General features: G+C 60.7%; 69 protein-coding genes, 2 tRNA genes and 3 pseudogenes (2 of these 74 cut by a window edge). 38 read left to right on the forward strand and 36 right to left on the reverse strand.

What is annotated here, in order from left to right; translation table 11 throughout:
• Positions 1–1,170, reverse strand: the 5' portion of a protein-coding gene (locus AC07X6_RS21590; RefSeq protein WP_494792325.1) for an O-acetylhomoserine aminocarboxypropyltransferase. It extends 141 nt beyond the left edge of the window; 1,170 of the gene's 1,311 nt are visible here — the first part of the coding sequence; the start codon lies at positions 1,168–1,170; its stop codon lies off the left edge, out of view.
• A gap of 296 nt (positions 1,171–1,466) precedes the next feature.
• Here AC07X6_RS21590 and AC07X6_RS21595 point away from each other — a divergent pair, with 296 nt between their 5' ends.
• Both AC07X6_RS21595 and AC07X6_RS21600 read left to right on the forward strand, forming a co-directional pair.
• Positions 1,467–2,090, forward strand: a complete 624-nt coding sequence (locus AC07X6_RS21595; RefSeq protein ID WP_494792326.1) for a 2OG-Fe(II) oxygenase — start codon at positions 1,467–1,469, stop codon at positions 2,088–2,090.
• A gap of 129 nt (positions 2,091–2,219) precedes the next feature.
• On the forward strand, positions 2,220–2,666 hold the full coding sequence (locus AC07X6_RS21600; protein WP_010398828.1) for a CBS domain-containing protein: 447 nt from the start codon (positions 2,220–2,222) through the stop codon (positions 2,664–2,666).
• A gap of 71 nt (positions 2,667–2,737) precedes the next feature.
• Here the strand turns inward: AC07X6_RS21600 and AC07X6_RS21605 are convergent, their stop codons facing one another.
• Positions 2,738–4,999 (reverse strand): putative bifunctional diguanylate cyclase/phosphodiesterase, encoded by a 2,262-nt coding sequence (locus AC07X6_RS21605; RefSeq protein WP_494792327.1) that lies wholly within the window; start codon positions 4,997–4,999, stop codon positions 2,738–2,740.
• Between the two features lie 422 nt (positions 5,000–5,421).
• Between AC07X6_RS21605 and aroC the strand changes: the two genes are divergently transcribed.
• A complete protein-coding gene (gene aroC, locus AC07X6_RS21610; protein WP_494792328.1) occupies positions 5,422–6,516 on the forward strand; it encodes a chorismate synthase in 1,095 nt (364 codons plus the stop codon).
• Between the two features lie 54 nt (positions 6,517–6,570).
• On the opposite strand, the gene AC07X6_RS21615 is transcribed toward aroC, so the two are convergent.
• Both AC07X6_RS21615 and AC07X6_RS21620 read right to left on the reverse strand, forming a co-directional pair.
• Complete coding sequence (locus AC07X6_RS21615) at positions 6,571–8,067, reverse strand: HDOD domain-containing protein (protein ID WP_494792329.1); 1,497 nt, start codon at positions 8,065–8,067, stop codon at positions 6,571–6,573.
• Positions 8,064–9,803 carry a putative bifunctional diguanylate cyclase/phosphodiesterase gene (locus AC07X6_RS21620; protein WP_494792330.1) on the reverse strand — a complete coding sequence of 580 codons (1,740 nt, stop codon included), beginning with the start codon at positions 9,801–9,803 and terminating at the stop codon, positions 8,064–8,066. Before AC07X6_RS21620 ends, AC07X6_RS21615 begins: the two co-directional genes overlap by 4 nt.
• A 397-nt stretch (positions 9,804–10,200) precedes the next feature.
• On the opposite strand from AC07X6_RS21620, the gene AC07X6_RS21625 reads away from it, so the two are divergent.
• The 4 genes from AC07X6_RS21625 (at position 10,201) to AC07X6_RS21640 (ending at position 13,564) form a co-directional block, all read left to right on the forward strand.
• Positions 10,201–11,883: an isovaleryl-CoA dehydrogenase gene (locus AC07X6_RS21625; RefSeq protein WP_494792331.1), complete on the forward strand. Its 1,683-nt coding sequence runs from the start codon at positions 10,201–10,203 to the stop codon at positions 11,881–11,883.
• A gap of 144 nt (positions 11,884–12,027) precedes the next feature.
• Complete coding sequence (gene upp, locus AC07X6_RS21630; RefSeq protein ID WP_010398816.1) at positions 12,028–12,678, forward strand: uracil phosphoribosyltransferase; 651 nt, start codon at positions 12,028–12,030, stop codon at positions 12,676–12,678.
• A 21-nt stretch (positions 12,679–12,699) separates the two neighbouring features.
• Complete coding sequence (locus AC07X6_RS21635) at positions 12,700–13,062, forward strand: Hpt domain-containing protein (RefSeq protein WP_494792332.1); 363 nt, start codon at positions 12,700–12,702, stop codon at positions 13,060–13,062.
• 298 nt (positions 13,063–13,360) lie between these two features.
• Complete coding sequence (locus tag AC07X6_RS21640; RefSeq protein ID WP_010398811.1) at positions 13,361–13,564, forward strand: cold-shock protein; 204 nt, start codon at positions 13,361–13,363, stop codon at positions 13,562–13,564.
• A 261-nt stretch (positions 13,565–13,825) separates the two neighbouring features.
• On the opposite strand, the gene AC07X6_RS21645 is transcribed toward AC07X6_RS21640, so the two are convergent.
• Entirely contained in the window at positions 13,826–14,737 is a 912-nt protein-coding gene (locus AC07X6_RS21645; protein WP_494792333.1) for a LysR family transcriptional regulator, read from the reverse strand.
• 216 nt (positions 14,738–14,953) lie between these two features.
• Between AC07X6_RS21645 and aceB the strand changes: the two genes are divergently transcribed.
• Positions 14,954–16,552: a malate synthase A gene (gene aceB / locus AC07X6_RS21650; RefSeq protein WP_494792334.1), complete on the forward strand. Its 1,599-nt coding sequence runs from the start codon at positions 14,954–14,956 to the stop codon at positions 16,550–16,552.
• A 79-nt stretch (positions 16,553–16,631) separates the two neighbouring features.
• On the opposite strand, the gene gloB is transcribed toward aceB, so the two are convergent.
• Entirely contained in the window at positions 16,632–17,441 is an 810-nt protein-coding gene (gloB, locus tag AC07X6_RS21655; RefSeq protein WP_494792335.1) for a hydroxyacylglutathione hydrolase, read from the reverse strand.
• Between the two features lie 19 nt (positions 17,442–17,460).
• Between gloB and AC07X6_RS21660 the strand changes: the two genes are divergently transcribed.
• The 4 genes from AC07X6_RS21660 to AC07X6_RS21675 all read left to right on the forward strand — a co-directional run bounded on the left by AC07X6_RS21660 (position 17,461) and on the right by AC07X6_RS21675 (position 19,627).
• Positions 17,461–18,237 (forward strand): class I SAM-dependent methyltransferase, encoded by a 777-nt coding sequence (locus AC07X6_RS21660; RefSeq protein ID WP_474291632.1) that lies wholly within the window; start codon positions 17,461–17,463, stop codon positions 18,235–18,237.
• Positions 18,230–18,667: a ribonuclease HI gene (rnhA, locus tag AC07X6_RS21665; RefSeq protein ID WP_077405445.1), complete on the forward strand. Its 438-nt coding sequence runs from the start codon at positions 18,230–18,232 to the stop codon at positions 18,665–18,667. Before AC07X6_RS21660 ends, rnhA begins: the two co-directional genes overlap by 8 nt.
• Before the next feature lie 87 nt (positions 18,668–18,754).
• Entirely contained in the window at positions 18,755–19,471 is a 717-nt protein-coding gene (gene dnaQ / locus AC07X6_RS21670; protein ID WP_494792336.1) for a DNA polymerase III subunit epsilon, read from the forward strand.
• An 81-nt stretch (positions 19,472–19,552) separates the two neighbouring features.
• Positions 19,553–19,627, forward strand: a tRNA-Val gene (locus AC07X6_RS21675).
• Positions 19,628–19,715: 88 nt separating this feature from the next.
• On the opposite strand, the gene AC07X6_RS21680 is transcribed toward AC07X6_RS21675, so the two are convergent.
• The 8 genes from AC07X6_RS21680 to AC07X6_RS21715 are packed head-to-tail and all read right to left on the reverse strand — an operon-like array spanning position 19,716 to position 24,275.
• A complete protein-coding gene (locus AC07X6_RS21680; protein WP_494792337.1) occupies positions 19,716–20,720 on the reverse strand; it encodes a tyrosine-type recombinase/integrase in 1,005 nt (334 codons plus the stop codon).
• The gene (locus AC07X6_RS21685; protein ID WP_494792338.1) at positions 20,609–20,968 is read right to left on the reverse strand and encodes a helix-turn-helix transcriptional regulator; all 360 of its coding nucleotides are present in this window, start codon (positions 20,966–20,968) and stop codon (positions 20,609–20,611) included. The genes AC07X6_RS21680 and AC07X6_RS21685 overlap by 112 nt, the downstream gene beginning before the upstream one ends.
• Entirely contained in the window at positions 20,965–22,281 is a 1,317-nt protein-coding gene (locus tag AC07X6_RS21690; RefSeq protein WP_494792339.1) for a hypothetical protein, read from the reverse strand. Before AC07X6_RS21690 ends, AC07X6_RS21685 begins: the two co-directional genes overlap by 4 nt.
• A complete protein-coding gene (locus AC07X6_RS21695; protein WP_494792340.1) occupies positions 22,278–22,520 on the reverse strand; it encodes a hypothetical protein in 243 nt (80 codons plus the stop codon). The genes AC07X6_RS21690 and AC07X6_RS21695 overlap by 4 nt, the downstream gene beginning before the upstream one ends.
• Complete coding sequence (locus AC07X6_RS21700) at positions 22,517–22,843, reverse strand: hypothetical protein (protein WP_494792341.1); 327 nt, start codon at positions 22,841–22,843, stop codon at positions 22,517–22,519. The genes AC07X6_RS21695 and AC07X6_RS21700 overlap by 4 nt, the downstream gene beginning before the upstream one ends.
• A 9-nt stretch (positions 22,844–22,852) precedes the next feature.
• The gene (locus AC07X6_RS21705; protein ID WP_494792342.1) at positions 22,853–22,975 is read right to left on the reverse strand and encodes a hypothetical protein; all 123 of its coding nucleotides are present in this window, start codon (positions 22,973–22,975) and stop codon (positions 22,853–22,855) included.
• On the reverse strand, positions 22,972–23,583 hold the full coding sequence (locus tag AC07X6_RS21710) for a hypothetical protein (protein WP_494792343.1): 612 nt from the start codon (positions 23,581–23,583) through the stop codon (positions 22,972–22,974). The genes AC07X6_RS21705 and AC07X6_RS21710 overlap by 4 nt, the downstream gene beginning before the upstream one ends.
• Positions 23,580–24,275, reverse strand: a complete 696-nt coding sequence (locus AC07X6_RS21715; protein ID WP_494792344.1) for an ASCH domain-containing protein — start codon at positions 24,273–24,275, stop codon at positions 23,580–23,582. Before AC07X6_RS21715 ends, AC07X6_RS21710 begins: the two co-directional genes overlap by 4 nt.
• 32 nt (positions 24,276–24,307) lie before the next feature.
• Between AC07X6_RS21715 and AC07X6_RS21720 the strand changes: the two genes are divergently transcribed.
• Positions 24,308–24,634, forward strand: a complete 327-nt coding sequence (locus AC07X6_RS21720) for a hypothetical protein (protein WP_494792345.1) — start codon at positions 24,308–24,310, stop codon at positions 24,632–24,634.
• Between the two features lie 2 nt (positions 24,635–24,636).
• Here the strand turns inward: AC07X6_RS21720 and AC07X6_RS21725 are convergent, their stop codons facing one another.
• The 6 genes and pseudogenes from AC07X6_RS21725 to AC07X6_RS21750 all read right to left on the reverse strand — a co-directional run bounded on the left by AC07X6_RS21725 (position 24,637) and on the right by AC07X6_RS21750 (position 26,999).
• On the reverse strand, positions 24,637–24,897 hold the full coding sequence (locus AC07X6_RS21725) for a hypothetical protein (protein WP_494792346.1): 261 nt from the start codon (positions 24,895–24,897) through the stop codon (positions 24,637–24,639).
• On the reverse strand, positions 24,894–25,079 hold the full coding sequence (locus AC07X6_RS21730; RefSeq protein ID WP_494792347.1) for a hypothetical protein: 186 nt from the start codon (positions 25,077–25,079) through the stop codon (positions 24,894–24,896). The genes AC07X6_RS21725 and AC07X6_RS21730 overlap by 4 nt, the downstream gene beginning before the upstream one ends.
• A 57-nt stretch (positions 25,080–25,136) precedes the next feature.
• A complete protein-coding gene (locus tag AC07X6_RS21735) occupies positions 25,137–25,319 on the reverse strand; it encodes a hypothetical protein (RefSeq protein WP_494792348.1) in 183 nt (60 codons plus the stop codon).
• Positions 25,316–25,642 carry a DNA translocase FtsK gene (locus AC07X6_RS21740; protein WP_494792391.1) on the reverse strand — a complete coding sequence of 109 codons (327 nt, stop codon included), beginning with the start codon at positions 25,640–25,642 and terminating at the stop codon, positions 25,316–25,318. Before AC07X6_RS21740 ends, AC07X6_RS21735 begins: the two co-directional genes overlap by 4 nt.
• A pseudogene (locus AC07X6_RS21745) lies at positions 25,634–26,524 on the reverse strand (recombination-associated protein RdgC); the annotation flags it as partial. The gene AC07X6_RS21740 and the pseudogene AC07X6_RS21745, both read right to left, overlap by 9 nt.
• Positions 26,525–26,534: 10 nt before the next feature.
• Positions 26,535–26,999 carry a DUF1367 family protein gene (locus AC07X6_RS21750; protein WP_494792349.1) on the reverse strand — a complete coding sequence of 155 codons (465 nt, stop codon included), beginning with the start codon at positions 26,997–26,999 and terminating at the stop codon, positions 26,535–26,537.
• A gap of 100 nt (positions 27,000–27,099) precedes the next feature.
• Between AC07X6_RS21750 and AC07X6_RS21755 the strand changes: the two genes are divergently transcribed.
• Positions 27,100–27,519, forward strand: coding sequence for a hypothetical protein (locus AC07X6_RS21755; protein WP_494792350.1), 420 nt, complete (start codon positions 27,100–27,102; stop codon positions 27,517–27,519).
• On the opposite strand, the gene AC07X6_RS21760 is transcribed toward AC07X6_RS21755, so the two are convergent.
• From AC07X6_RS21760 to AC07X6_RS21820, 13 genes are all read right to left on the reverse strand, one after another.
• Positions 27,512–28,219 (reverse strand): KTSC domain-containing protein, encoded by a 708-nt coding sequence (locus AC07X6_RS21760; protein WP_494792351.1) that lies wholly within the window; start codon positions 28,217–28,219, stop codon positions 27,512–27,514. The two genes, AC07X6_RS21755 and AC07X6_RS21760, sit on opposite strands and share 8 nt — an antisense overlap.
• A gap of 31 nt (positions 28,220–28,250) precedes the next feature.
• Entirely contained in the window at positions 28,251–30,032 is a 1,782-nt protein-coding gene (locus AC07X6_RS21765; protein WP_494792352.1) for a YqaJ viral recombinase family protein, read from the reverse strand.
• Positions 30,033–30,067: 35 nt separating this feature from the next.
• Positions 30,068–31,006 (reverse strand): RecT family recombinase, encoded by a 939-nt coding sequence (locus AC07X6_RS21770; protein ID WP_494792353.1) that lies wholly within the window; start codon positions 31,004–31,006, stop codon positions 30,068–30,070.
• On the reverse strand, positions 31,003–31,143 hold the full coding sequence (locus AC07X6_RS21775; protein WP_494792354.1) for a hypothetical protein: 141 nt from the start codon (positions 31,141–31,143) through the stop codon (positions 31,003–31,005). Before AC07X6_RS21775 ends, AC07X6_RS21770 begins: the two co-directional genes overlap by 4 nt.
• Positions 31,131–31,364: a hypothetical protein gene (locus AC07X6_RS21780; protein ID WP_494792355.1), complete on the reverse strand. Its 234-nt coding sequence runs from the start codon at positions 31,362–31,364 to the stop codon at positions 31,131–31,133. The genes AC07X6_RS21775 and AC07X6_RS21780 overlap by 13 nt, the downstream gene beginning before the upstream one ends.
• Positions 31,361–31,492, reverse strand: coding sequence for a hypothetical protein (locus AC07X6_RS21785; RefSeq protein WP_494792356.1), 132 nt, complete (start codon positions 31,490–31,492; stop codon positions 31,361–31,363). The genes AC07X6_RS21780 and AC07X6_RS21785 overlap by 4 nt, the downstream gene beginning before the upstream one ends.
• Positions 31,493–31,883: 391 nt before the next feature.
• Positions 31,884–32,063, reverse strand: a complete 180-nt coding sequence (locus AC07X6_RS21790; protein WP_494792357.1) for a hypothetical protein — start codon at positions 32,061–32,063, stop codon at positions 31,884–31,886.
• Between the two features lie 518 nt (positions 32,064–32,581).
• A complete protein-coding gene (locus AC07X6_RS21795) occupies positions 32,582–32,815 on the reverse strand; it encodes a hypothetical protein (RefSeq protein WP_494792358.1) in 234 nt (77 codons plus the stop codon).
• A complete protein-coding gene (locus AC07X6_RS21800) occupies positions 32,812–33,036 on the reverse strand; it encodes a hypothetical protein (protein ID WP_494792359.1) in 225 nt (74 codons plus the stop codon). The genes AC07X6_RS21795 and AC07X6_RS21800 overlap by 4 nt, the downstream gene beginning before the upstream one ends.
• A gap of 253 nt (positions 33,037–33,289) precedes the next feature.
• Entirely contained in the window at positions 33,290–33,568 is a 279-nt protein-coding gene (locus tag AC07X6_RS21805) for a hypothetical protein (protein ID WP_494792360.1), read from the reverse strand.
• 98 nt (positions 33,569–33,666) lie between these two features.
• Positions 33,667–34,590 (reverse strand): BstA C-terminal domain-containing protein, encoded by a 924-nt coding sequence (locus AC07X6_RS21810; RefSeq protein WP_494792361.1) that lies wholly within the window; start codon positions 34,588–34,590, stop codon positions 33,667–33,669.
• Between the two features lie 112 nt (positions 34,591–34,702).
• Positions 34,703–35,188 carry a hypothetical protein gene (locus AC07X6_RS21815; RefSeq protein ID WP_494792392.1) on the reverse strand — a complete coding sequence of 162 codons (486 nt, stop codon included), beginning with the start codon at positions 35,186–35,188 and terminating at the stop codon, positions 34,703–34,705.
• The gene (locus tag AC07X6_RS21820) at positions 35,133–35,894 is read right to left on the reverse strand and encodes a S24 family peptidase (RefSeq protein WP_494792362.1); all 762 of its coding nucleotides are present in this window, start codon (positions 35,892–35,894) and stop codon (positions 35,133–35,135) included. Before AC07X6_RS21820 ends, AC07X6_RS21815 begins: the two co-directional genes overlap by 56 nt.
• A 45-nt stretch (positions 35,895–35,939) precedes the next feature.
• Between AC07X6_RS21820 and AC07X6_RS21825 the strand changes: the two genes are divergently transcribed.
• The 7 genes and pseudogenes from AC07X6_RS21825 (at position 35,940) to AC07X6_RS21855 (ending at position 38,716) form a co-directional block, all read left to right on the forward strand.
• Positions 35,940–36,275: a hypothetical protein gene (locus tag AC07X6_RS21825; protein ID WP_494792363.1), complete on the forward strand. Its 336-nt coding sequence runs from the start codon at positions 35,940–35,942 to the stop codon at positions 36,273–36,275.
• A gap of 205 nt (positions 36,276–36,480) precedes the next feature.
• Positions 36,481–36,771, forward strand: coding sequence for a hypothetical protein (locus AC07X6_RS21830; protein ID WP_494792364.1), 291 nt, complete (start codon positions 36,481–36,483; stop codon positions 36,769–36,771).
• Between the two features lie 17 nt (positions 36,772–36,788).
• Complete coding sequence (locus AC07X6_RS21835; protein WP_494792365.1) at positions 36,789–37,004, forward strand: hypothetical protein; 216 nt, start codon at positions 36,789–36,791, stop codon at positions 37,002–37,004.
• Positions 37,005–37,080: 76 nt separating this feature from the next.
• A pseudogene (locus tag AC07X6_RS21840) lies at positions 37,081–37,320 on the forward strand (helix-turn-helix domain-containing protein); the annotation flags it as partial.
• A 20-nt stretch (positions 37,321–37,340) separates the two neighbouring features.
• A complete protein-coding gene (locus AC07X6_RS21845; RefSeq protein ID WP_494792366.1) occupies positions 37,341–37,508 on the forward strand; it encodes a hypothetical protein in 168 nt (55 codons plus the stop codon).
• Between the two features lie 57 nt (positions 37,509–37,565).
• Positions 37,566–38,315, forward strand: a complete 750-nt coding sequence (locus AC07X6_RS21850; protein ID WP_494792367.1) for a KilA-N domain-containing protein — start codon at positions 37,566–37,568, stop codon at positions 38,313–38,315.
• A complete protein-coding gene (locus AC07X6_RS21855) occupies positions 38,312–38,716 on the forward strand; it encodes a hypothetical protein (protein ID WP_494792368.1) in 405 nt (134 codons plus the stop codon). Before AC07X6_RS21850 ends, AC07X6_RS21855 begins: the two co-directional genes overlap by 4 nt.
• Positions 38,717–38,811: 95 nt before the next feature.
• On the opposite strand, the gene AC07X6_RS21860 is transcribed toward AC07X6_RS21855, so the two are convergent.
• Complete coding sequence (locus AC07X6_RS21860) at positions 38,812–39,417, reverse strand: hypothetical protein (RefSeq protein ID WP_494792369.1); 606 nt, start codon at positions 39,415–39,417, stop codon at positions 38,812–38,814.
• Between the two features lie 35 nt (positions 39,418–39,452).
• On the opposite strand from AC07X6_RS21860, the gene AC07X6_RS21865 reads away from it, so the two are divergent.
• The 10 genes and pseudogenes from AC07X6_RS21865 (at position 39,453) to AC07X6_RS21910 (ending at position 47,782) form a co-directional block, all read left to right on the forward strand.
• Positions 39,453–41,045, forward strand: coding sequence for a DNA cytosine methyltransferase (locus AC07X6_RS21865; protein WP_494792370.1), 1,593 nt, complete (start codon positions 39,453–39,455; stop codon positions 41,043–41,045).
• A pseudogene (locus AC07X6_RS21870) lies at positions 41,005–41,604 on the forward strand (phosphoadenosine phosphosulfate reductase domain-containing protein); the annotation flags it as partial. The gene AC07X6_RS21865 and the pseudogene AC07X6_RS21870, both read left to right, overlap by 41 nt.
• Before the next feature lie 492 nt (positions 41,605–42,096).
• On the forward strand, positions 42,097–42,582 hold the full coding sequence (locus AC07X6_RS21875) for a nuclease domain-containing protein (protein WP_494792371.1): 486 nt from the start codon (positions 42,097–42,099) through the stop codon (positions 42,580–42,582).
• Positions 42,579–44,126 (forward strand): DNA-methyltransferase, encoded by a 1,548-nt coding sequence (locus AC07X6_RS21880; RefSeq protein ID WP_494792372.1) that lies wholly within the window; start codon positions 42,579–42,581, stop codon positions 44,124–44,126. The genes AC07X6_RS21875 and AC07X6_RS21880 overlap by 4 nt, the downstream gene beginning before the upstream one ends.
• Before the next feature lie 106 nt (positions 44,127–44,232).
• Positions 44,233–45,189, forward strand: coding sequence for a YdaU family protein (locus AC07X6_RS21885; RefSeq protein WP_494792373.1), 957 nt, complete (start codon positions 44,233–44,235; stop codon positions 45,187–45,189).
• Complete coding sequence (locus AC07X6_RS21890; RefSeq protein ID WP_494792374.1) at positions 45,176–46,024, forward strand: ATP-binding protein; 849 nt, start codon at positions 45,176–45,178, stop codon at positions 46,022–46,024. The genes AC07X6_RS21885 and AC07X6_RS21890 overlap by 14 nt, the downstream gene beginning before the upstream one ends.
• A 36-nt stretch (positions 46,025–46,060) precedes the next feature.
• Entirely contained in the window at positions 46,061–46,393 is a 333-nt protein-coding gene (locus AC07X6_RS21895; protein ID WP_494792375.1) for a hypothetical protein, read from the forward strand.
• Positions 46,390–46,737 (forward strand): DUF1064 domain-containing protein, encoded by a 348-nt coding sequence (locus tag AC07X6_RS21900; RefSeq protein WP_240453379.1) that lies wholly within the window; start codon positions 46,390–46,392, stop codon positions 46,735–46,737. Before AC07X6_RS21895 ends, AC07X6_RS21900 begins: the two co-directional genes overlap by 4 nt.
• A complete protein-coding gene (locus AC07X6_RS21905) occupies positions 46,737–47,162 on the forward strand; it encodes a hypothetical protein (protein ID WP_494792376.1) in 426 nt (141 codons plus the stop codon). Before AC07X6_RS21900 ends, AC07X6_RS21905 begins: the two co-directional genes overlap by 1 nt.
• A gap of 77 nt (positions 47,163–47,239) precedes the next feature.
• Complete coding sequence (locus tag AC07X6_RS21910) at positions 47,240–47,782, forward strand: hypothetical protein (protein WP_494792377.1); 543 nt, start codon at positions 47,240–47,242, stop codon at positions 47,780–47,782.
• A gap of 361 nt (positions 47,783–48,143) precedes the next feature.
• Here AC07X6_RS21910 and AC07X6_RS21915 read toward each other — a convergent pair whose 3' ends face one another.
• A complete protein-coding gene (locus tag AC07X6_RS21915; protein WP_494792378.1) occupies positions 48,144–48,419 on the reverse strand; it encodes a hypothetical protein in 276 nt (91 codons plus the stop codon).
• A gap of 255 nt (positions 48,420–48,674) precedes the next feature.
• On the opposite strand from AC07X6_RS21915, the gene AC07X6_RS21920 reads away from it, so the two are divergent.
• The 3 genes from AC07X6_RS21920 (at position 48,675) to AC07X6_RS21930 (ending at position 49,286) form a co-directional block, all read left to right on the forward strand.
• A tRNA-Gly gene (locus tag AC07X6_RS21920) sits at positions 48,675–48,748 on the forward strand.
• A 77-nt stretch (positions 48,749–48,825) separates the two neighbouring features.
• Positions 48,826–48,972, forward strand: a complete 147-nt coding sequence (locus AC07X6_RS21925; RefSeq protein ID WP_494792379.1) for a hypothetical protein — start codon at positions 48,826–48,828, stop codon at positions 48,970–48,972.
• An 8-nt stretch (positions 48,973–48,980) separates the two neighbouring features.
• Positions 48,981–49,286 (forward strand): hypothetical protein, encoded by a 306-nt coding sequence (locus AC07X6_RS21930; RefSeq protein ID WP_494792380.1) that lies wholly within the window; start codon positions 48,981–48,983, stop codon positions 49,284–49,286.
• On the opposite strand, the gene AC07X6_RS21935 is transcribed toward AC07X6_RS21930, so the two are convergent.
• Positions 49,279–49,563: a hypothetical protein gene (locus AC07X6_RS21935; protein WP_494792381.1), complete on the reverse strand. Its 285-nt coding sequence runs from the start codon at positions 49,561–49,563 to the stop codon at positions 49,279–49,281. The genes AC07X6_RS21930 and AC07X6_RS21935 overlap by 8 nt on opposite strands.
• Positions 49,564–49,788: 225 nt before the next feature.
• Here AC07X6_RS21935 and AC07X6_RS21940 point away from each other — a divergent pair, with 225 nt between their 5' ends.
• The 4 genes from AC07X6_RS21940 to AC07X6_RS21955 form a co-directional block, all read left to right on the forward strand.
• Entirely contained in the window at positions 49,789–50,034 is a 246-nt protein-coding gene (locus AC07X6_RS21940) for a hypothetical protein (RefSeq protein ID WP_494792382.1), read from the forward strand.
• Between the two features lie 95 nt (positions 50,035–50,129).
• Complete coding sequence (locus AC07X6_RS21945; protein ID WP_494792383.1) at positions 50,130–50,771, forward strand: putative metallopeptidase; 642 nt, start codon at positions 50,130–50,132, stop codon at positions 50,769–50,771.
• Positions 50,772–50,802: 31 nt separating this feature from the next.
• Positions 50,803–51,279 (forward strand): DUF2280 domain-containing protein, encoded by a 477-nt coding sequence (locus tag AC07X6_RS21950; RefSeq protein ID WP_494792384.1) that lies wholly within the window; start codon positions 50,803–50,805, stop codon positions 51,277–51,279.
• Positions 51,248–51,759 carry the beginning of a phage terminase large subunit family protein gene (locus tag AC07X6_RS21955; RefSeq protein ID WP_494792385.1) on the forward strand. Its footprint extends 814 nt past the window's final position, so the window shows 512 of its 1,326 coding nt (coding positions 1–512); the start codon lies at positions 51,248–51,250; the stop codon falls past the right edge of the window. The genes AC07X6_RS21950 and AC07X6_RS21955 overlap by 32 nt, the downstream gene beginning before the upstream one ends.

A 51,759-nucleotide genomic window follows, 5' to 3' on the forward strand; every position in this document is an offset into this window, starting at 1 on the left:
CGTGGTGGAGGCGGGGTGGATGACGAGCGACTTGGCGTCGCCCACGTTGGCCAGGTGCGAAAAGATCTTCAGGCTGTCGACGAATCGCTGGCCCGCCGCGCGGTCGCCGCGCAGGCGGAAGGTGAACACGCCGCCCGCGCCCTTCGGCAGCAGCGTTTTCGCCAGTTCATAGTCGGGGTGCGACGGCAGTTCGGGGTAGGACACGGATTCCACGGCCGGATTGGCCAGCAAAAAGTCGATGATTTTGCGCGTGTTGGCCACATGGCGGTCCATGCGCAAGCCCAGGGTTTCGATGCCTTGCAGGATGGCGAAGGCGTTGTGCGGGCTCATGACGGCGCCGAAATCGCGCAAGCCTTCGCGACGCGCGCGCAGGGCGAACGGCGCCACCGTCGATTCCTCGGCGAAGACCATGCCGTGAAAGCCGTCGTACGGCTCGCACAGTTCGGCAAAGCGGCCCGTTTTGTCGTAGGCCGCCTGCCAATCAAAAGTGCCGCCATCGACGAGCAAGCCGCCGATGGCCGTGCCGTGCCCGCACAAAAACTTGGTGGCCGAGTGGAACACCAGGCCGGCGCCATGCTCGAAGGGGCGCAGCAGATACGGCGTGGTAAAGGTCGAGTCTAGCATCAGCGGCAAGTGGTGCTCGTGCGCGAGGGCGGCAATCTGCGGGATGTTCAGCACGTCGAGGCCGGGATTGCCCAGGGTTTCCGCGAACAGCACTTTCGTATTCGGGCGGATGGCGGCGCGCCAGGCGTCCACGTCGCGCGGGTCGACGAAGGTCGTCTCGATGCCGAAGCGTTTTAATGTGTAGGCCAGCAGGTTGTGCGAGCCGCCGTACAGGGCGCGCGAAGCGACGATGTGCGAGCCGGCGCCGGCGATGGTCGACAGGCCCAGGTGCATGGCGGCCTGGCCGCTGGCCGTGGCGATGCCGGCCACGCCCCCTTCGAGGGCGGCGATGCGCTCTTCCAGCACGGCGTTGGTGGGGTTCGAGATGCGCGAGTAGACGTGGCCGGCCCGCTCCATGTTGAACAGCGAAGCCGCGTGCTCCGAGCTCTTGAAGGCAAACGAGGACGTGAAATGGATGGGCGTGGCCCGCGCGCCCGTGGCCGGGTCGGGCGCCGCGCCCGCATGCAGGGATAAAGTGTCGAAACCGGGGTATTTCGGGCCGCTCATGGTGTCTCCGCCAAGTTTTATAGTGGCAAGATCGTAACCTGATTTGCATCTGAGCAAAAGGGCTGCTGTGCAGGGCGCATGGCGCCGTGCTGGCGGACGGTCAGGCTCAGCTGGCGTGTAACCTGAAGTGTAAAAAAAGTGACCGGCGCGGTGCGGCGGTGGTACGATATCGTATCAGCGATATTCGGGCTGTTTTACTTGTGCGCGTGCGCCGCGCCGCAGGGAAGGCTGCTGCGTGCCAGCGAAATCCTGGGCTTCAGGCGAACTCTCATCGCATGTCCACCAGGAAAGATTTTATGCCCGCAATATCGTTCGACGGCGCCCTTGCCGTACCCGGACCTTCCATCGTCGACGGCCTGTGCCACGCAGGCTGGCTCATGCAAGAGCATTTCATCTCCCCTGAACTGAGCCGCCAGCTGGCCGCCGAATGCGTGCAATCCATGCTCAGCGGCAAGATGAAGGGCGCCGGCGTGGGCAGCGGCCATGCGCCGCTGCTGCAGCCCGACATCCGCGGCGACCATATCGAATGGCTGGAAACGGGCAGGTCAAGCGCGTGCGACCGCTACCTGGCACACATGGAAGCGCTGCGCCTCGTGCTGAACCGCGAGCTGTTCCTGGGGCTGGAAGAGTACGAAAGCCATTTCGCCCTGTATGCGCCGGGCGCGTTTTACCGGGCCCATCTGGATAGATTCCGCGACGATGACAAGCGCACCGTGTCCGTCGTGCTGTACCTGAACGACGACTGGCTGCCCGGGCACGGCGGCGCGCTGCGTTTGCACCCGCAGGACGCGCCCGTGGTGGACATCTTGCCGCAAGCGGGACGCATGGCCATGTTCCTGTCGGGCGAGATGCTGCACGAGGTGCTGCCGACGGCGCGCGAGCGCCTCTCGATCGCAGGATGGTTCCGCCGCCGGGGCTGATGAAAAGTTGCGCGCAATCCCCCCTCGATTTGATTGCGCGCAAGGCTGGATTTTTCCGCAGGCATAGGCTACAGTCGCAGTAAGGGCTAGAATAACTAAAATACCAATCACGCGGACAGGACGGCCAATATGAAAGTATCTGAAATTCTCCAAGTCAAGGGCAATATCCTCTACACGGTCACGCCTGACCAGCCCCTGCTTGACGCGGCCAATACCATGGCTGAAAAAGACATCGGTTCGCTGGTGGTCATGGAATTTGGCGACCTGGTCGGCATGCTGACCTTCCGCGAGGTGCTCAACGCCTTGCATGAAAACGCGGGCCAGATCGGCGGCGGCACCGTGCGCAAGCACATGGATGACCATCCGATCACCGTCACCCCGGATACGGAAGTCAATGAAGTGCGCCGTATCATGCTGGAAAAGCATGCGCGCTACCTGCCCGTCATGAACGCCAAGACCCTGCTGGGCGTGATTTCCTTCTACGACGTGGCGCGCGCCGTGCTCGAAGCGCAAAGCTTTGAAAACCAGATGCTCAAGGCGTACATCCGCGACTGGCCGGCCGAAACAACCGACTGAGCCTCACCCAAGCAGTAAAAACAACGCCGGCAACTGCCGGCGTTTTGTATTGCAAAGGAGAAAGGCGTCGCCTACGCCGCCCCCTGCAGCGCCTCGTTGTTCAGCCAGCTGCCCAGCGCCGCTGCCGTCATGGGGCGGGCGAACAGAAAGCCTTGCGCCATGGGGCAGCCCAGCGATTGCAAGATCTGCGCTTGCCGCTCGTCTTCCACGCCTTCGGCGATCACGGCCAGGCCCAGGTTGCGGCCCAGCTGGATGACCATTTCGGCGATGCTGCTGCCGCGCGCGGAGCCCGTGATTTCGGTGACGAAGGCGCGGTCGATTTTCAGGCGGTCCACTTGCAGGCGCTGCAGGTAGGACAGCGACGAGAAGCCCGTGCCGAAGTCATCGATGGCGATGCTCACGCCCGTTTGCTTGATCTGCCACAACATCTTGATCAATAAATCGGGCTCTTCCATGGCCATCGATTCCGTGATTTCCAGTTCGATGAATTCGGGCGGCGCCTGCGTCTCTTCCAGCGCGGCGCGCAGCATTTCCAGGAACAGCGGGTGGCGGAACTGCACTTGCGACACGTTGACGGACATGACGAAATTGCGGTGGCCCTGTTCGCGCAGCAGCACCAGTTCGCGGCACGCCGTGCGCAGCACCCATTCACCGAGGTCGATGATGATGCCTGAATACTCGGCAATCGGGATGAAGCGGTCGGGCGAGATGAACTTGCCGTCCGGCGTCTGCCAGCGCAGCAGCGCTTCGGCGCCCACGGGGCGGCGCGTGGTCAGGTCGATCTGCGGTTGATACACGACAAACAGCTGGTCCTGGCTGAAGGCCGTGCGCAGTGCGTGCATCATGCGGACTCTTTCGCGGATTTCGATGCCCATGCTGCGCGAAAAATAGAAGTGCCCGGCCCGCTGCTGGCTTTTCGCCCGCTTCAGGGCGATATCGGCATCCTTCAGCGCATCGGCGCCCGTGCCCGCATGCTCGCCCAGGCGCACCAGGCCCAGGGTGGCCGACAGCTGCACATCCTGGCCGTCGATGCAGAACGGGGCCTGGAACAGGGCCAGGATATTGGCTGGATTGACTTGCGAGGAGTCGCCCAGCACGCAGAAGATGTCGCCGCCCAGGCGCGCCACCGTCAGATGCGGTCCCAGCTGGGTTTGCAGGCGGCCCGCCACGGCGACGAGCAGCATGTCGCCGAACTGGTGCCCCAGCGCGTCGTTGGTTTCGGCAAAGTGGTCGAGGTCGACCAGCGACAGCGTGGCATCGTCGCGCGCCGGGCCGGCCAGGGTGGCGTCGAGGATTTCCACCAGGCGCGTGCGGTTCGGCAGCTTCGACAGCTGGTCGTAGAAGGCGGCATTGTGCAGGTGCGATACCAGCTCGACGTTGTCCAGGCCCACGGCGACGTTGCTGCAAAACACTTCCAGCAAGCTTTCATCGATGGCCGAGAGGGGGCGCGGCAGCACCAGGTAGGCGGCCGCGTCGCGGCTGGCCTTGCCCGCGAAGTACAGGGTGGCGTAGTCGTGCGCGTACACGTTGCGCCGCTGCGCCAGCGTGTGCTCGATGGCCGCCATCACGCGGGGGTTTTGCAGGCCGCACAGGGCGCTGTGCGGCAGGCTGGAAAAGCTGCCCGTGCAGGCCGAGACGAGCAGCTCCTTGCTGCCATTGTCCTGCAAATCCTGCACGCACAGCACGCCGTCGGCGCGGATGCCCAGCAGGTCGGCGATCTGCGCCAGCACGCCGGCCGAGAAGTTCTGCACACCGTGCAGCGCCATCAGCTGCGTGCTGGCGTGGACGATGCGGTCCAGGCCGCGCCGGCTGCTGCTGATCGAACGGATCTGTTCGTATGAGCGGATGGCCGCCGTCACCGTGGTGAACAGCTTGATGCGCGTCAACTCGGATTTGGTCTTGTAGTCGTTGATGTCGAAATCGCGGATGGCGTCGATTTCCGGCGCATAGCCGGGCTGCCCCGTGCGCAGGATGATGCGCACATCCGTCATTTTCAGGGTTTCGCGGATGTAGCGCACCAGGTGCAGGCCCGCGTCATCCTGTTCCATGACCACGTCGAGCAGGATGACGGCGATGTCGTCTTCATGCTTGAGCAGTTCGCGCGCCTGGCCGGCCGAATACGCATGCACGAATTCCAGCGGGCGTTGCTGCATTTCCAGGTTGCCCAGGGCGAAAGTGGTGGTGGAGTGGACGTCTTCATCGTCGTCGATGATCATCACCCGCCAGACGCTGCGCGGTGCGACGGCCAGCGGCGCCGCTGGTTGCTCATCGAGGAATACCAGGTCGTCGTGATCGTCCTTGTTGGCGTCAAGGGGGATGATCGGTGCGGGCATGTATAGCTTCTCCAGGATGACTCGATATTTTTTACGAGCGCGTCAAAAAAGCCCATGGCGTTGTTGCGTTGCCTCGCCGTACTTGCGTACTGTCTTCGGCAACGACGCCTAGCCCTGGGCATTTTGTGACGTGCTCTCGGCGCAGCCAGTATCCGGCTTGGCATCGGATTTTGTGGGCGCGCTTTCATCCAAGTATATAGCTATTTAATAAGCAAAATGTTTTTTTAAATCTATTCCGTCGAGCAATATTTCTTGGAGTGCATGATTGCAACTCATATCTGGTGTTTTTTATATGAAAAAATACATGGGATCTCAAAATGGCGAGGCGGGTGGGGCAATATCGGGCCTTGCCGCGGCATTAGCGGCATGGCCTGCCCCGCAGGCTGGTAGAATTGAGTTTTCCAGTCCTCACACTTCCTACTATGTCCGGCAATTCTTTTGGCAAGCTGTTTACTGTTACCACTTTCGGCGAATCGCACGGTCCGGCCATCGGCTGCGTGATCGATGGCTGTCCGCCGGGATTGATCCTGTCGGAAGCCGATATCCAGCCCGAGCTGGATCGCCGCAAGCCGGGCACGTCGCGCCACGTGACGCAGCGCCAGGAATCGGATACGGTGGAAATCCTCTCCGGCGTGTACCAGGGCGTGACGACGGGCACGCCCATCGCGCTGCTGATCCGCAATGAAGACCAGCGCAGCAAGGATTACGGCAACATCGCGGAAAGCTTCCGCCCCGGCCACGCCGACTATACCTACTGGCACAAATACGGCGTGCGCGACCCGCGCGGCGGCGGGCGCTCGTCGGCGCGTTTGACGGCGCCCGTCGTGGGCGCGGCGGCGATCGCCAAGAAATGGCTGCTGCAGCAGTACGGCACCACCTTCAAGGGCTGCATGAGCCAGCTGGGCGACATTCCCGTGCCGTTCCAGTCGTGGGAGCACGTGCATGCGAACCCCTTCTTTGCCGCCAGCGGCGACGCGGACCTGATCGCGCGCATGGAAGAAGCGATGGACCAGTTGCGCCGCGATGGCGATTCCATCGGCGCGCGCATCGACGTGATTGCGCAAAACGTGCCCGTCGGCCTGGGCCAGCCCATCTACGACAAGCTCGACGCCGACATCGCCTACGCCATGATGGGCATCAATGCCGTCAAGGGCGTGGAAATCGGCGCCGGCTTCGATTCGGTGGCGCAAAAGGGTTCCGAACACGGCGACGAACTGACGCCGGAAGGTTTTATCGGCAATAACGCCGGCGGCGTACTGGGCGGCATCTCGACGGGACAGGATATCAGCGTGTCGATCGCCATCAAGCCGACGTCGTCGATCCGCACGCCGCGCCGCTCGATCGATAAAGAGGGCAATCCCGTGATGGTGGAAACGTTCGGCCGCCACGACCCGTGCGTGGGCATCCGCGCCACGCCGATCGCCGAAGCCATGCTGGCGCTGGTGCTGATCGACCACGCTCTGATGCACCGCGCGCAGTGCGGCGATGTGTCGGTGTCGACGCCGCAGTTGAAGTAACGGACTCGTACCGGATTGGCGTGGCCGCGCCCCGTCAATCCGGTGGCAAGCGCCTCAAGCCACTTTATTTGCCACCAATTCCAATTGGTGCCGCATCTCCACCGACTGCACCAGCAATGCCCGGATATCGTTGATCAGGTTGAATTCCGTCTGGTTCAATTGAATCGGCGGGAAGCTGTCGTCCCAGTCGCCGTATAAAAATCCCGTGGGGTGGCCGTTGGCTGACAGGGGCAGCACGACGAAGCTGCGCGCTTCCGACAATGTCGCTTTCCACCATTGCGGCAGCTTGGCGGCGAATTTCGGGTCGCGCGCATTGTCGATGAAGATCACGCGGTCGCTGTTGAGGGCCGCGTGGAACACGTTCGGCTCATACGCGTCGCCGAACACCATCAGGTCCTGCAGGTCGGCCATGCCTTCGCCCATGCTGATGCGCGCCGAATACAAATGGTCCCTGTGGTTGCGCACGAACGCCACCGAGCGCGAAAAATCGAAGCCCTGGTGCAGCGTTTCGAGCGCCATCGAGACCATCTGGCCCGGGCTGGCGCTGCCGATGGCGCCGCGCAGGTCGGCCAGGCCGCCGATCAGCACGCGGTTGCCTTCGGCGCGCATGCGCGTCGACGCCAGCTGGCGCGCGCGCCGTTCGGCCGGTTTCGACAGCGGCGCGATCGACAGGTCGGCCGCCGCCATTGCCTTGGCCTTGTCCACCGCCACCACCAGGTCGGTGGCCGCGATGCCCAGGGTGCCCGCATAATCGTCGATCAGCGCGTGCACCTGCGCCGCGCCGGCCGCATCGTCATGCCACAGCGAGTCGGCGCAGCGCGCCGCCATGGTCGACAATCCGGCCATCCAGTCGGCGCCGCTGACGGGAGAGTTGTCCGGCGACGGGTCCATCGGACGCATGCCGTTGATCAGGTGTTGCGGCAAGCCCCAGTGGGCGGCCGTGGCATAGCCCACTTCCGGCAGCGACAGGCCGAGGATTTCGCGCGCGGCGGCCGCCTCGTTGCCGGGACCCGCATGCGCCTGCATGCGTGCCCAGAAGTCCGTCATGTAGAACGTCACCATCATGCGGCCCAGGGTGTGCAGCATCGAGCAGACGACGGCTTGCTCCGCCTGCAGGCTGCCGGCGCTGGTGGCCACCTGCTGCGCCACCATCCCGGCCAGCACGGCCTTTTCCATTTCCACGTGGGCGCTGACGGAATCGGGCGACGCCTGCGACAGTTCCTCGATCAGTTTCAGGCCCAGCGCCAGATGGCCGATGGCGTCGATGCCGAGCACCAGCACGGCCTTCGAGACCGTGTTGACGCGCTGGCCGAAGGCCGAATACATGCCGCTGTTGGCCAGCCGCAGCACCTTGTGCGTGAGGACAGGGTCGGACAGCACCGTTTGCGTGATGTCGAATTCGTGGTCGTCCTCGCCGCGCATGGCGCCCAGGATGGCGCTGATGGCCTTGGCGAAGCCGGGCATGTCGCCCTGCTGCCGCGTGCGCGCCCACAGCAGGTCCAGGGTGTTTTTGCCGAGTTGTGTCGGTACCGTGAAATGACCTGGATTCATTGCACCCCTCCGCGCTGTTCATTGGCAGACGGCGTGGGCACCAGCGCCGCATAGGTTTTGTCGCTCAAGGCCGATAGCGCGGCGTGGGCCGGCATCGGTTTGCCCGTCAGGTAGCCTTGCACGTACTGGCAGCCGCGCGACTCCATGAAGTGCATCTGCTCCTCCGTTTCCACGCCCTCGGCCACCACGGACAAATTCAAATGCTTGGCCAGGTCGAGAATCGTGTTGCAGATGGCTGCGTCCTTGCTCGATTCGGGCAAGTCCTTGATGAAGGTGCGGTCGATCTTCAGCACGGAAATAGGGAAGCGCTTCAGATACGCGAGCGAAGAATAGCCGGTGCCGAAATCGTCGATGGCGATGCGCGCGCGGCGCTCCGTCATCTTCACGAGGATCGTTTCCGCATGCACGGGGTCGATCATCAGCGTGCCTTCCGTAATTTCCAGCACCAGGTGTTCGCCCGAGAGTCCTGAAAACGCGATGGCGTCATCGAGCACGTCGAGGAACTTGTCGTTGCGGAACTGGCGCGGGCTGATGTTGACGGAGATGTACAGCGGCCGCCTGGCTACTTCCTGGAACTGCTTGAGCTGCACGCAGGCCGCCTTCAGCGCCCAGGCGCCCAGCAGGTTGATCAGGCCATTCGCCTCGGCGATCGGGATGAAGCGCACGGGCGGCACCAGGCCCAGGGTCGGGTGCTTCCAGCGCATCAGGGTTTCGAAACCCTGGATCTGCCGCGTATGCGCATCGACGATGGGCTGGTAAAACAGCAGGAATTCGCCTTCGCGCACGGCGTGGAACATGGCCGCTTCCAGCGAAATATCGTGTTCCGACGGGCCATTCAGGCGCGGGCTGTAGACCAGGCAGCGGGCCTTGCCCGTTTCCTTGGCGCGCGACATGGCCGCATCGGCCAGCGCCACCAGCCGCACTTCATCTTCCGCGTGCAGCGGATAGATCGATACGCCGACGGAGGCGCCCACGTAGATCGTGTGGCCATCGACTTCGAACGGCGCCTGCAGGGTGGCCAGCAGGCGGCCCGTCACCAGCTTGATCTGCGCGTCGGTGGCGCTGCCTGGCAGCACGGCGACAAATTCATCGCCGCCCACGCGCGCCAGGGTATCGCTGTCGCGCAGGGTCTTGCGCAGGCGCGCGGCGGCCAGGCGCAGCACGGCGTCGCCGACGGGGTGGCCCAGGCCATCGTTGACCTTTTTAAAGCCATCGAGGCCGATGGTGGCGACCGAAAAACCCTGGCCCGAACGGGCGGCCTGGGCGATCACCATGCGGATGCGGTCGGACAGCAGCAGACGGTTCGGCAGGCCGGTCAGCGCATCGTGGGTGGCCATGTGGCGCAGCCGTTCTTCCGTATTGTGCTGGGCCGAGGTATCGCGCCCGACCACCAGCAATTCGGCGATGCCTTCCCCGTTCATATAAGAAGACAGGCGCAGCTCGAACCAGATTTCCTGGTCCGGCGTCTGCAGGCGCACTTCCAGGCGGCCCGGTTCTTCCAGGGCGTCTTCCAGCGCCGCCTGCAGCGCCGCGCGCGACGCTTCGGCGGCCAGCGGCAGCAGCAAATGGCCGGACAGGCCCGAGGGCGCGGCAAACAGGTTGGCCGCGCGCTTGCTGGCGAACAGGATCAGGCCGTCCGTATCGAGCCGGAACACGACGTCGCCTGCCTCTTCCATGAGGTTGTCCAACTCGTGGCGGGCCTCGCGGTGGGCGGCGGATGGGGTACTGGAAAACATCGTGCTGGCTTTTACCTTTTTTGTTATCAGTGCCGGCGCTCGCTGCAGGGCAGGGCGCCAACGGAAAGAGTGCATCGTGCGTGACGCGCGCCATAGGGGCCGGAAGGGCGGCTATCGGAACGCGATCCACACGAAATGTATCATTGAAAAGCACCCGATTACATGAAATAGAGCAACATTGCTTCAGGTTTTGTAAATATTCCTGCCTTCCATGAAAAAAATCATGCTACGCGACACATATCGACATTTTCATTCCATGCGGAAACATTTATCTGCGCCTGCTTCCACTGGCGCGCTTGCCCCGCCATGCGCTTTACGCTAGTCTGGCTGGCAGACGGTGTTGACGGTGCGCCAATGACGGCAGGGGCGCCATGATAACAAATCGCGGGAGACCTCCATGAATGCCTTTGACACGCATGAAGTTTTCAACCAGGCCACGCCCTTTGAAAACGTCAATCTGTTCGCCAGCGACCCGGCGCTGATCGAGGCGCTGCTGCGCGAGGGCGGCGGCGCGGCGCTGCAGGAGCTCGACGCGCTGGGCGAACAGCTGGGCCGCGCCGAAACATACGCGCTGGCGCGCCTGGCCAATATCCACACGCCCGAGCTGCAGCAGTTCGACCGCGCCGGCCGGCGCATCGACGAAGTGCAGTTCCATCCGGCCTGGCATGAACTGATGGCCATCCTCGTGGGCGCTGGCGCGCACGCCGCGCCCTGGGCAGCGCCCGGTCCCGGCGCCCAGGTGGCGCGCGCGGCCGCCTATCTATTAGTGGGCCAGGTGGAAAACGGCACGCAGTGTCCCGTGACGATGACGTATGCCTCGGTGCCGGCCTTGCGCCAGGCCCTTGATCTGCCGCAAATCGCGCAGCGCTGGCTGCCGAAAATCCTGTCGCGCGACTACGATCCCCGCTCCTTGCCCGTGGAGCAGAAGCGGGGCGCCCTGATCGGCATGGGCATGACGGAAAAGCAGGGCGGCTCCGACGTGCGCAGCAATACCACGCGCGCCGTGCCCGTACCGCTGGCCGAGGCGCAATCCCTGTTCGGCGGCGAGGCTGCTGGCGCCTGGCGCATCGTCGGCCACAAATGGTTTTTCTCGGCGCCGCAGTGCGACGCGCACCTGATCCTGGCGCAGGCGGACGAGGGAGGGTTGTCGTGCTTCTTCCTGCCCCGCTACCTGCCCGACGGCAGCCGCAATGCCATCCGCGTGCAGCGCCTGAAAGATAAATTGGGCAACCGCTCGAATGCCTCGTCGGAGGTGGAGTTTGCCAATGCCTATGGCTGGCTCGTCGGGCAGCCGGGGCGGGGCATTCCCACCATCCTGGAAATGGCCAGCCACACGCGCCTCGATTGCGTGCTGGGCAGCGCCGGCATCATGCGCGCCGCCCTGACGCAGGCGCTGCACCATGCGCGCCAGCGGGCCGTGTTCGGCAAGCCGCTGGCCGAGCAGCCCCTGATGCAAAACGTGCTGGCCGACCTCGCGCTCGAGTCGGAGGCCGCCACGGCGTTTGCGCTGCGCCTGGCCCGCTGTTTCGATGCAAAGGACGATCCCCAGCAGGCGATGCTGGCGCGCGTGCTCACGCCGGCCGGCAAGTACTGGATCTGCAAGCGGGGCCCCGGCTTCGGCGCGGAAGCCATGGAAGTGCTGGGCGGCACGGGCTACGTGGAAGACGCGCCGCTGGCGCGCCTGTACCGCGAGTTGCCCGTCAATTCGATCTGGGAAGGCTCGGGCAATGTCATGTGCCTCGACGTCTTGCGCGCCTTCGGCAAGTCGCCGGCCGCGCGCGACGCCCTGGCGGCCGAGCTGGCGCTGGCCGGCGATGATCACGCCGACTTTGCAGATTACCGCGCGCGCCTGCTGGCCGACCTGGACGGGCCGCAGACGGATGAGTTTGGTGCCAGGCAACTCTCCGAACGCATCGTGCTGGCCGTGCAGGCGGCCTTGCTGCTGCGCCATGCGCCGCCGTTCGTTGCACAGGCTTTCCTGCGGTCGCGCCTGGTGCAAGCGCCGGGCGGCGCGTATGGGCGTTTGCCGGCCGGCATCGATTGCGCGGCCATCCTGGCGCGCGCCTTGCGCGAGTATTGATTTCAATAAAACCGATTATTTCGAAAATTCCGGCCACAGGCGGGCTGCAGGCTGGGATAATGCTGCAATCCATCATTTTATCGACACACGGCGCGCTTGCGGTGCATGCTTGCCGGCGCGCCAGAGCAGAGAAAGAAAAATAATATGAAACAAGATCCACGCTTCCCGAATTTGTTCATCACCGATCATCCTTTGATTCAGCACAAACTGAGCCACATGCGCGAGCACGATACGTCGACGCGCACCTTCCGCGAATTGCTCAAGGAAATCACCTTGCTGATGGGCTATGAAATCACGCGCGACCTGCCGCTGACCACGCGCGAAATCAAGACCCCGCTGGTGACCATCGATGCGCCCGTCATTGCTGGCAAGAAACTGGCCATCGTCCCCATCCTGCGCGCCGGCATCGGCATGAGCGACGGCTTGCTGAACCTGGTGCCATCGGCCAGGGTCGGCCACATCGGCGTGTACCGCGACCCGGCCACCCACATGCCCGTGGAATACCTGGTGCGCCTGCCGGACCTGAACGAGCGCACCTTCATCCTGTGCGACCCGATGGTGGCGACCGGCAATTCGGCCGTGTACGCCGTCGACGTGCTGAAGAAGCGGGGCGTGACGGACGAGCAGATCATCTTCCTGGCCCTGGTGGCCGCACCGGAAGGCGTGACCGTGTTCCAGAATGCGCATCCGAACGTCAAGATGTTCTGCGCCTCGCTCGATTCGCACCTGGATGACCACGCCTACATCGTGCCGGGCCTGGGCGATGCCGGCGACCGTATCTTCGGTACCAAGTAAGTCATTCAGGCGAGTATTGCGATGGCAACCTTGATCGACCCGGATTTTCGCGCGCGTTTGCGCGCCCTGAATGAAAAATATGCGGCCGGCGTGCCGGCCCTGATGCAGGCGATCGCGCAGGCAAACGGCCGCTGCGACAGCGAAGGCCCCCGTCTGGAGCCGTTGACGCAGCTGCACCGCGCGCTGCACGCGGTGGCCGGCTCGGCCGCTACCTTCGGCTTTGCCGCGCTGGGGCAGGAGTGCCGGCGCATCGAACAACTGGTGCGCGCCATGCTGAATACCCCTGCGCAAGCGGTGGCGGACTGGCCAGCCGTGCGGGCGCAAGTGGAGGCGCTCTTGGCCTGGGCCGCGCGCGATGCGGGCGCCACCCATTTCAGTGCGTGAATGACAGCGCCATAGCGATGTGGTTGCAATGATTCATTTGATGCAACGCAAAGCACCCGCGTCGCAGATTAGGATATAGTGTGTCCATGCCGCTGGTACAGGGCGCCGCAAGACGGGGATTTGGCTATTAAAGTAGTGTTCGCAAGTTTATTTTGCGAAAGAATGGTTTTTCTCAGTTTTGTTGGTATAATTGGGCATCGTTGGATTCGAGGTAGTAGTGCAGTTTGTCTGTCATTTCTTTCTTGCTTCAAACGATATAACGGGCGCAAGCCCAACTTAACTGAAATAGGAAATTGTAATGGCAACTGGCATCGTAAAATGGTTCAATGATTCGAAGGGTTTCGGCTTTATTACCCCTGACGAAGGCGGCGAAGATCTGTTCGCTCACTTCTCGGCTATCCAGTCGAACGGCTTCAAGTCCCTGCAAGAGAACCAACGCGTTTCTTTTGAAGTGACCGCTGGCCCTAAAGGCAAGCAAGCTTCGAACATTCAGCCAATCTAATACGCTGGATCAAACGAAATAAAGAAATCCTCGGTCTCCGAGGATTTTTTTTCGCCTGAATTTCCGTAAAGCAGGGGTTTTGCGTGGGCAGCGCGCTCTTTTCGGCGTGCTTGCGTCGCCGTGTAGGTCGGCTTAGCGCAGCGTAAGCCGACACCAGCCCATACATCTTGCCAACACCACCAGTGTCGGCTTACGCGCGAGCGCTAAGCCGACCTACGCCGGCCTGCGCCAAGCTACGCTCTACCATTCCGGCCAGCATGGCTAGATTGCTCTTTCACGCCAGTAATCTGGTTGCGCATAGCTATGCCGCAAAAAATCCACGAAGGCCCGTATGCGCAGCGGCAAGTGGCGGCGCTGGGCGAACACGGCGTAAATATCGTTGCCCGGCGCGGCGAACTGGTCCAGTACCGTCACCAGCTGGCCCGATTCGATTTCCGCCCCCACTTCCCACATCGAGCGCCACGCCAGGCCCTTGCCGGCCAGCGCCCAGTCGTGCAGCACTTCACCGTCGTTACAGACCATATTGCCCGCCACTTTCAGAATCACATTCTTGCCGTTTTCGCGGAAGGTCCAGCCCCGCTGGCTGCCTTCGCTGCTGATCGCCAGGCAATTGTGCTTGGCCAGGTCGGCCGGGATGCGCGGCGTGCCGGCCCGTTTCAAATAGGCGGGCGAGCCGACCAGCACGCGCTGGTTATCCGCCAGTTTGGTGCTCACGAGCGAGGAATCGGACAGGCTGGCGATGCGGATGGCCACGTCGATGCCTTCGCCGATCAGGTCGACGAGGCGGTCGTTCAGGTTCAACGACACCGTCACGTCACGGTGCTCGGCCACGAACGAGGGGATCAGTGGCGCCACGTGCTGGCGTCCGAAGCCGGCCGGCGCGGAAATGAGCAGATGGCCACTGGCCTTCACGCTGCGCTCGGCCACGGCCGCTTCCGCCTCTTCCAGTTCGCCCAGGATGCGTTGGCAATCTTCGAGGAAAGCGGCGCCTTCGTTTGTCAGCGCCAGCTTGCGCGTCGTACGCTGCAGCAATTTGACGCCCAGGCGCTGCTCCAGCGCATCGAGGCGCCGGCCTATCATGGCCGGCGCGATGCCTTCGGCGCGCGCGGCGGCCGACAGGCTGCCCTTGGCCACCACTTCCACGAAGGTCGATATTTGTCTGAACTGGCCCATAAGATGCTCTCGTTATCTCGTCACTTGTGATAAAAATGCATAGATGAAGTGATTTTTAGTCTCGTTTCCATGCCTTATAGTGCAATACTATAGAACAAACGCGCCGCCTGGCAGAGTGTTTTTGCACCGCTGCCCAGCTTGCCCGCGCAATCATTCGGCTTATACTTGGATCACCAGATTACTTTTGCTTATATTTACTAAAAACCGGAGAACTTCATGACGCAGAACACGATCGCACTTCCAGAAGGCATGCAAATCACGGGGGACATCGCCCCCGGCTACGAACAGATTTTGACGCCGGCTGCATTGGCGCTGGTGGCCAAGCTGACGCGTGCATTCGAACCGCGCCGCCAGCAATTGCTGGCCGTGCGTGTGGAACGCGCCAAGCGCCTCGACGCGGGCGAGCGTCCTGATTTCCTGCCAGAAACCGCGCACATCCGCGACGGCGACTGGAAGATCGCACCGATTCCGAAGGCGCTGGAATGCCGCCGTGTTGAAATCACCGGTCCCGTCGAGCGAAAGATGGTCATCAACGCCTTCAACTCGGGCGCGGACAGCTATATGACGGACTTCGAAGACTCGAACACGCCGAACTGGGATAACCAGATCACGGGCCAGATCAATATGTACGACGCCGTGCGCAAGACGATTTCGCTGGAGCAAAATGGCAAATCGTACAAGCTGAACGACAAGATTGCCACCCTGGTCGTGCGTCCGCGCGGCTGGCACCTCGATGAAAAGCACGTGCTGGTCGACGGCAAGCGTATTTCCGGCGGCATTTTCGATTTCGCCCTGTTCATGTTCCATAACGCCAAGGAACAGCTGGCGCGCGGCGCCGGCCCGTATTTCTACCTGCCGAAGATGGAATCGCACCTGGAAGCGCGCCTGTGGAACGATATCTTCGTCATGACGCAAAACGAGTTGGGCTTGCCACAAGGCACGATCAAGGCGACCGTGCTGATCGAAACCATCCTGGCGGCGTTTGAAATGGATGAAATCCTGTACGAACTGAAGGAACACAGCTCGGGCCTGAACGCGGGCCGCTGGGATTACATTTTCTCGTGCATCAAAAAATTCAAGCTGGACAAGGATTTCTGCCTGGCCGACCGCGCGAAAGTCACGATGACGGCGCCATTCATGCGCGCCTACGCCTTGCTGCTGCTGAAAACGTGCCATAAACGCGGTGCGCCAGCGATCGGCGGCATGGCGGCCTTGATCCCGATCAAGAATGATCCGGAAAAGAACGACATCGCCATGGGCGGCGTGCGCAACGACAAGGCGCGCGATGCCACCGATGGCTACGACGGCGGCTGGGTTGCCCATCCGGGTCTGGTGGAACTGGCCATGGGCGAGTTCACGAAAGTGCTGGGCGACAAGCCGAACCAGATCGACAAGCAGCGTCCCGACATCGATGTGAAAGCGTCGGATCTGCTGAACTTCCAGCCGGAAGCGCCGATTACGGAAGCGGGCTTGCGTTACAACATCAACGTGGGCATCCACTACCTGGGCAGCTGGCTGGCCGGCAACGGTTGCGTGCCCATCCACAACCTGATGGAAGATGCGGCCACGGCCGAGATCAGCCGCTCGCAAGTGTGGCAGTGGATTCGCTCCAGCAAGGGCGTGCTGGAAGACGGCCGCAAGGTGACGGCCGAGATGGTGCGCGCCATGATTCCGGAAGAACTGGCCAAGGTGCAGCGCGATGCGCCGGGCGGCAACGGTCCGACCTATGTACGCGCAGGCCAGATTTTCGAGGAAATGTCGACGTCGGAATCGTTTGCCGAATTCCTGACCTTGCCGCTGTACGAAGAAATCTGATCCTGATCAAATAACCGCATAAAAAATCCCGGCGATGCCATCAGCATCTGCCGGGATTTTTTATTGCGGAAGGATAAGCTTAAAAATTATTTTTCCACATCCGCAAGGCTGCAAATGCTTCCACGGGCGAGGCGTCGCTGGCCAGCTTGCCTTCCACCTTCAGGCTGGTCAAGATCGCCGGTTCGCGGTAGCGCAGGAAGGGGTTCGTGGCCTTCTCAATGGCAATGGTCGACGGTACGGTCGCTAAACCTTGCTGGCGTTTTTCCGTGTCGATGGCGATGCGTTCCTGCAAGGCCGCATTGCCCGGCTCGACGGCGTTGGCGAAGCGCAGATTGGACAAGGTGTACTCATGCGCGCAAAATACATCGGTATCGTCGGGCAGGGCGGCCAGCTTGCCCAGCGAATCGGCCATTTGCCCCGGCGTGCCTTCGAACAGGCGGCCGCAACCACCCGCAAACAGGGTGTCGCCGGAAAACAGCCACGGTGCGCCGCTGCGCTCGTCGCGCTGGCGCAGATAGGCGATATGGCCCTTGGTATGACCGGGCACGTCGATGACGGCCAGTTGCAATCCCAGCTCGGCCACATGGGCGACATCGCCTTCGCCAAGCGGTTCCGTGATGGCTGTGATAGCCTCATTGCGCGGGCCGAAGACGGGCACGGCGAAATGCTGCAACAATTCAGGGACGCCGCCCGTGTGGTCGGCGTGGTGGTGCGTGAGTAAAATGGCGGACAAGGTCAACTGATGGGCTTGCAGCGCATCGAGGATGGCCGTCGCATCGCCGGGGTCGACCACGGCGGCGTGGCGGCCGTCATGGATCAGCCACAGGTAATTGTCGGCAAAGGCGGGCACGGCAAGTACCGATAAAGCGTGTTCAGGGGAGTGTGTCATGAGCAAAAGAGAAAACTGAATGGACAGTGCGGCATCCGAAAAATCCATTATAGCGCTTGACGGCTGGTTGCAGACGCCGGCCGGCCTGTACGTGCGTGCCTGGGAGCAGCAATGCCTCGACAGCCTGACCGTCGATATCTTCGGCTTTAACGCCGTGCAGATCGGCTTGCCGCAGCTCGATGCGCTGGCCGCCAGCCGCATGCCGAACAAATGGCTGCTCGATGCGCGCCTGCCTTCGCAATCGCCGCAGGGCAGCCGACTGACCCTCGTGTCGGCCTTCGACGAGCTGCCGTTCGACTCGCAAAGCCTGGATCTGGTGGTCTTGCCGCACGTGCTCGAATTTGCCGCCGAGCCACACCAGGTCTTGCGCGAAGTCGAGCGCGTGCTGATCCCGGAAGGGCGCGTGATCGTCTGCGGCTTCAATCCGGCCAGCCTGTGGGGCATGCGCCAGGGCCTGGGGCGGATCACGGGACGCCACTACTTGCCGCGGGCTGGCGAACTGATCTCTATGCCGCGCATGAAAGACTGGTTAAAATTGCTGAATATGGGCGTCAGCCAAAGCCACTTCGGCTGCTACGCACCTGCCTGCAGGACAGAAAAATGGCTGCGCCGCAACGCCTTCATGGACAAGGCCGGTGCGCGCTGGTGGCCATATCTGGGCGCAGTGTATATAGTGCAGGCGATCAAGCGCGTCAAAGGGATGCGATTGATCGGTCCGGCGTGGACCAAAAAACCGGCGACGGCGCCCGCAGGCGCACCGGTCACGAATAAAAGGCGGGAACAGCAAGATGGATAAGGTAGAGATTTACGCCGATGGCGCATGCAAGGGCAATCCCGGCACGGGCGGCTGGGGCGCGCTGATGGTGGCCGACGGCGCCAAGAAAGAAATTTACGGCGGGGAACTGAATACGACGAATAACCGCATGGAATTGAAAGCCGTGATCGAAGCCTTGACGGCGCTCAAACGTCCGTGCCAGGTGGTGCTGTATACCGATAGCCAGTACGTGCAGAAGGGCATCAGCGAATGGATCCACGGCTGGAAGGCGCGCGGCTGGAAAACGGCGGCCAAGGCGCCCGTGAAGAACGTCGACCTGTGGCAGGCGCTGGACGCGGCTCAGGCCGTGCATGAAGTGGAATGGCGCTGGGTGCGTGGCCACAATGGCCATCCGGGCAACGAGCGGGCCGATCAGTTGGCCAACCTGGGCGTGGAAACCGTGCGCGCGTAAGAACAGCCAACGTCGCTAGTTGTAATCGCAGGGCACAGGTTTGCTATACTGTGCCCTTCGCTTTTTGCTTTTACGAATGAATCCGCCATGCGTCAAATTGTTCTCGATACTGAAACCACCGGCCTGAACCCGCGCACGGGCGACCGCATCCTGGAGATCGGGGCGGTCGAGCTGAACAACCGCATGTTGACGGGAAATAATTTCCACCATTACATCAATCCCGAGCGCGATTCGGAAGAGGGCGCGTTGGCCGTCCACGGATTGACGACGGAATTCCTCAGCGACAAGCCAAAATTCGCGGAAATCGCCGACGAATTCCGCGCCTACATCGCCGGCGCCGAACTGATCATCCACAACGCCCCGTTCGATATTGGCTTCCTCAACGCGGAATTCAAGCGCCTGAACCTGCCGCCGGTTCACGAACAAGTGGCCGGCGTGATCGATACCCTGGTGCAAGCGAAGGAAATGCATCCGGGCAAGCGCAACTCGCTCGACGCCCTGTGCGACCGCTACGGCGTTTCGAACGCCCATCGCAAGCTGCACGGCGCATTGCTCGACTCGGAATTGTTGGCCGACGTCTACCTGGCCATGACGCGCGGGCAAAACAGCCTCAGCATGGAAGAAGAAGTGGAAGTGGCTGCCGACGGCGCCGCCCTGGAAATCGTGCCCCTGGCCGAAGTCATCTTCCAGAGCGCCACGGCCGACGAGCTGGCCGCCCACGAAGCCACCATCGCCGGCCTCGACAAGGCCGCCAAAGGCCAGTGCATCTGGACTGCCGTCACGTCGCCGCCAGCGGCCGCCTGAGAAAAAAGCGGCGCATGGTAAATTTCCGCTTGCCAGCCCTTGCAGATGCCGCAACACCTATGCGATAATTCGCCTCGCTTCGGGAGGTTAGCTCAGGGGTAGAGCACTGCATTCACACTGCAGGGGTCGCAAGTTCGAAACTTGCACTTCCCACCAAGAATATCAAGTGAAATCAATCACTTACGCGAAAAGCCGATCTTTAAAAAGGTCGGCTTTTTTGTTGAGTGTAATTTTTCAGTGTAATTTATTTTGTGACGACAAGCAGCGATAGCTTATTTAACGCTTCACGCTGCGCGTCCACCTGCAGGTGCGCATAGCGCTGAGTCGTCTGTATATTCGCGTGACCTAGGATCTTGCTGATCGTGTAAAGATCAACTCCCAGTCCCAACATGATGCTTGCGCATGAATGCCGAAGATCGTGAAAATTCACATGCGGCATGCCCGCCTTCACGCGAGCGCGGCGCCAGGCCGATTGCACTCCATACAACGTCATGTCCAGCGGAAAGTATTTAAGCCACGGTCGAAGCGCCGGGATGATTGGTATGACGCGCATTCGCAGCGTTTTCGTATTGCTTGCCGGGAACGTTATTGTGTCGCGACCGATGTGTGAGCTTTCCATCTGGAACAGTTCGCCACGTCGGGCCCCAGTCAGAAGTGCCGCCCATATTGCTGCTTGAGCAATCGGTGTGCAAAATGAAGCAATTTTTTTCACCTGCTCGACTGTCAAAAAAACTTCGCGCTTGTTGTTCACGGCTACCGATTCGATCCGAAGGCCGTAGTTTTCCGGTATTAGCCTTTGGCGCCAAGCCAAGTGAAGGCCTTTTTTTGCACACGCCAGCGATCTATTGATTGTCGCTGGCGCGTAGGCGGGCACTAACTTTCCAGTTTTCTTGTGCGGTATTAGCTTACTCATGTCCTTAATGACGTGGTCGGCAAATTCTTGTGCCTGGCTAGCCTTGTAGCGCTCCGCCCACGCGCCCAGCCGCTTTGCATGGTGTTTTGCCGTATCTGCACTGCGAAGGCCCTGAGAGTGCTCAATAAACAATGCGAGAATGGCCGTCATCGGCAGATCGCCCGGAATGTGAACTTTCTTCTGCTTCGGCGCGCGCGCAACCGCCGCACGGAGTTCTGCTTCAATCAGCTTGGCATCACTCGCAGTTGAACCTTCCGGCAACTCTCTGTGAATTCTTTTGCCATCAACCATGATTCCGACGTGGAGTTTACCCTTGCTGTCTTTCCAGACTGACATACTTGATTTCCTTTCAACCAGTTCTTGCATTCTTCAAGGTCGTAGCGCTTGGAGCGCGCGCCGACCGGTGTGTATGGCAGCCCGGACTGCTCGAGGCGGCGGATCGTTGATTCGCTGACGCCGAGGGCGGCGCAGATCTGTTGCCTGTTGAGTTCGCCGGCCGTGTTGGCGGTGCGCTTGCCGCCAGCCTTGTCCAGCGCCGCCACCATTTCGGCGATGTGGCGCACTTCGACTTCGCTCATGTTCATGACGTGCTCCCGACCACTACGTCGCCAGCGTGCCCGCTGCTGCCGCATGCAGGACAATCGAGCTTGCCGTAATCCGGCTCGACGCCATCGTTCATGAAGACCAGGCCGCCCGGCGTCGCCGCGATTGTCTGACCAGCGGCGCGCGCGGCCGCGATGCCTTGCAGCGCCTCGGGCGAGAACGGGGCGTCGCGGCGCCCGAGCTGCACTTCGAGCTCGGCAATCCGTTTCGCCCAGCGCTCCCCTGACTGCATATTCTCTGCCTGCGCAGTGGCGCGCCATTCGTTGACCTGCTTGAGCTTGGCTTCGGCCTTTTCGGCGCGCTGTTGCCATGCGTGGACGCAAGTGCATTGGCCACGCCACTCGCCGTCCAGCCCGTGCACGTCGCCCGTGCCGCCGCAGGCGCTGCACAGGGCGCGCATTTCGGCGCACGTATCCTTGGCGGCAGGCCGCGGAGCAGGGGCTGCTGCGATGCCGGCTTGCTCGCGGCCAGCAGCAACCAGCACGCGGAACACGTCGCTGTTGCGCAGCAGCGCGCCTGGCTCATTCAAGCCCCACAGGACAGGCAGCGCCGATATTTTATCCATCAGCCGCCCGATGATCGGCTGGGGTGCAGCCGCCGGGAGCGGTGAGTACTTCGGCTTTGCCGCTTGCTCCGCACGGATAGCCTCGACCTTCGTCCAGATCCTGGCCAGCTCAGTCTCCCCGGCCGTATGCATATCCAGGCCCTGGGTCAGGCATAGGGCGGCCAGCGTGACCATGACGCCGCCTACTTCCTGCGTGCGCTCGCCGACTGGGCGGCCGTACACATAGTCGACCAACTGGTGCGCCTCGCTGGCCGTGCAACCGCACGCCTGCACGAGTTCTAGCGATTCTTCCAGGAAGCGGTGATTGCGCTCAGCGCCGTCAGCCGCGATTTCGGCGCCGAAGCACGCCATCATCCAGGGCTGCACGCGGCTCTGGAATGAATCGGGGGAAGCCACCATCTGCTCTTGTGCTGGAGCAGCTGGCGCGGCCGCCAGCATGGCGCGATATGCCGGCGCCATTGTGGCCAACATGCCTGCGACTGCATCGACCGTCGTGCCCGGCGCCATGTCCAACTGCATCAAGACGAGCGGCGCAGCCTGCCGTGCCAGTTCGATATCGGCAAGCGTTGCGGTCGGCCAGGATGCGATTGCGGCGCCAGCGATGATCTCGGGCGTCGGCTGTACCGGAACCAGCTTCCAGCCATCCGGCACGGCCAGGTGCTGCGGCGCTACCGCGAGCGAAGGGGGCGCGGCTTGCTCCAGCGCCTCGATACTTTCGTTGTTGATCATTCTGCATGCTCCAAAAAGGTTATTTCACCGGGCTGGTGCGGTGTCGCGTCGCCCATCAGGTAGATCACGGACGACACGCCGCCGCCCAGCACCTGGGCGCCCATGGCGCGCAGATGGTGCTGCTTGCCCTCGAACGGCACGGGCTGGCATGTGTGGATCGCACGCAGCACGGCCCGATCCAGCTTGTAGGCCGCCTCCGCCGGGGTTTCTGGCGGCGGTGCTGGGCTGCGCCCAGTCATTGCGCCACCGGCGCTCGGCGCGCCCAGACCCAGTACGGGCCATCCTCGGAGTCGTGAATTGACAGGGTGAACCAGCCATCGCCGGCAGGTGGCGTAGGGTTCCAGTCGGAGACGTCCGTTCCGCCTTGGTCGAAGTAGACGATATATGCCGGATGCTTATCATCCTCGCCGCACAAAGTGGCATACGCAGTTTCCAGGCCTTGCGCAGCCAGCCAGGCGCGATACTCCGCTTCTTGATCCTCGTTGAACTCTGGCATATCTGGGTGCGAGTACCAGCCCTCGGTACCGCGCACGACCGGCGCCCATTCAATAAGCTTGCTCATATTCACCTTTCAGGTTGTCGCGGCCAGGACGCCCGCCAGGGTCGCCGCCACGTAAATCAGGATCAGGACTGCTGCCACGCGCGTGGCGCAGGGGCTGCGCTCGCTGTTCGGCACTTCATCGTTCTTGGTCACATTGCCTCCATGGCTTCAGTTTCGTCGGCAGGCGGCGGATACAGCGCCCGGAAGGCAGGCAAGTCGTCGCCGTGCACCCGGAATTCTTCTTCGCCGAACACAAACCGCCCTGGCCAGCAACCGCCTGGAAAACTGAAGTCGGCATAAGCCCGCATGCCGCCTCCATATCCTGGCTCCAGTTGCCAGCCGTAGACGTAAACCTCGGTCACTTGGCAGCCTGGCAGCTTGGCCTCGACCAGTTCCTGCAGCGCCACACCCGCCGCGACATTTGCGCGCTGCCGGGCGAAGTAGCGGGCCATGCAGGCTTTGCAGCAATACGGATCGCCGGCAGAGCTGAACGTCAATTCTTCCGTGTCCCAATTTGCCCAGTTGCCGCAGCCGTGGCGGCGACATTCGAACTGCCACCCGGCCTCGATCAGCACCCGGGCCGGCACAGGGCCAGGCGCATACTGGTCGTATTCCGGTTTGCGCATGCACGAATCGACGCCATCCCACTCGCAGCCTATTTCGTTGCCGCCTTCTCGGCGCGCCGCCGCGCTGCTAGTGGCGTATCGAATCACGGTCATGTCCTCGCCGTCGCTGACCTGGTAGGCCTTCAGGCGCTTCATGGCGTCACCCGCTTAAATTCAATGACCCACAGCCATTCGTTGGCATCCCAGTCGCCGCCGGTCGATTCCCACAAATCGCGCCAGGCCATGCGCAGGGTCGCGCGTCCGGATGCGTTGCCATCCTTTGCAATGGTGTCGTAGCGGTCCTGTGCCTCGGCCAGTGCGTCCATGTCGATGCCCTCGGCCTCGATATCAGCGTCGCTGATGTCCTGCAGGCGCTCGACACGCACCGACACGATCTCCAGCAGGATCCGGCTGGCCGCACGCGGCATGTGGATGCTCGGGCGCCAACGTGGACGCTCAGGGGCGCCAGCGCATTCACCCACTGGCCAACTGCCCGGGCGATCAGTGCAATCCGGCGCCAGATCGGCGCGGTATTCGATATTGCATTCGGAATGCGGGCGCTGGTGTTCGTCAGGGGAGACATAGCCGAACGTCTCACGCACCCACAGGTGATCACCATGCCCGCCGTGAGGGCAGGCATCGCCGGCCATGCCGTGTGCGCCAGGTGCACGCGTATCCGCAACGCTCACCATCGATTGGAAAGCGTTGCAAGGCCACTGGTAGTCGCCTGGACGGTGCGGGGTAGGCTCCGGCTGCGGCTTCATGATGCGCCGCGTCTGCGTCTTGCTGCCGTCGAGTACGGCGCGCACCATGGCGCTGTTCATGAGGATAGGGCGCTCTTTGATCATGCTATTATTGCCTTTCAATTAATGGAGGCGTTATGCGGCTCAGTTTCGACAGCGCGAAGTTCGGCAAATGTTTGGCCGAAACTCAGATGAAGGCCGGCCATATTCAAATTTTGATCTGGTACAAAGCGCATGACGTTCATAAGACGGTCGACTACCAGATCAGCATTTCCGGCTCGAGGCCGGCCGGGCAGATTCCAGGTGCTGGCGAGGCAGAGGATGCTGCGCGAATTGCGATTAACCATTTTGTTACCAGCAGCGGCTCCAATCACACGACCCATAACTTTGCGTGCACCGAAAGAACGGCACGCTGGCCTGGCGTGTTGGCGTCGGGCACCGGCCAATATTTTTTCCTTGATTGAGCTCATGCCGCAGATCCTTTTTCTTTGCGGCGTTCCCACGTCGTAATCTCGCGCGGGGTCATGAAGCAATATTCGTTTTTCCCGCAGACCGGGCAAACCTTGTCCGTGACGCCGGCGCCGAACTTCTTGCTTGGCACGCTGGTCAGCTCGCCTTCGTAGCCGCGCCATTTACATTTCATCCTGCCGCAGCGGATGGGCGCCGTGTTGTACGCTGGGCGCTCAGTCGCTTTCGGTGCAGCCAAGAAACTGCCAGGGCCGATCATGTGGCGCCGCCTTTCAAGACTTCGCGCATGGTCGCCATCACTTCATGGAATTCGGGCGATGTGCACGGCATGCCTTCGTCGTGATCGGCGATGCCGTCGCTGTCGTCGAGCTTCTTGATCTCCAGTAGCAGGGCGCTCGCCGCGCGCAGCTTTTCTTCCAGGCCTTTGGCGTAGGCGCTCATGCTGCGCACGTTCCAGCCGCCATCGAGCGCACCGTCGGGCAGGCCATCGAGCGCATTTCAGCAGGCAACGAGGTGCTGCGCGTTGGCCTCGCGCATGCCGGGATTGTTGGCGCCAAAGTCAATGGCCACCGCTACGCCAGCACTGCCGCCCATCCCACGGATCACGGTTTCCCGGCTGCAGCCGTCATCCTGGCCCGTTTCGGCAACGAAAAGCAGGCCAGGGGTGCGCACGCCGCTCATGCTGCGGCTCCCGCCACCGTGTAGATGCCCTGGGTGCCCTTGACAACGCCACCGGCTTCCATCGACTCGATCAGCCTGGCCGCGCGGTTGTAGCCGACGCGCAGGTGGCGCTGCACCAGCGATATCGATGCTCGCTGCTGCGTGCGCACCAACTCGACGGCCTGACCATACAGCGGATCGCTCGCGCTGCCGTCGCCTGGCGGTACGGTATCGGGCGCTTGGCCGTTCAATTCCAATACCACGCGCTGCTCGCGCACAGGCTCATGGCCTTTGGCTGGCGCCGCGTTTGCGGCAGGGCGCGCCGCTGGCGCCACCGCGTCCACTTCACCGCCCAGCGCCTCCACCAAGTCGGTCATCATCTTGGCCAGCTCGCCCGCCATCAGGGCGAAATCGCTGTCGAAGCGCTCGTCGTCGTTGCGCGTGGTGCTTTCTTTGATAATTTCCAGCGGCTTGACCGACTTGATGGCCAGGCTCTCGTCCAGTACGAAGCTGATCTTGTCGCTCCAGGTCATGGCCAGGCGCGTGCACTGCTTGCCGGCCGCGATATGGCGGCGGATATCGTCCGCTTCGAGGGTGTGGCGCTTGTACGCCACCTGGGCCTTGCTCTCGCCGGTGGCGCGCATGATCGCATCCTGGTCGACCGTGAAGCCGGTAGGGGATTCGTCCGCCTGCAGCCATTCCGTCATGGCACCGACCGGCGAGCGCTGCACGCGCAGGCTTTCCAGCGGCAGCTTGTCCACGGACTTGAGCAGCAGCTTGATCACTTCATCGGCCTTGGCCGGGCTGGCCGCGTCCACCACCAGCCAGCCATTGATCGGGTCGATCCACACGGCCGTGGTGCTGAGAATGGCGAAGGCGCGGGGCAGCAGCTCGTCGGTGACGCGCTCTTTCAGTTCTTTCATGGCCTTCTTGCCGGGTGCGAAGCCTTGGGCTTCTTCCATTTCCAGCGCGCGGGCGGCGGCTACCTGGTTGACCACGGTCGACGGCAGCAGTTTCTTCTCGGTTTTCAGCTGCAGCAGGAACTGGCCGCCGACGGCGTGCACCAGCGGCGCGCCGGCGCCGCGAGGTGCGGCCCAGCCCTGGCGTACCAGGTCCATGCTGGTGGCGGGTGTGAACTGTTGCGGCGCCAGCGCATGCTCGAGCGCAGCGGCGGACATGGCCCAAGGGGCGGGCAGGCGGTAAATCTGGAGGTTCTTGAAAAACATCTGATACCTTTCAGCGGTCAAACCGCAGTAGCTGCTCAACGACCGCTTCCAGGTCGTCGCGTGTGTATTTGGTCAAAATCCGGGACAGGATCACGTCGATGGTGGCGCTGTACAGCGCCTCGAACTCGATCTCGTCCATCTGTGCAAACGAAACGCTTTTTGCTTCCAGTCGCACCTCGCCCTTGAGGTTCACCGTCGATTCGAAGAAGCCGGCCAGGATCGCTACGTCTTTCCGGAAGCGTTCCTTGTTCTTCGCCACAGGCTGGCCCTGGTAGGTCAGGCCGCCGCGCGGCTCCCACTGGTCGAAGGCGAAGGACACCAGGGCGAAGTACTTCTTGTGAAACTTGTAATTCCGTACCTTCTTGAAATCGGCGTGCATAAGCGCGCCAACCTTCATCTTCTGGATGAACTCGGCCGCCGCCTCGTCGTGCGGGACGAGGACGTTTGCCGTTTTCATGAGCACGATGTCTGTCATGGGGGTATTTCCTCGAAGAGGAGAGATGCAACATCCCACCACGTACTCAAATTTTGTGTTATATTTTTGTTATATATAGTCATTTTTATAGGTGTCACAAATGGAATTAGGTGCGACTCAAATCCGTATCGGAGACAGCCTCTACACGTTCATTAGCAAAGCCGCTTTGACCCAGTTCACTCAATGTCGGCAGTCGGATAACGATTCGGCTTGTTTAGCGAAAATGGCAGACAAGTATTCTTTCGAGCCACTGTCGTCTGAGTTAGCACCACAACCAGAGGGCAGCGCAGAGTTAATCGAAAATGAGACGCCTGATGCGACCGAGGCACTGACAACAATCGACCCCGTCACTCCACCAGAGCAGTCTGATGCGCCAACGCCTTCGTCTGCAAAACTCAAGAGTTTTATGGCCGTAGCTGACGTTGCTGCACTTGAGCTACGCGAAAAGCAGCAAGGGGCGGAAGCACGCCCCCCGGGCGGGCGGGTGAAGTCTGGTACTCCTAAGACCGGCATTAATTAAAATCCGCCACGTCGATCACGATGCCGCGGCAGTACGGCTGGCCGTCATCCACGATTTCGAACGTGGCGTGCGGCACGTCGGTGCGGTAGGTCCAGCTGTAGCCGTCTTCCTTGTCCCACAGGGCATCGACGGCGCGCACCAGCGGCGCCCGGGCGAAATAGTCCTTGAGTGCATCGTCGTCGTGCTGGATATCCTCGCGGAACGGCAGCACGCCCTTGGCATCGATCAGGGCGACACCGCCGCCATAGCAGGAAAATTCGTCGTTGATGGCGCCGCGCAGCTCCATTAGGTCATCGCTGGCGCCAAAGATCACGATCAGGCCGGCCGCCTTGGCCTGCTGCTCTTCTTCCTGGACCATTTCCTTACCGTATTCGCGGCCCGTCAGCAGGCTGGCCAGCAGCTCCTTGCTCAACTTGACCGGCACCAGCTCGGCGGCCGGCGTGCCCATGTTCGTGTACGGATGCTTGTCGGCATGCGGCTTGATGTGCGCGTAGAAGTGCTTGCCGACGGACTCGGCGCCGGCGAAGGCCGCGTATTCGGTGGCAGTTACGTTGGCGTAGTGATAAACATCCGCCGGCACGCCTTTGCGGAAGAACTGCACGGCCAAGGTTTCGGTCGCCGGGCAGTGGCCGATGGCGGCAATCTGCGAGGATTGAATGGCTTGCAGGGTGATTTGTGGTGCTGCGACTGCTGTATTCATTGGTTTCTCCAGGTGGTGGGCGGGGCGGTGTTTATGCGGCTTCAGCGACCAGGCCGGCGCGCGCGGCGGCAAAGTCGAACTTGGCCAGGCGGTCGATGGCCTCGGCCAGCGTCAGGCCGAACTGGTCGAACATCACATCAAGGATGTCGCTGTCGGATGGGTAGAGGTCATCGGCAGCGGCGTCGAGCAGGTCAGGTGCTGGCGCTGGGCGGCTCGGCGCCGGCATCGGTGCTGCGGCGGCCGGCACTCGGCGGGCGGCGATAGGGGCGGCAGGCTTGGACGCCGCAACGTGGCCGATCGGCTCCGCGGCGCGCTCGGCAGCGATCTGCGAAGCTTGCTCCGCCAGTCGGCGCTGCGTATCGGCGGCCGCGCGCTCGCGTTCCGCCTGCGCCGCCTCTGCCGCGAGGCGGTCAGATTCGACTTGAGCCAGGCGGATCGTTTCGGCGGCTGCCTTCTCTGCCTTGACGCGCTCCTCTTCCCGGATCCGGGCCCGCTCGGCTTCAGCCTTTGCTTCCTCGGCGCGCTTGTGATCAGCGATGCGGCTGGTGATGACGAGCTGGAAGTCTTCCATGGGCTTGCCGATGATCGTGGCCATGTCCATGAACAGGAAGCCGTAGCTGGCAGCGTTCTCGCGGCACCAGGTCTGCTTGGCGCGGTAGTCGGCTGCTTGCGTGTTGGCGGCAACCTTGGCGTTGGCCAGCGTTGTGCTGACGGCATCGCGCAGGCTGCCAAGGGTGCGCTTGTTCTTCATGGCGCCGGCAAAGTCCGGCTGCTGCAGTTGCAGGCGCAGCGGCGTGATTTCGGTTTCGAGCGCGGCCACGTGCGCGGTGAAGGCGTGCCGACCTTCGTTCAGGATGGTTTCCTTGATCTGTTCCTTGCGGGTTTTGACCAGCTTTTCCAACTCAAGGCGCTTGGCGCGGAACTGTGCTTTGATGTGGTCGACTGTGCGCATCACTTCGTCAATGGTCGCAGTCTGTGCCAGGGCGGCAGCCTTGGCCAGTTCCAGCTTATCTTCAGCCTCGCCGCAATACTTGACGGTGTTTTCGGCATTGGCGAAGTCTTCGTCGGTTTCCAGCTTGGTGTTGATTTTGGCAATGAACTTCTCGGCGGCGGCCTTGTACGCCACGAGGTTGCTGCTGACGACCTTGCCTTCGGTCTGGACGACCAGGGCGGGCAGGGCGGCGATAGGCTCGGCAGCTGGCTTCTCGACAATGTCCACCTGTGTATAGTTGGCGACGTCGATATCGAACTGCTCCCAGCCGGCCACGATGCGCGAAAACCATGCGGTGTCCGGATATACCCACATCCAGACCATGTTGTCCTCGGTGCCGTCGGATGCCATGAACAGCCACTTCTCGGCGCCGGTCACCAGCAGTTGCTGCTGGACCTGCGGCTGGTGCTCTTCCGGCAGCGCGCCGGCGCCAACCGACGCGGCCAGCTCGGCATTCCACTGCTTGTGCTCGAAGCCGATAGTTTCGGCCATGTTCAGGCCATCGCACGAGGCGCTTTCGCGGCCCAGCGACAGCGTGGCCGGGTAGAGGTCGTCGCCGATGATTTTTTCGGCGAATGGGCGCGCGAGCGCTTCGACCTCGTGGCCGTAGTCCAGGATGTTTTCCTGCACCCAGTCGCTAAACTCCTTGGCCAGGCCGGTGGCCTTCATGCGCACCAGTTCACTGCGAGTGACCTTCTTCGACAGGCCGAGCATTGCGGCCGCCTCGCTGGCGCCATGGTGATCGAAGCGAAAGGCGTGCCAGTCGTCGCTGCCCTGGAGCAGATTGTGGATTTCGCGGGTGAGAGTATTTTCGCGTTGCATGATGTGTCCTTGGTGATTTTTTTGTGGTGTGGCGATTAGTCGTTTTCGTGCGCCCAGCTGTCGATCGTCATTTTTTGCGCCTCGGTGAAGGTCGCCCGGGTGCTGAGCATGGCAATCAGCTGCGCCGGCGTTTTCTTTTTGCTGTGGATGGTCTGGCGCCATGCCGGCGTTTTTTGCTTGAACAGTTCGTCAGTACATTCCGGCAGCTGATCGATGGTGCGGTCATCTGCAGCCGGCGCGGCCGGCGTGATGTCGCGCATTTCGCGGTTCGTTTCCTCAAGCTCGTCTGGCGTGTAGACGCCCAGAATTACGTCAGGGGCGTACAGGCGGCTCCAGCGCTTCACGGCGAGGTAGGCCAATTGCTGGCGTGGATCGGTCGCCCAGAGCGGCGAGTTGCGCACTGAGGCCTGGACAAGCAGCAGTTCGAGATAGCGCGGCTCGTTTTCGCCGCGCAGCGTTGCCCAAATCCGCACGCCGCAGCCTTCTTCGCTTTGCATGGGGTAATCCGGCACGCGGTATTGATAGGCTTTTTTGTAGTCTTTATCGCCCGGCTTTCCCTTGGCAGGCGCCTCGCAAACGCGTGTTTTGCCGATGATTTTTTCCCATGGCCCGAACCATTCGTAGTTGAAGCGGTCGAGCGTGACGCCGCTGGACTGGATGGCTGCGTTCACCAGCTGGCCTTCGTAGCCGAGCGTGCCATTCACCAGGTGCGTCTTCTGCGCCACTGCGAAGGGGTTCATCTTCCACTGCATGGCCTGCATGACGACAGCAGCGCAGTCGGCAGAGCTGCCTTTCAGATGATCCGGGATGGTTGAGCGGCCCTTGGCCATGATGTCGGCCAGGCGCATGATGCTGTCCATGCTCGCAACATCAAGGATCAGGGAGGCGCTGCTGGTACTGGCGACGGACAGATCGCCCTGACCGTACTGCGCTGTTTGCAGGGCCGTTTGACCCTCTTGGGTTGCTGCGTTCATGACTTTTTCCTTGTAAGTTTTATAATTTCCGACTTCAACAGCGCCAGGCGGACGGCGTAGACGATGGCGTGACCGGCATGCCAGTTGCGCAGGGCCTGGCTGGCCACGTCCATCACGGCTTGGCTTACGACGTCCACTGCGCCTCCCGGTGGGCGCGGCCCAGCTGCTTCACACGCGCGGCGGATGCGTCCAGGTCGATCAGCGCTTCGATCTGCGCGGTGATCAGTTCCTTGCGCATTTCTTCCAGCCCGGCCAGCTCGCGGCGCACGCCGGCCAGGCGCATCTTGTTCATGCGGTGCTGGTGCTGCGCGTGGTAGTGGCGATGTGCGGCCAGCAGGCGGTGGAAGAGGGCGATCATGGCCGCACCATTGCCGTGACACCCAGGGCGCCGCCGTCGTAGGCGGCATCGATCAGCGCGCCCAGGTTGCCGATGGCGGCGAAGCTGTGCACCGTGCTGGCGGTGCGGATGGTGATGATGTAGCTCATGTCCTGCTCCTCTGGTTAATTGGTGCCCCGGCAGGGGATCGAACCCTGCTGATGCCGGCCGCACTGTCCGGCACCAAGTCCACTACGGGGCTTTCAATCCTGCGTACGCCAGGAAGCGCGGCCGGTGCGGGTCGTAACTCCGGCGCTTGATACATCGCGTGCCCGCTGACGCAATTCATGGTGCTGGCGGCCCTGTCGATCCGTCGGGCGTGTGATTCCTGCGGCTGGTGGGCCGCCAACAAAGCAAGGGGCTGGTCACAAATCCAGCTGCTTCAAGGCCGGCCTTCGCTTTTACTGCGCGAAGATCGAGGCGAAGTTCACGCCCATCCCTTGCTTTGTTGGCCGCCGGTTACGCCGGCGAAACGGGCCAGGGCGACTGGCTGGGGCGAAATTAGGCTGCCGACACCTGCGAAGGGCGGAACTTGGCCGATGCCGTCGAGCCGTCCAGCAGCACTTCCAGGAAGTCGCCGCGCACACCCGGGTGCGTCTTCACGAACTTGCCGGGGCGCGCCGCCGGGTCGGTTTTGGTGCCCTTGACGTTCACTTTCTGGTTTTCTTTGAAATTCGACATGCTGTATTTCCTTAAAGGTTGGTTGTGGCGCCGGGCTTCCCCGGGCGCCTGATCCTCACGAAGATCAATCGGGGCATGCTGATCCCACAGGGCATTTATCCGGCCCGCCGGCCTGTCCCGCCTTGAACTACGGCGCGGGCGACCGATTCAATCCTTGTTGCAGTCGTGTTCTTCGTTGCTGAACTGGTGCGCGTTGGTGAATTCGCCACCCTCATGCCCATCGCGCCGCTCTTGAAGTGCTTGGTATTGCCCGGTGCGTGCCTCTTGTCTGATGGCCTTGCAAGACTTCGAGCAGTACAGACCCCAACCCCGCTTTACATCAGCTGCGCGTGCCAAGAACTTGGAACGGCAGCACTTGCATTTGCGCTCAACCATCTTCGGCTGAGGGATTCGCTTGACCGCAGGCGCCGCGCTTGCCGCTGGCAGGGCGCGCACATACTCGATTCCGTTCACCAAAATCCGATCCATCTCCTACCTCGCTTTATTTTTATTGACCAAATTTGTGCGGCGGGCGACCTCTAAACTTTTGCCAGCTCAGCAGTCCAGCCCAGCTCGCGGCCATAAAATGTGCCGCTGCAAGACGCCATACGCGCATCTACTCGCGCCAGCTCATGCGCTTGGTTCGGGCTTCCTGCCCAGGCTGTCGCCTCAAAATTCCCATCCTCAAACTTGATCGACACGTTGTACTTGCGCAGCGTTGCGCGCGCCGGTGGGGCGCTGAACAGGCCGTGGAGGGCATCACGGGCGCTCATACTGCTGGCGCTTGCCAAGGGCCGAGGTAGTTGCGGGCCGCCTCGGCACGCATCGCGTCAGCAGCGCCGCATTCCAGGTACTGCAACCGACCGCGTGGCAGGGTGGCGCCGAACGAGTTGCAAATCTCCAGGCGGCGCGGGCTGCCGATGCTGGCGACCAGGCCGGCGCAATGTCCGTCGTTGGTGGTTTTGGTGACGCCGATGTTCGAGGTGATCTTCATGGCGATTAGCCGCGCGCTGGAAGGACGATTGCCGGAATCACTTCGCCGTGGGCGATGAGGACCGCTTCGAGTGCTGCAAGCTCTGCTGGGGACATGTCGTACTCCTGTGTTTGCTTTCGATGGAGTGACTTTACCAAAAAGATAAACATGCAGCAAGCTAAATTTACCAAAAAGATTAATTTATATTTTCGATGCAGCTCTTGGCAAATGAATGGACGAAAAAAAGCCCCGGTAAAGGGGCGGGCGCAAGGCTTTAGAAGGGTAGTTCGGGTGGCGGTGGCGGCCGGTAGGTCTGCCACTCGATTTCGTCAGCGTTGATCTGGTTGATCAGCGGTCCGACGTCGAACGTGGAGTAGCTGCGCGAGAAGCCGCCGACGCGCGGCGACAGCAGCAAAATAGGCAGGGTAGGGAAGAAACGCCGTGCATGCCGCAGCGCGGCCGGGCCGGTGCCTGGCCAGGTGTGCTCCGGCTCGACCTGGACCACGGCCAACTGAATTTGCTTGATCTTGATGATGACGGCGCATAGTTGCATTTCTGCATTATGCTTTGAGCTAGGACAAATGCAAAGATGGGAGTTGGGAAAGTGGATGCTAGATGCGAAAAAAAAAGCCCGCAGGTGCGGGCTGGTGGCTACTTTGATCCTGGTATCAAGACTGGTTGATACATGCCGCCGATTTTTTGAGCTTCAGCGGCTCCACCAGGTAGCAATTTTGCCTTCGTAAGAATGTACTTTGGAAATTTAGTTAGCAAGTAAATTTCCCTGAACCATTGGCGAAATTCTGGTAGTGCCGGATCTGGATAGGCATTTGGTTTTTGTGGGTTGCTAAAAGCCTGAGGATAATAGTCTGGATAATTATGCTCGTACAAAATTCGTTCGCCATATAGTGCTTCGAGGTTGTTATCTTTCCAATGTTTTGCCCATGCAATTCCAACGCTGATATCTGGCAAGGTTTTATCATTAACCGTAAGATCGGCAGATATTAAATCGACGACAAGACCTGTTGTTTCTTTGAAAATTGTGAAGAAGCCTGATGGAGCACTATCTTTTAGCAGTGATACTCTGTCATTGTAATATTTCCATTTGTCGCTCGGAACATAATGCAGGGCATCATAAATGAATGTCCTGAGTCCAAAAGCAGCAAATTTTCGGTAATTTTCCAGCGCTGTAGAGCTATCGGCTTTGGATTCAAAAGCATAATATTCAAGGAATGCCATGCATACGATATCAGGATATGCATAGTGTACAGTCCCATTCTGAATGCTTTCCAGATGCAATTTAGGTTCATTGAACCCTTTGGAATTCAGGTATTGCTTGAAGAACGAAATCCGATCTTTTCCTAATACAACATCGCTCCAGTGCTCCTCCCATTCCTTTGTTATGTTCTGAATGGCATTTCTAGCAATTCCAGTGATGCCGGAGAGTCCGCGCTGGGTTAAGTACGGAATGCCATTGTCAAGCACCCCCATCTCAATCCCGTTGACATCACGTTGGATTTCGATGCCGAGATCTAGAGGGATTTGTTTTTGAGTGGCCAGTTGGCCTACGGAATTCATCGTTAAGTCCTTGTTTTTACGGCAGTAAATGGCGGCCACTTCGCTGTAAAGAAAGTGGTTTTTATTCAATTATATATAAAATTGCCAACAAGAATTCTAATGAATTATTGCATCATTTTATTAAGCGTACGCCAGCGCTGGGCGACGCAATGCCTATCAACTTACCCTTGCGGTAGAACATGATCTCGCGCGCAGCACCGCCCAGGCAAGCATCCATATCAGCATAGGTCGTGATCATCTGCTGGCGCTTCGCCTCGGGTTGCTTCTCGATTGCGTACGTCCAGTGGACTGTCAGGTGGTCGCCCTCAATGTGAGACTTGGCAAATTCGCTGAGGCCGCGCCGTACATCCTCGGCGGCAGCCTTATTGCATGGCGCCGCGTTGGCCGCGAGTGGTAGGGCCAGGAAAGCAGCAAACAAAAATGATTTTAAGATCATGGCGTCAGTCGATAGGGTTATTGATGCTGTATCTGCATTGGTTTGCCGACGGCTCGTGCACCTTAAGCCTCGTTCAAGTTGGCCGAAACCACTTTGGCGCGGTTGCTCATAACCGATCTTTGAAATTGCGCGGCTCGAAACGGACGACGCGACCGACGACATTACACTCGCCTGCTCGACAAGGCTCCCGCTTAAATGCCGGATTCACGGAAGATAGATACCACTCGCGACGATCATATTCCAGGCGTTTTACTACTGGCTCACCATTAAAGTTTAGTGCGAAAACCCCGCCATTCACTCGGCTGGTATTCCTGATATTGATCACGGCAATGTCGTCCTCGTACAGCAAGGGCTTCATGCTTTCACCCTTTACCTTTACAGCACGAAGCATATCTGGCGTGAGGTCATTTTCTTCGAGCCACTGCCGTGGCACATGGAGCTGCCCACAGTCCTCGAAAAGATAGTCCGCCTCAAATCCGGTGATACCTGCCCGCAATTGATCAGGAAGCATGCGGATGGCAACCATCGCTGGGGCTAGGTCATCGTCATCTGTTACGAGCCTGGTGCCCGAAAGATCAGTTACCTCAGCGTCCTCAGCATCGCGATGCCGAACGTCGAGCCACCCATCGGGCTTATTGAAGGCCTGCTCAATGCGCTTCGCAATTGAATTCCCGATGTTCTTGACTGGCGACTTGCCAATTAGTTGACTGACCTGCGAGGGCACCATGTTGACGGCGCGGCCGAATTCCACTTGGCCGCCTGCGAGGTCGGCAAGGCTTCGGGCGTTTTCTCGTCTGATTTCTTCTCTGGTCATCGCGTGATGGTCTTCTAATTTAACAAAAAGATAAACAACCAAAAAGATAAACAAAATTTCGCAGAAAGTTTATCTTTATGGTAAAGTCGCGGAATGGATATGAAAAATTACCTCAAGCAAGCCGCGCCTTGCGACCGCAAGACCTTGGCCGACGCCGCAGGGACTTCGGTTGCATACCTCTACCTGATTGGTGGCGGCCATCGTCGGGCAGGGCCAGAACTTTGCAAAAAGCTTGTCGCAGCTGAGTCGAAGCTCACTCTCAGCGATCTTCGGCCCGATATTTGGGCACCCAGCCATGAGGTAGCGCCGCGCCGCGCCACCGATTCGGTTCCAGCGCCAAGCCACGCCGGCCGCCAACCTCCCACTACCAACGCCATCTTCGACACCGTGCCGCTGCGGGCTGCCGTCGGCATCGACGTGGGCGTCAAGCCATGATCCGCCTGATCCCAATTTCCCCGCCTCGTTCGGCAGACGACTTCGTGTGCATTCCGATTCTCGAGCCGCACCAGTTGCCTCGCGGCGCGCCGCTCGAGGAGTGCGCATCGCCAGCAAGCGAGCGCCCACCGTAAAACAGCACCAAGCACCACCCTGCATTTTCGCTGTATCCAAACCCTGTAACACCGACCACCAGGAGAAAACCATGAAACAGAAGCAAAAACGTACCGCACTCGTCAAGGGCTATATCACTGACGACAACAAGGATGCCTTGCAAGCCGCATGCACGGCGATGCGCAAGACCGTCAGCGACGTGTTGAACGAATGCACGATCGTGATCATTCGCAATCACCTGGACGCCAGGCCGAAACGGAATGATACGCCGCCGTTTTCCAGCGGAGCTAGGCCCAAATCAGTAAATATCAGGGCCCAAGTTTTGCCGGTACCGCGCCCGTGCTTTGGCGTCGTCCCGCGCGTCGTGCGGATGCGGGTTTAACGGCATGGAGGCAGCTATTGAATAAACCAGCCGAGGTCACAGCCGAGGAAAAGGAGCTGGTCTTCCAGCGTTCGATGATTTACCGCCAGGCCGAGAAAGACCTGCAGGGCGCCAAGGACGGGGAGGGCGAGAGCGTGGCGAAAGCTGCGCACAAGGAAGCGCGCCAGAAATGGCGCGATGCCACCGACAGGGTGGCGAAGAAATACGAGGTGCCGCGGCGCGAGCCTCCATAACGGAACCGCACCCGACAGCTACAGCATCGCACGGCCGGAATCGGCCACTTTAATCACCATCAATTAGGAATATGACATGACGCAAACAACTGCAATTACGCCATATCGCTCGCTGGACAACGCTGCCGGCAACAACGATCTGCTCGACACGCTGCTGGCCAAGGGCCCGAAGAACGATGCAGCCCTGGCCCGCGTGCTGGAAGTGGCGCCGCCTGTGATTTCCAAGATTCGCCACGGCCGCCTGCCGATCGGCGCCTCGCTGTTGATCCGCATGCACGAGGTGTTTGACGTGTCGATCCGCGAGCTCAAGCGCATCGCGCGCGCCGAGGGGGCAGCTTGACCTGGACGACTATGCAGCCGGAAGGCGGCGCCAGCGCGGCGCAGGCCGAGCAAGGCGCCCAGCTGCAAGGGCATGCCGAATGCGAACTGCCGGTCGACCCCGGCCACGTTCGGACGCGCCAGCACTACGAAGCAATGCTGCAGGAACTGCAAGGCCAGAAATGAAAAAAGCCCGCTGGCAGGCGGGCTTCCTTGAAACATCAAAAATTCGCGAAAGAATTTATGAACCAAATTGTACAACACAAAAGCATCAACATCGCGGAAACGGTGATTACCACCGACCAGGACGGCCGTTTTTGCCTGAACGATTTGCATAAAGCATCTGGTGGCGAAGACCGCCATGTCCCTGGCTATTGGCTGGAAAACCGTCAGGCTATCGAATTGGTTGTAGAATTGGAAACTACCGGAATTCCGGTAGTTAAAAAAACTGGCCGCAACGGCGGCACTTACGCGTGCAAGGAGTTGGTCTACGCATACGCCATGTGGATCAGCGCCAAGTTCCACCTGGAAGTCATCCGCACCTTTGACGCCGTGGCCACCGGCCAGGCGCCGGCTGCCGCACCCGCACCCAGCGCAATCTCGCCCGCCAAGGAATTCCGCGCCATCTTCGGCATTGCACGCCTGATTGGCCTCGACAAGAATGCAGCGGCGATCAGCGCGAACCAGGGCACGGCCGCGCTGACCGGCGTGAACATGCTGCAGCTGATGGAACGGACGCACCTGGCCACGCCCAGCCAGGAGATTTACTACACGCCGACGGAGCTGGGCAGCCGCTTCGTCAAGAGCGGCAAGGCATTCAACCAGCTGCTGGTGCAGGCCGGTTTGCAAGAGAACATCGCCGGGCACTGGGTGCCGACGAAGAAGGGCCGGGAGCACGCCTACGTGATGGACACGGGCAAGGCGCACTCCAGCGGCACGCCTATCCAGCAAGTGAAATGGCGCGACTCCGTCCTGGCCGAGGTGGCCTTGTGAATAGCCAAACTGACAATCGCACGCGCCCGACTTTTAGTGTAAATAAGACAAAGCGCCGCCTTTCTGGCGTCACGCTCCCGAAGCAGGGTTCCCGCTCATATGCGCTGCTGCAGGCGATGCTGGCCGGACCAGGCACCTTCTACCAAATCTGCGAGCGCGCAGGTTTCGATATCGAAGAGGCGGGCATGGAACACCGCCTGCGAATGATTTTTTCGCGCTTCATCCAGGGCAATGTGCGCCTGGCGGGCATTCGCTACGCGCTGATAGACGCCTCGCGCGCGGCGCTTCTCGGCGCTGGGCCGGATCAGTCCGGCCAGGTCGCCACGCCGCACTTTCGCGGTACGGTGGGCGCAATGCCTGTCGTGGTCGTTCGCCGGCCTGCGGCCGAGGTGCGCCCATGAAGCCAATAATGTTTGCTTGTTTCTCAAAAGCCCGTAACGAGAAGAAATATGCCGCTAACGGAAAAAACGTGGCAATTGTCGAATGGAAAAAGTTGCTAACCGGTGATTTCGTCAACACCTTGATTGAAAACAGAGAGCGCTTTAGCGCCGCTATTTCGATAGCTTTCGCAAAATTGAATTTGGAATATGGGATCGTGCAAAGGAGAGGGTATCGTTTCCCAATCTTCGCCCAGTACCAAAAAGTAATCAAGTGCCTCAATCATGGAATGGAGCCCGCTTACCATTTTGAAGGCACCCAGCTCATGCGCAGGCACCATTTCCAAGGCGCTTCGACATTGCCTAAGCACTGGAATAATAACGATCCAAGTGACGTGAAATTTAGTTTGGTCGCCATCCCGCGCGGCTTCTTTGAGATTTTTAGTTGCTTCTATCAGTCGCTCATTGGCGCGGACAAGAAGGGCAGAAACTGCAGAAGCTCGGCGGGTCATCACGCGAATATCAGATTCGGCGAGAAGGCGAGCGGAATGTGCATTTTGCCTAGCCATCACGAATATCGCGACCCCCAAAGCGGCGATAGAGCCAATCGCCTGGACCCATCCCGGCCAACTGTCCTTTGTAAGGCCCATATGGTTGCCAATGAGCGCAATAGCAACCGATCCTCCAATCAGAGCGATAGCAAGAAGTACATAGGTTTTCTTCACGAGAACATTCAAAGTTATTTGAAAGGAATCTTAGCATGAAGCGTGATTCCTTCATTACGGCCATGCCCATTACCTTCGGCTCCGTATGCAGCGGTCTTGAGGCTGCCAGCGTCGCCTGGGGGCCGCTCGGCTGGCGCGCCGCCTGGCTGGCCGAGATCGAGCCATTCCCATGCGCCGTGCTGGCGCACCACTATCCGGACGTGCCGAACCTGGGCGACATGACCAAGGTTGCTGCCCTGGTCCGAGACGGCTTCGTGCCTGCGCCGGACGTGTTCTGCGGTGGGACGCCGTGCCAGGCATTCTCGATTGCGGGCCTGCGCAATTCGCTCGACGACGAGCGCGGCAACCTTTCCCTTGTTTTTTGCGAGATTGCAGATGAAATTGACGCACGACGCGCTGCAGCTGGACTTCTTCCAGCCGTTGTCTTCTGGGAAAACGTCCCCGGAGTCCTCTCCACAAAAGACAATGCCTTCGGCTGCTTCCTTGCTGGCCTTGCCGGTGAAGATGATCCAATCGAACCGCCAGGGGGCAAATGGGCGAACGCTGGTTGTGTGTATGGCCCCAAAAGAACAGTCGCGTGGCGGATCCTCGACGCCCAATATTTCGGAGTGGCCCAACGCCGCCGCCGTGTGTTCGTTATCGCAAGTGCTGGAGCAGGGTTCGATCCCGCACAGGTACTTTTTGAGTTCGACGGCGTGCGCCGGGATTCTCCGCCGAGCCGAGAATCGCCGCAAGACATTGCCGGCACAGTTAGAGCGAGCGCTGCGCGCCGTGGCGGAGTGCAAGATGAATGTGGACTCGGCCTCCAGCCAGTCGGTGCCGAGGATATTGGCGGAGCACGACAGAGCGACGGGGAAAACCTTGCTTTCGGTGCTACCGTAGCCGCTCCCGTGGCGTGCGGCGTCGAGCGCCCGCGCGGCGACGGTCTGGACACGCTGATTGCTGGCGTAATCTGCATGGCTCACGGCCAAGGCGGCGCCGAGATTTCGGTTGAGCGCAGCCCGACGCTGACGTGCAACCACGAAGCGCCTATCGCCGCCTATCCGATTCAGAACGCTACACGTGGCAAAAATCAGAACGGCCTGGGAATTGGCGATTCTGGCGCGCCAATGTACACCTTGGACAATGGATCACAGCACGGCGTGGCGCTGGCGCCTATCGCCTTCAGTAGCAAGGACTACGGTGGCGACGTCTGCTACGACCTGTCACCGACGCTGCGCGCCGGAAACCACGCCGGCAGTCATGCCAACGCGGGCAGCCCGCCGGCCATCGCCTTCGACGCCCGCCAGAACACCATCAGTAGCACCGAAGTGTTCGGCGCGCTGGGATCGTCCAGCCCGCAGGCGCAGGCCGTGTGCCAGGCAATCGGCTTCCGGGAAGTGGCTGGCGCGCTGACCAGTAGCTACGGCAAGCAGCCGGATGGTAGCGATTCCGCGCTGGGGCCAAATCTCGCCATCTGCATCACCGGCGACATCACCCACACTCTGAAGGCCGAAGGCTTCGATGCGAGCGAGGATGGAACTGGGCGCGGGCAGCCGATTATCACCTTCCAGAATCGATTCCGTGGAGACGATGGGCGAGGATACCAGCGGGCCCCGGCAGTTTTGCACGGAATACCTCAAGACTAAACCCTTGACGGAGTTCGCCATGGAATTGATTGATCATGAGTGCGATGCGATTTGGTCCTGGCAGGGCGTCCGGATTGACGAAAGCCAGTCGCGCCGCGAGCGGCTGCAAGGCACTGGTGCTTGCGTCAAGCACTTTGAAGTGGTGGGTGGCGGCCTGTTCACTTACCGGCCAATCTTGCGCTGGAACGTCGGTGACGTGTTCGAGGCCCATCGGCTGGCTGGCATCGAGCCGAATCCGCTCTACAAGCAAGGGATGTCGCGCGTCGGCTGCATGCCTTGTATCAATTGCAGCAAAGGGGAGCTGCACGAGGTATGGCGCCGGTTTCCCGAGCACATCGCTCGAATCGCGGAATGGGAGGCTCTGGTGTCGGAAGTGTGCCGGCCACGCTCGCCCGTGTCGTTTTTCCACATGGGCACCAAAGCGCACGCTGGCCAGGCGTCGACCATCGAGTCGGTTGTCGAGTGGTCGAAGACAAGCCGCGGCGGCAAACAGTTTTCATTGCTCACAGCGTTGGACGAGCCAACGGCGTGCAGCTCTGCTTACGGACTTTGCGAATGATGAAGAATATGACCAGCGACAAATGGCGTGGCTACCGCGACGAACCTATCGCCACGACCATCATGGATACGGTCTACGCCAACGGAGCGGTACAGCCACGACTATTCCCAGAGGCCGATTTATGAGCTATGTCTGCTTGAAGTATGCCGCGACTGCGACCACAAGCGCGAAGAGTGAAACCACCGAAGAGAACAAGGCCGCCCGCGCGGAAGTTCCCGACGTCTTTGCAGAATCGCGGGCGGCTTCTGAGGAAGCCTCTGCAGCAGTGGTGCTTCGCTCAGCGAGCTGCAATTGGGCGTCCGCAAGTGCCTGCGCAGCGAAGCTTTCGCGCTCATTTATCCATTCCAGGATGTATGGCAATACCTCGTTGTTTGGTGGAAATGTTGGCAAAACTGATTTTGCCCAGTGTACCCCTCTAACTTCGCACTCGGCCCGAATCCGTTCTCGTGGGTTTTGCATCGCTACTCCTTTCAAAATGAAAAGGTTACCACGATGAAACGATCTCCCATAAAGCGGGGCAACCCGATGGCGCGCACGCCATTCAAGCGCACCTCACCCATGCCTAGCACCGGCATGCTCTCCGTGCAGTCGCACCAGCGCACGGCGCCGAAGCGCAAGGCCGGCTTGAAGGCCAAAGGCCCACGCTCGACGCCGACCCGGCGCGCCGCGCGCGGCCAAGACTGCACGTTGCGCCTGGCTGTCTGCAACTTTGACCCTGATACCACCGTGCTCTGCCACAGCAATTTCCTGGCAGACGGGAAGGGCATGGGCCTGAAGGCGCCGGACACCGCTGCGGCGTTCGGCTGCAGCGCCTGCCACGACGTGCTCGACGGCCGGTGCCAGCGCCCGGCTGATCTGTCGCTGGAAGGCCTGGAGGCTGCCTTTCGCTCGGCCGTCGGCCGCACACACGAAATCTTACGGTCGATGGGCCTGCTCGATGCAGTACCCACCACCACACCCAATTTGGAGAATCCATGAGTGCCTTTAACGCTCAAGAACATGCCGCAGTCACTGAAACAGCCAAATGCGTCGTCATTGGCGACGCCACACTGTATCGCGCTGATTGCATCGCGCTGATGCGCACGCTGCCCGACAATAGCGTCGACAGCGTCGTTACCGACCCGCCGTATGGCATTTCCTTCATGGGCAAGGCCTGGGATGGCGCTGATATCGTGGCGCGCACCGAGCGCCGGCGCGGCTTCGCATCGCATGCGCCTGATGCCGGCCCGAATGGCGGTCACAAGTCGATTGCGGCAGAGGCCGGAAAATACGACCTGACGCCTGCGGCGATGCGGGCTTTTCAGTATTTCAGTGAAGAGTGGGCGCGCGAAGCGTTCCGCGTACTCAAGCCGGGCGGGCATCTGCTGTCGTTTTCGTCGGCGCGCACCTATCATCGTATGACGTCGGGCATAGAGGATGCCGGGTTCGAAATACGCGATCAGATCATGTGGGTGTTCGGCTCGGGCTTTCCGAAATCGCAAAACGTTAGCAAGGCGCTTGACAAGGCCGCCGGCGCCGAGCGCGTGGTGCTAAGCGAAGGGCGTGCAGTCAAGCGAATGATCCCTGGTGCCGACCAGGACGCGACCGGCAGCTGGATGAAGGACAACGGACGAGAGTATGTGCCGCATGTGACGGCGCCGGCGTGCGATGCCGCCGCACAGTGGGACGGCTGGGGTACCGCGCTGAAGCCTGCACACGAGCCGATCTGCGTAGCGCGCAAGCCACTGGGCAAGGGCCACACCGTGGCGGCAAACGTGCTGACATTCGGGACCGGAGCTATCAACATTGACGGCTGCCGTGTTGAGACTGTCGATAACCTAAACGGCGGAACATACTCGCCAGGCGGAAAGGCTGCGCCGATGCCTGGTGATGAGCGCACCGGTGCGGCGCTCGGCATGTTTTCGCCTGGCGCGCGACCAAAATCTAACTTTGTCCAGCCGGAAGGCCGCTGGCCAGCAACCCTGATCCATGACGGCAGCGTCGAGGTGGTGGCACTGTTTCCGGCGCAGGCCGGTGCGAGCGCGCCAGTGCTGGGCACGGAGCCGAGCAGCATGACTACGCCAGTATTTGGTCAGATCAATCGGCAAGCCTGCAACGCTTTCTACGGAGATACTGGCAGCGCCGCCCGTTTTTTTTACTGCGCCAAGGCCAGCCGCTCCGATCGCAACGCCGGCCTGGTCGACCCCGGACATCAGTTTAAGCATGGTGCCACGCTGCGCAAGATCGAGGATGCACCAAAGACCGGCAACATTCACCCGACCGTCAAGCCCACCGACCTGATGGCCTACCTGTGCCGCCTGGTCACTCCACCTGGGGGCGTAGTACTTGACCCGTTCATGGGTAGCGGCAGCACCGGCAAGGCCGCCATGCGGGAAGGCTTCCGCTTTATCGGCGTCGAGCTGTCCGCTGATTACTTCCCGCTCTGCGTGAGTCGCATCCAGCACGAGATCGACTCTGTCGCAGCCGCTGGCGCCGTTGAGCCGATGTCGCAATTTGACCTGTTCGCGGAGGATGTATCGTGACGCAAACTAATTTGTGTGAATTAGTGCAGGGCACCATGCCTGGGGCGGCGGGCGATCCGCTGGTGGCTGCGCTGTTCGGCGCGGCGCGTGTGCAGGAGGCTCGACCTTGAACTACTTCGAGCACCATATTGGCGACTACGACAAGAATACCTCGCACCTTTCCGCCTGCGAGGACGGGATCTATTGCCGCATGATTCGACGCTACCTCGACAAGGAAATGCCACTCGATTCCGACGTCGAGGAAATAAAACGTGTCGTCCGCGCACGTAGCCGCGAAGAAAAAAAAGCGGTTGACGTCGTTCTCAAAGAGTTTTTTTCTCTCGCTGCCGATGGCTGGCACCACAAAACGTGCGACGAAATTATCTTCGCATTCCAGGCCGGCGAGCCAGAGCGCGAGGCGAAGAAGGCGAACGAGGAAACACGCATGAGGCGGCATAGAGACGAGCGTGCAGCCCTGTTTGCCCAGCTTACGGCTGCTGGGCAGCACGCTGCCTGGAATATCGGAATCAAGGAACTCCGGGCGATGGCGGGTGCGTTGCTGGCCCCGAAAATCCCGGAACCTGAAACGCCACCTGTAACGGCACCTGCAACGCCTGCAACGGCTACCCAAACACCAATACCCAATACCCAAACACCAATATATAAAACCTTGTCGGAGAAAATCCCCGACGCGGCGATTCCAACGGTGCCTGTGGTCGATATCAAGGACGCACGGGAAAAGCGTAAGCACAGCGCTGACGATGAGAAGTGTGCACGTTGGCTTTTCGGCCGGGTGCTGGCGAACAACGCCGCCGCCAGGCAGCCGAACTTCGACACCTGGGCCGACGACGTGCGGCTTCTACGCGAGCGCGACAAGCGCACCCACGCGGAAATCTGCGAGCTTTTCCAATGGGCGCAGGGAGACGCGTTCTGGTGTTCGAACATCCTCTCGCCGGCAAAGCTGCGAGAAAAGTGGGATCAACTGACGATGAAGCGAGCGCCCGTGGGCGGAAAGAATGTAAAGCATGGAAACTTTGGCAAGCAGGATTACCACAAGGGCGTTGGGGCAGATGGCACCTTTTGAAGGCAAGAAGCGCTTCGCCAGCGCGCAGATCGAGCGCTGCCCGATGCACGGCGAGTACACGGCCATGCTGATTCGCGGCGCTTGGTCCGGCTGCCCAGATTGCATGAACGTCGAGGACCAGGTGCGCGAGGCCGAGCAACGCGCCGCCTGGCGCCAAGAGCTCAAGGCGCGCGAATGGAGCGCAAAGCTCGGCCGTGCCGCTATTCCCGAGCGTTTTGCTGATCGCCGCCTCGAATCGTACCGGCCGGATTGCCCTGGCGCCGAGCGCGCGCTGGCCGTGGCCACCCGGTACGCCGAGAACTTCGAAGATGCTCGGGCCATTGGCGCGTGCCTGATCTTCGCTGGCGACGTCGGCACCGGGAAGACCCATCTGGCCGTGGGCATCGCCCACCACATCATGGCGCGAGGGCGCCAGGCGGTCTTCACGTCGGTGATGCGCGCGGTGCGCTCCGTCAAGGAGACCTACGCCAAGGGGGCAGGGCGCACAGAGGCGCAGGCCATCCGCGACCTGGTCGACCCTGATCTGCTGATCCTCGACGAGGTGGGCGTGCAGCACGGCAGCGACACGGAAAAGCTGATCCTGTTCGAAATCATTAACGGCCGCTATGAGGCGGCGCGCCCGACCATCGTCATCAGCAACCTGGACGCGGCCGGCCTGGAGCAGTTCCTGGGTGCGCGGGCGTTTGACCGATTGCGCGAAGGCGGCGGCAGGCTGGTGGTCTTCGATTGGGAGTCGCACAGGGGGAAACGCCCGAGCGTCCAGGCCGCGAATGCCGCTCAGGATTTGCCAGAGGCACCGCCGCACTGCGCAAGGGCTATGGCCGCTACGAAGTGACGTACCCATCAGAAAAAACGGCTTAAAAGGCTTTAAATGAAAAATCAAGAAAACAAAATCGCAGCAAACAAACGCCTGGCCGAGTTGCTGGGCTGGACCAGCATTGTCGAGGTGGGCGGCGCCTTGGTTGGCACGCCGCCGGCGGGCGCCGTCGCAAGTCGCGGCCAGGCCATGGTGCCAGACTGGACTGGCGACTGGGCGGCGGCCGGCCCGCTGCTCGCGCAGTTCGAGATCCGGCTGATGCCGATGTCGGCGGGCGTCGATGCAGCCGGTTTCCTGGAGTGGTACCGTTTCTATCCGGACAGGGATGCCGCGGCCCGTGCAGTAATCGTCAAGGCGGTCACGCATCGCCTGGAGAAAGCGCGATGATGGCCCGTGGCTTGCAGGCGCTGGGCCGTCTTAAGGTCGGCGCCATGAACCAGACGGAGGCGGCCTACGCCAGGACGCTGGAGCTGCGCAAGGCCGCCGGCGAGGTGGCCTGGTACAAGTTCGAAGGCCTGAAATTCCGCTTGGCCGACAACACTTTTTACACGCCGGATTTTGCCGTACAGCTGGCCGACGGCGCGCTGGAGGCGCACGAAGTGAAGGGCTACTGGCAAGAGGATGCGCGCGCGAAGATCAAGATCGCGGCCGACATGTACCCGCTGCGCTTCATTGCCGTGCAGGCGCTGCCGAAGAAGGCGGGCGGGGGCTGGAAAGTGGAGGAATTCTGATGGCTGCGAACAAGAAGCCGCGCAAGCGGTACATCCCGAAACCGGCCGTGCTGCCGCCGGGCGCGCGCCCCGCCATGGCATTCGAAATGCTAGGCTTCCAGGCCAGCGAGGCGATGGGGAAGGGTCACTTCCAGGAGCAACACGTCTACGACCTGCTGAGCAACGCCGATATGGCGCGCCGCATTGCGCCAATTGGCCATGCCATCCTGCCGGTGGCCCAAGCAATGGTCGAGGCGATTGCCGAGATCCAGGCGCGCGCCCAGCGCACGGGCACCTTCGGCGTCAACGGCGATGAAATGCGCGTGCTGCGCGATGGCGTTGGCAAGACGATGGTCTTCCTGCGCGGCGTGCCGAATGTCGCAATTGCGCGCGCTGGCCTAGCAGCCGTGCGCGAATTCAACCGGACCGGCGTGCTGCGTGTATGAGCGGTCCCGGAGAGTGGCAGGGCTGGCACAGGGCTAAAAAGGGTGTTAACGTTGGCATACAAAATGAAAGGCAAGACATGGGCTTTACAGACCGCTACATCGCAGCAATCGGTTCGAGCAACCTGATGGACGACGCGCAGCACCACCAGACGGACCCGCTGGCCGCCGCGGCGCTGGCCGGCGACATCGGTGCGCTGCTGTGCCGCGTGAAGTACGCAGACGGCACGCTCAACCGCATGTTCGAGGGCAACCAGCAGAATCTGGCGCAGCTGCTGCGCATCTGGACTGCTGAAGTCATTCGCCGCGGCCGGGCGCGGCGCTGGCTGCCGGAAAACACGGCCTGGGATGCGCAATCTGCCCAGGCGCTGTATCACCGGGTGGCCGAAAAGTCGCTCGCGCACTGGCTCGACGGCAAGTGCAAGGGCTGCAGCGGCACTGGCGTCAAGGTGCTGCTGGGGAATGGCCAGTGCACTTCCTGCAAAGGAACCGGTGTAGCGCCAGTGTACGGCGTTGCCGGTCTGGAGCTGGAGCGCGTCAAGGACATGGTGAGCGAACTCAGCGCCATTTATGACAGCCATTCCGGCCGGGCAGGCGGTTTGTTACGCGGCGGAGACATGTAGCGCAGGTTTTCTTTAGGCCTGTGTTTACAAACAGTATTTCTACGGTATACTGCAGGCCTTCGTTCATAAAAATTCTTCCGGAAATCGTAATGTGCGCATCGCGCCACCGATAGCTGGAACTCGCGACAGTACCCGGACCCAGCGCCGCACCTGCACGCCTTGAATTTGCCGCTCACCACGCGCTATGGCCATGGGAGTAAAAAAACAAAGCCACCCGTGAGGTGGCTTTGTCTATTTTAACTTGATCATTTTGCCGACGTGCAAAAAAGTCCGCCTTGTGATGAATGTGGGCCTTTATTTTTCATGATGCCATTCAATTTGGGTAAGAATGCCGTTGGTCTAGCTTTGCTTTTCACTCGACTCAGGAAAGGTATTTGTGTATCCAGCCGAGTGCTGGCTCTTGTATGTTGTACCAAGCAGCGTCGCCATGTGCCATGCGACAGACGAAAAGAACATCGTCATTGTCGATTACCAGCCCAAGCAGGTTTCGTATCTCAACAGAGTCCAAGTTGGTGAAAACAAACCATGTCGACTCGGCCGGATGACACCAAGTGCCACTGATGTTTTTGATGGCTTCATACAGGGCATCGTAGTTCTTGTCCTTTTTTAAGTCATAAGTAATTAAGTAAATACCCATATATTTGTCCTTTTTTGTGTTATCGAAATTGGATTTTGCGTTATGGCAATTTTCTGACGTAAATCGCCCACTGATTGTTGGTTCCAGTAGATTTTTTGTCTACGGAATAAATAGTACAGCAGGATATGACCATGAAAAATGGAAGTTAACAGAACCATTAGTTCGAAAAAACAGAAGATTATATTTCCTTATCGTCCACTCGTCTTACATGGGGTGGAATTACAGTCGCACACAATCGCGTAAAGCATATAAACCGCGGGTGTAGCTCAATGGTAGAGCGGAAGCCTTCCAAGCTTTCCACGCGGGTTCGATTCCCGCCGCCCGCTCCAGCTCTCCTTGCCCGGCACGCCGGGTTTCGCCGCCTGCCGCATCACTACGCTGGCGGCTTTTCTATTTGAGGTGCTGCATGTTCGATATCGACTTCCGCCAGATGATTATCACCTTGATTCTGATGGGCGCGCTGATCGGCGGCGCCATCGTCGCGCTCGTCATGGTGGCCTGGCCCTGGCTGTGGGCCATGGCCAGGCCAGCGCTGCATGCGGTAACAGCATGAGCAGCCTAATGACTGTCAACACGCTGGGCCCGCAACTGATCGCGCTGCTCGGATTGCCGAAGCACTGCATTTCGTTCGAGTTGCGTTGCGCCGCTGGCGAGCTCGTCACGGTGAAGTGTGAGTTCTACCCGGAAGAGGCGGAAGGTTTCGACTTGGTGCTGGCCGAGTATGAACTGGTGCCGCGCGAGACGCCTGCTTCAGTCGAGCCTCACCCGGCCGAGGTTATCGGCTTCAACGCCTGGATGCGCGAGCGTAGCGAGGCCGCGCACCAAGCCATGATGAAGCACGCCCGGTTATGTCGTAAGGCTAGATAGCGGCATGCTCTTTTGCTCGCTCAGCCTGGGCAAGGTCAACTGCGCCGCCGCGAAAGACGCATGCAAAAAATACGTAATAACTTGTTTCATCCTTGTATTTCGCTGATTTTGCTTTTTCGAAAAGCTGGTCTCCGGCTTTGTCCCAGAGTTCACTTTCCGAGCGTCCCGCAATTGATGCCAGCAAGAGGCCAACATCCTGCACAGCATTGGGCGCCTTCTCTGCGAGGTCATTGACCAAGAGCGCAAGTGCTAATTTAATATCTTCAATTCCAGGCATGATTTCCTCCAAATGGGCATTGATTAATTGATAAATGAAATCTTACCTTGCAGTTCGTGGTACGAAACTATTTATTTTTAGCTTATTTTGCGGCTGCCAGCGCGCTCCAGTGGCAGGGCTTACAAAACGGGCGCAGTTCACCGACGTAGCAAAGATCCAGAGGACTCCAGCCGCGATGCACCGCGGCGCCTGCTGGGGGCGGGCGGTGACACAACGAAGGCAGCCATGCAGAAAATCCAACACCCATCGAATAACGGCGTTCTCGGAGCGCCGGCGGGCTGGGACCAGGGCGAGCTTCCGTGCGGCGCTCTGCCGATCACGCGCACGCACGTTGGCGATCTGCCCGCCGTGGTGTCGTACTGGCGCCCGAGCGTCGAGGAACTGGCCGTGCTGAATTCCGGCGGCTCTATCGCGCTGTGGGTGCTGGGCGCGAGCATGCCACCGGTCAATTTAAGCGTCGAAGGCGCGTGAGACACTACATTTAGTAGGTCGAGAGCGAAAGTGTCAAAAATCGCCGGGCTGAGACCGCCAGAATTACCGTTAAACACTACATCTAGTAGGTCGGAATGAAGAAAAGCCGAAATTCCGCCGCGCCCGCCTCAGCGCGCCCGTTGCCGCCTGCTGAATTTGTCGACCCGCTGAACAACCGTTACATGCCCGCGCCCGAAGTGCTCAAGTGGGCACGCGCAACCATCCTCACTGAAGGCGGCGCGCTCCACAACGAAGATCATGCCCACCTGGAATATGCCGACGTGCAGTTCCTGTGGGCGCCTCAAGGTTTCGTGAAGGCCGGCCGCACCGTGCTGGGCCAGTGCGAGGAAATGACGTTCCGCTGCGGGCCGTGGCAGAAAGGCCGCCAGCAACAGCAGATGGCCGACTGGTTCGGCGCGGTGCCGGACTTCCTCATCACCCTGGACGCATCGTATTGCCTGACCTGCAGCGATGCCGAGTTCTGCGCCTTGGTCGAGCACGAGCTTTATCACATCGCCCAGGAGCAGGATGAATTCGGTGCGCCGGCCTTCAACAAATACGGGCTGCCGAAGCTGTGCATGCGCGGCCATGACGTCGAAGAGTTCGTCGGCGTGGTCCGGCGTTACGGCGCCAGCGAGGACGTGCAGCGCATCATCGACGCAGCAAAGACACCGCCAGAAGTGGCGAGAATCAACATCGCGAGGGCTTGCGGAACCTGTTTGCTGAAGGCTGCATAAGGTTGACCGGCCATTTACCGGAAGGCAACTCATGGCAGCACTACGTGACGAGGTGAAGCTGTTTATCGTCCAAGCGCTGGCCTGTTTCGACACGCCGACGCAGGTGTCGGTGGCAGTAAAGGATGAATTCGGACTCGACGTGCCGCGACAGCAGGTCGCCACCTACGACCCGGAAAAGTATGTGGGGCGCCAGTTGAGCGCCAAATGGAAGACTATTTTCAACGACACGCGGGCCAGGTTCCGAGAGGACACGGCGGCCATTCCGATTGCCAGCCGCGCTTTCCGCTTGCGCGCGCTGGCCAGGATGGCGCAGCAGGCCGAGGGCATGCGCAATATCGCGCTGGCCGTCGCCGTGATCGAGCAGGCAGCCAAGGAAGTAGGCGACGTCTACGTGAATCGCCGCCTCGATGCGCCAAAAGCACCAGGTGATACCGGCGAAGGCTTGCCGTCCGCACCTGAATACATATTGAAGCCCGATGAAGACCTCCCCGACAGCCCGATTCTCTGAAGGGCCCGTCGCGCTGACGCCGAAACAGGCGAACATTTACTGCTGGGGATGGCAAAAGAAGGCTCGGTTCCGCGATGCGGTGTGCGGCCGGCGCTTCGGTAAGACGTTCCTGGGTAAGGCCGAGATTCGCCGTGCTGCGCGCCTGGCTGCCGAGTGGGGCGTCAGCACCGAGGACGAGATTTGGTATTGCGCGCCTACGTTCAAGCAGGCGAAACGGGTTTTCTGGAAGCGCCTCAAGCAGGCCATTCCGCCTAGCTGGCGCGCCGGGAAGCCGAACGAGACGGAATGCTCGATCACCACCAAGGCCGGCCACGTCATCCGCATTGTCGGCCTGGACGCGTACGACAACCTCCGCGGCTCCGGGCTGTTCTTTGCGCTGGTCGATGAATGGGCCGACTGCGTGTACGCGGCCTGGGAGGAGGTGCTCCGCCCGATGCTGTCGACCTGTCGCTTCGTCATCAACGGCGAGGAGCGGGTGGG

Source organism: Janthinobacterium sp. GW460-12-1-14-LB5, assembly GCF_059423585.1.

Excerpts from the sequence above, each read along its gene's own strand:
- AC07X6_RS21595 (WP_494792326.1), top strand. The coding sequence starts at position 1,467 with ATGCCCGCAATATCGTTCGACGGCGCCCTTGCCGTACCCGGACCTTCC.
- AC07X6_RS21600 (WP_010398828.1), top strand. The coding sequence starts at position 2,220 with ATGAAAGTATCTGAAATTCTCCAAGTCAAGGGCAATATCCTCTACACG.
- AC07X6_RS21605 (WP_494792327.1), bottom strand. The coding sequence starts at position 4,999 with ATGCCCGCACCGATCATCCCCCTTGACGCCAACAAGGACGATCACGAC.
- aroC (WP_494792328.1), top strand. The coding sequence starts at position 5,422 with ATGTCCGGCAATTCTTTTGGCAAGCTGTTTACTGTTACCACTTTCGGC.
- AC07X6_RS21615 (WP_494792329.1), bottom strand. The coding sequence starts at position 8,067 with ATGAATCCAGGTCATTTCACGGTACCGACACAACTCGGCAAAAACACC.
- AC07X6_RS21620 (WP_494792330.1), bottom strand. The coding sequence starts at position 9,803 with ATGTTTTCCAGTACCCCATCCGCCGCCCACCGCGAGGCCCGCCACGAG.
- AC07X6_RS21625 (WP_494792331.1), top strand. The coding sequence starts at position 10,201 with ATGAATGCCTTTGACACGCATGAAGTTTTCAACCAGGCCACGCCCTTT.
- upp (WP_010398816.1), top strand. The coding sequence starts at position 12,028 with ATGAAACAAGATCCACGCTTCCCGAATTTGTTCATCACCGATCATCCT.
- AC07X6_RS21635 (WP_494792332.1), top strand. The coding sequence starts at position 12,700 with ATGGCAACCTTGATCGACCCGGATTTTCGCGCGCGTTTGCGCGCCCTG.
- AC07X6_RS21640 (WP_010398811.1), top strand. The coding sequence starts at position 13,361 with ATGGCAACTGGCATCGTAAAATGGTTCAATGATTCGAAGGGTTTCGGC.
- AC07X6_RS21645 (WP_494792333.1), bottom strand. The coding sequence starts at position 14,737 with ATGGGCCAGTTCAGACAAATATCGACCTTCGTGGAAGTGGTGGCCAAG.
- aceB (WP_494792334.1), top strand. The coding sequence starts at position 14,954 with ATGACGCAGAACACGATCGCACTTCCAGAAGGCATGCAAATCACGGGG.
- gloB (WP_494792335.1), bottom strand. The coding sequence starts at position 17,441 with ATGACACACTCCCCTGAACACGCTTTATCGGTACTTGCCGTGCCCGCC.
- AC07X6_RS21660 (WP_474291632.1), top strand. The coding sequence starts at position 17,461 with ATGGACAGTGCGGCATCCGAAAAATCCATTATAGCGCTTGACGGCTGG.
- rnhA (WP_077405445.1), top strand. The coding sequence starts at position 18,230 with ATGGATAAGGTAGAGATTTACGCCGATGGCGCATGCAAGGGCAATCCC.
- dnaQ (WP_494792336.1), top strand. The coding sequence starts at position 18,755 with ATGCGTCAAATTGTTCTCGATACTGAAACCACCGGCCTGAACCCGCGC.
- AC07X6_RS21680 (WP_494792337.1), bottom strand. The coding sequence starts at position 20,720 with ATGTCAGTCTGGAAAGACAGCAAGGGTAAACTCCACGTCGGAATCATG.
- AC07X6_RS21685 (WP_494792338.1), bottom strand. The coding sequence starts at position 20,968 with ATGAACATGAGCGAAGTCGAAGTGCGCCACATCGCCGAAATGGTGGCG.
- AC07X6_RS21690 (WP_494792339.1), bottom strand. The coding sequence starts at position 22,281 with ATGATCAACAACGAAAGTATCGAGGCGCTGGAGCAAGCCGCGCCCCCT.
- AC07X6_RS21695 (WP_494792340.1), bottom strand. The coding sequence starts at position 22,520 with ATGACTGGGCGCAGCCCAGCACCGCCGCCAGAAACCCCGGCGGAGGCG.
- AC07X6_RS21700 (WP_494792341.1), bottom strand. The coding sequence starts at position 22,843 with ATGAGCAAGCTTATTGAATGGGCGCCGGTCGTGCGCGGTACCGAGGGC.
- AC07X6_RS21710 (WP_494792343.1), bottom strand. The coding sequence starts at position 23,583 with ATGAAGCGCCTGAAGGCCTACCAGGTCAGCGACGGCGAGGACATGACC.
- AC07X6_RS21715 (WP_494792344.1), bottom strand. The coding sequence starts at position 24,275 with ATGATCAAAGAGCGCCCTATCCTCATGAACAGCGCCATGGTGCGCGCC.
- AC07X6_RS21720 (WP_494792345.1), top strand. The coding sequence starts at position 24,308 with ATGCGGCTCAGTTTCGACAGCGCGAAGTTCGGCAAATGTTTGGCCGAA.
- AC07X6_RS21725 (WP_494792346.1), bottom strand. The coding sequence starts at position 24,897 with ATGATCGGCCCTGGCAGTTTCTTGGCTGCACCGAAAGCGACTGAGCGC.
- AC07X6_RS21730 (WP_494792347.1), bottom strand. The coding sequence starts at position 25,079 with ATGAGCGCCTACGCCAAAGGCCTGGAAGAAAAGCTGCGCGCGGCGAGC.
- AC07X6_RS21735 (WP_494792348.1), bottom strand. The coding sequence starts at position 25,319 with ATGAGCGGCGTGCGCACCCCTGGCCTGCTTTTCGTTGCCGAAACGGGC.
- AC07X6_RS21750 (WP_494792349.1), bottom strand. The coding sequence starts at position 26,999 with ATGACAGACATCGTGCTCATGAAAACGGCAAACGTCCTCGTCCCGCAC.
- AC07X6_RS21755 (WP_494792350.1), top strand. The coding sequence starts at position 27,100 with ATGGAATTAGGTGCGACTCAAATCCGTATCGGAGACAGCCTCTACACG.
- AC07X6_RS21760 (WP_494792351.1), bottom strand. The coding sequence starts at position 28,219 with ATGAATACAGCAGTCGCAGCACCACAAATCACCCTGCAAGCCATTCAA.
- AC07X6_RS21765 (WP_494792352.1), bottom strand. The coding sequence starts at position 30,032 with ATGCAACGCGAAAATACTCTCACCCGCGAAATCCACAATCTGCTCCAG.
- AC07X6_RS21770 (WP_494792353.1), bottom strand. The coding sequence starts at position 31,006 with ATGAACGCAGCAACCCAAGAGGGTCAAACGGCCCTGCAAACAGCGCAG.
- AC07X6_RS21780 (WP_494792355.1), bottom strand. The coding sequence starts at position 31,364 with ATGATCGCCCTCTTCCACCGCCTGCTGGCCGCACATCGCCACTACCAC.
- AC07X6_RS21785 (WP_494792356.1), bottom strand. The coding sequence starts at position 31,492 with ATGAGCTACATCATCACCATCCGCACCGCCAGCACGGTGCACAGCTTC.
- AC07X6_RS21790 (WP_494792357.1), bottom strand. The coding sequence starts at position 32,063 with ATGTCGAATTTCAAAGAAAACCAGAAAGTGAACGTCAAGGGCACCAAA.
- AC07X6_RS21795 (WP_494792358.1), bottom strand. The coding sequence starts at position 32,815 with ATGAGCGCCCGTGATGCCCTCCACGGCCTGTTCAGCGCCCCACCGGCG.
- AC07X6_RS21800 (WP_494792359.1), bottom strand. The coding sequence starts at position 33,036 with ATGAAGATCACCTCGAACATCGGCGTCACCAAAACCACCAACGACGGA.
- AC07X6_RS21805 (WP_494792360.1), bottom strand. The coding sequence starts at position 33,568 with ATGCAACTATGCGCCGTCATCATCAAGATCAAGCAAATTCAGTTGGCC.
- AC07X6_RS21810 (WP_494792361.1), bottom strand. The coding sequence starts at position 34,590 with ATGAATTCCGTAGGCCAACTGGCCACTCAAAAACAAATCCCTCTAGAT.
- AC07X6_RS21815 (WP_494792392.1), bottom strand. The coding sequence starts at position 35,188 with ATGTCGTCGGTCGCGTCGTCCGTTTCGAGCCGCGCAATTTCAAAGATC.
- AC07X6_RS21825 (WP_494792363.1), top strand. The coding sequence starts at position 35,940 with ATGAAAAATTACCTCAAGCAAGCCGCGCCTTGCGACCGCAAGACCTTG.
- AC07X6_RS21830 (WP_494792364.1), top strand. The coding sequence starts at position 36,481 with ATGAAACAGAAGCAAAAACGTACCGCACTCGTCAAGGGCTATATCACT.
- AC07X6_RS21850 (WP_494792367.1), top strand. The coding sequence starts at position 37,566 with ATGAACCAAATTGTACAACACAAAAGCATCAACATCGCGGAAACGGTG.
- AC07X6_RS21865 (WP_494792370.1), top strand. The coding sequence starts at position 39,453 with ATGAAGCGTGATTCCTTCATTACGGCCATGCCCATTACCTTCGGCTCC.
- AC07X6_RS21875 (WP_494792371.1), top strand. The coding sequence starts at position 42,097 with ATGAAACGATCTCCCATAAAGCGGGGCAACCCGATGGCGCGCACGCCA.
- AC07X6_RS21880 (WP_494792372.1), top strand. The coding sequence starts at position 42,579 with ATGAGTGCCTTTAACGCTCAAGAACATGCCGCAGTCACTGAAACAGCC.
- AC07X6_RS21890 (WP_494792374.1), top strand. The coding sequence starts at position 45,176 with ATGGCACCTTTTGAAGGCAAGAAGCGCTTCGCCAGCGCGCAGATCGAG.
- AC07X6_RS21895 (WP_494792375.1), top strand. The coding sequence starts at position 46,061 with ATGAAAAATCAAGAAAACAAAATCGCAGCAAACAAACGCCTGGCCGAG.
- AC07X6_RS21900 (WP_240453379.1), top strand. The coding sequence starts at position 46,390 with ATGATGGCCCGTGGCTTGCAGGCGCTGGGCCGTCTTAAGGTCGGCGCC.
- AC07X6_RS21905 (WP_494792376.1), top strand. The coding sequence starts at position 46,737 with ATGGCTGCGAACAAGAAGCCGCGCAAGCGGTACATCCCGAAACCGGCC.
- AC07X6_RS21910 (WP_494792377.1), top strand. The coding sequence starts at position 47,240 with ATGGGCTTTACAGACCGCTACATCGCAGCAATCGGTTCGAGCAACCTG.
- AC07X6_RS21915 (WP_494792378.1), bottom strand. The coding sequence starts at position 48,419 with ATGGGTATTTACTTAATTACTTATGACTTAAAAAAGGACAAGAACTAC.
- AC07X6_RS21925 (WP_494792379.1), top strand. The coding sequence starts at position 48,826 with ATGTTCGATATCGACTTCCGCCAGATGATTATCACCTTGATTCTGATG.
- AC07X6_RS21930 (WP_494792380.1), top strand. The coding sequence starts at position 48,981 with ATGACTGTCAACACGCTGGGCCCGCAACTGATCGCGCTGCTCGGATTG.
- AC07X6_RS21935 (WP_494792381.1), bottom strand. The coding sequence starts at position 49,563 with ATGCCTGGAATTGAAGATATTAAATTAGCACTTGCGCTCTTGGTCAAT.
- AC07X6_RS21940 (WP_494792382.1), top strand. The coding sequence starts at position 49,789 with ATGCAGAAAATCCAACACCCATCGAATAACGGCGTTCTCGGAGCGCCG.
- AC07X6_RS21945 (WP_494792383.1), top strand. The coding sequence starts at position 50,130 with ATGAAGAAAAGCCGAAATTCCGCCGCGCCCGCCTCAGCGCGCCCGTTG.
- AC07X6_RS21950 (WP_494792384.1), top strand. The coding sequence starts at position 50,803 with ATGGCAGCACTACGTGACGAGGTGAAGCTGTTTATCGTCCAAGCGCTG.